The organism is Pseudobdellovibrionaceae bacterium, assembly GCA_019637875.1.
Lineage (GTDB): Bacteria > Bdellovibrionota > Bdellovibrionia > Bdellovibrionales > Bdellovibrionaceae > JAHBUW01.
Map to the genome: position 1 here is coordinate 1 of JAHBUW010000007.1, position 57671 is coordinate 57671.

A 57671-nucleotide genomic window follows, 5' to 3' on the forward strand; every position below is an offset into this window, starting at 1 on the left:
TCGGGGCCCCTCTCGGGGCCCCATCGCGGGTGCTGTGGTGTCGGGATGTTGTTGTCGTGTCGTCGTTGGATGCGTAGCACTCGCGAACAATATGTTGAATCATCTCAGTCGTCGTCACGGTAGCGAAACGTGTTCATCGTGATGTTCTGTTAGACTCTTATTGCGAGGTTTGGGCCAGGTGAAAACAGTTGGACCAACTGGGTTTTCTAGAATTGCGAAAGAATAATGAATGGACAAAATCGCGTCGTTATTCGGGACTCCAACGGCGATTCCGCAGCGATATTCAACACTTTGTCAGTTGACGATTTGATCTGCCCAGAGTTTAGAAGATCGACGTCACTCATCGAGACAAGGGAGAAATCATGCGGTTGAAGACACCGATCTTTTTCGTTCTCTTTCTGGGATTGTTGCTTTCCGTTTCGGAAACTCGATCCGAGACTCTGCGCCCGTTCTTCTACCGCATCGAAAAGGACGGAAAGGTCGCGCATCTGCTCGGAACCATCCATAGTGGCGTGAACTACTCCGAGCTGCCCTCCAGCTTGCGTGAGATTGCGAAGGCCTCGGCCTCGCTGGTGATCGAAACCGACTTGATCAAAGCGCAGCCCCTGACGGACGCGGCCTATCGCTCGGGCGATGAAGCCCGCCTGCTCGCGATCTTCCAGCAGCCGGGCGCGGAGTTCATCGCGGTCGGTGCGGGACATCTACTGGGCCAGTCCGGTTTGCTCGCGGGTCTGCGGGCCCAAGGCTATTCGGTGACGGACGAGGGGCGCTGACGCACGCCACGCGGTTGGGATCAGAAGCGTCGCTTAAGTCAGGAATTTCTTGCCGATGTCTCGGCGCAAGAGTTGTCCATCCCATTTGGCGTGGGTGGACTGAGCATACGCATTGTCGAGAGCCTGCTTCAGATTGTCGCCAAGACCGATCGCGCACAAGCAGCGGCCGCCGTCCGTGACCCAGGGGCCTTGCGGAGTTTGTTGCGCGCCGGCCACCAGGAAGTAGCGCTGGTCCGTCTCTTCGAAAATGTCGCCGCGGATTTCGACGCCTTTCTTGACGGCGTCGGGATAACCCGGTGACGCCAGAATCACGCAGGCGGCGGAGACGGGTCGGTAGTTGAGTGGCCGCAGTTTTCCCCGCGACAGATCCTTCATCAGCAGACCGAAGTCATCTTGGATCAAAGGCAGGATCACTTGCGTTTCGGGATCGCCCAAACGCGTGTTGTATTCAAGGAGCGAAGGACCTTCGGGCGTCACCATGATGCCGAAGAAAACGAAACCGCGAAAGAGCGTACCGCGCTTCGTGAGTTCCTTCAGCGTGGGCTGCACGATACGGCTTTCGATCTGCTCGCGCAGCGAGGGATCGATCGGGATCGGCGCGATCGTGCCCATGCCGCCGGTGTTGGGGCCCTCGTCGCCGTCGAGCAGGCGTTTGTGATCCTGCGCGATCGGCAAGGCTTGCGACTCTGTGCCGTTGGTCAGGATCAGGTAGCTGAGTTCCCAGCCCGGCGTGAACTGTTCGAGCAGCGCGCGCTCGCCGGCCGCGCCGAAGATTTTTTTGTCGAAGTAATCGGTGGCCGCGTTTTTCAACTCCTCGATCGTTTTGCAGATCGCGACGCCTTTGCCGGCCGCGAGGCCGTCGGCTTTCAAAACATAAGGGGGCGTGAAGCCTGCGGCCGCTTGCAATGTTCCTTCGACCGTGTCGACGATGGCATAGGCCGCGGTCGGGATGCCCGCGTCGGTCATGAATTCTTTCGCGTGGATTTTTGAACCTTCCAGCCGCGCGCCTTCGGCGCTCGGGCCGACGACCAAAAGTCCGCGCTCGCGAAGTGCGTCCGCGACGCCCGCAACCAAAGGATCTTCGGGACCGATGATGACGACTTCGATCTCGGTGCGCAGACAGAATTGGATGAGCGTCTCTTGGTCTTTCCAGCTGAAGTCGTGACACAAGGCATAGCGCTTCATGCCCGAGTTCCCCGGCGCGACGTGAACTTCCGTAACGGAAGGGGAGTGCGCCAACCGATGCACGATCGCGTGCTCGCGACCGCCTTGACCGAGGACCAGGACTTTCATGCGGGACTCCTTGCCTTGAACGCTTCCAGGTGATGGAGTCTTCCTTAACTTTTTCAGAGAGGTTTGCCTATGGAAAAAATCGTCGTAGTGGCCGGACAACGCACTCCTTTTGGTGCTTTTGGCGGTGGCTTGAAAGACGTCGCGGCGGCCGAGTTGACGGTGGCGGCGGGGCGCTCAACTCTCGAGCAGGCGGGCCTCAAAGCCGAAGACGTCGATCACGTCGTCATCGGGAACGTCGCGCAGTCGGATTCGGCGGCGGCCTACCTGGCCCGTCACGTGGCTTTGAAAATGGGACTGCCGATCCACACTCCCGCGTACAACGTGAATCGCCTGTGCGGTAGCGGCTTTCAGTCGTGGGTGAACGCGGTCCAGATGATTCAAACCGGCGAAAGCCAGTGTGTGCTCGCGGGCGGCGTCGAGCAGATGTCGCAAGTTCCCTACGTCATGCGCGGCGTGCGCTTCGGCGGGATCCGGATGGGGAACGGCGAGCTTGAAGACTATCTGAACTCCTCTTTGACCGATCAGTACGCGGGCATCCCGATGGCCATCACCGCAGAAAACCTCGGCGAAAAGTACGGCATCACGCGCGCGCAGTGCGATGAGTTCTCGTTGCTTTCGCAGTCACGTTGCAAAGAGGCCACCGCGAAAAATTATTTCGCGGCCGAGATGAAGCCCTACAAAATCGAAACGAAAAAGGGCGTCGTCGAAATCGCGAAGGACGAACATCCCAAGCCCGACGTGACTCTCGAAAAGTTGCAGGCGATGAAGTCGCTCTTCAAAAAAGACGGCCTCGTCACCGCGGCGACCGCGAGCGGTATCGTCGACGGCGCGGCGACCTCGCTCCTGTGCTCGGAGTCCTTCGCGAAAGCAAAGGGCTTGAAGCCCCTCGCACGCATCGTGGGCTACGCCTCGGTGGGTTGCGATCCGAAGATCATGGGCATCGGCCCCGCCGAAGCCTCGCGCCGGGCGCTCCAGCGCGCGGGCTTGAAGCTCGACCAAATGGATCTCGTCGAAGTGAACGAAGCTTTCGCCGCCCAATACCTGGCGGTCGAAAAAGAGCTGGGCCTCGACCGCAACCGCACCAATGTCAACGGTGGCGCGATCGCCATCGGTCACCCGCTGGGCGCATCCGGAACGCGGATCATGAACCACCTGGTCTACGAACTCGCCCGCCGCGGCGGCAAATACGCCCTCGGCTCCGCCTGCATCGGCGGCGGCCAAGGCATCGCGGTCATCATCGAAAGGTAGCCGCTCACTTGTTGAAACGCGGCCCGTTAGAAAGTCGACCGCGAGGACTCTTCATTTACGTTCGAGTCCTTGCGGTTTTTTATTTCATCGGAGCGGTTTTACATCTGGCCGATGTTTTCGACCTGCGACTGACATTCTCGGAAATGTCGCCCGTTTGGAAAATCTGGATCCTGTTTCTGCTCTTCGCGGACGTGGTCGCGGCCATCGGTCTGTGGCGAGGGAAAAGCTGGGGCGCCTGGGCGTTTCTGATCGTGGCATTGTCGCAGCTCATCGCCTATGGCGCGTTTGCGGACGTCTTCGGTCCGCAAACTGAACTCCTGGTCTTTCACGTTGTCACGGTGGCGCTTTTCTTCGGATGGGGCGGGAGGTCTCTCCTCCGCCTACCGACCACTCGGCGCGGAGAGCGGCACTCCTAAGACCGGAACTCCGGTCCCTCCTCCGGTGGGCATCATGCGGAGGCTTCCTGAGCCGGCGGGAAGCGCGGGCGGAGGCTGACCGCAGTCGTAGTGCTCGGCGATCATCGGGTTTTGCTCCAGTAGTGCTTGTTTGCAACCCGGAGGCAGCGTGCGTCCCGACTGACGGTGCATCTGCACTAATCGGAAGAAGGGCGTGGAGTGTTCGTCGTCGCCCGAGTGATCGATGAGACTGAGCTGCTCGCTGCCATCGGCGAGTCCGCCGAAATCGATGCGCCAACACCAGGGACTGGGACCCATGGTCCCGGCCACTTCGGACGCGATCCAGTCCGCCCAGTCCTCGCTGAGGTATTTGTCCGCCGGTCGGCCGTCCAGTGCGTGGCGGGCTTGCAGGCACATCCGGATCTCGCCGCGGCGTTTGGCGGAATGCCCGGACATCTGGATCTGGTCGAAGATATCATTCAGCCGATGCCCCAACTCGTGGGCCAGGACGAAGCGTCCGAACTGCGGATCGCGCGTCGAACCCCAGCCCACTTGGATCGAGCCGTTCGCGCCGTAGCTCGCATCACTCACCATCCGCTGCGTGAACTGTGGATGGTCACACTGACCCGAGAAATTCCCCAGACGCTCGTCGATACTGAGTTGAGGCGTCAGCGCCTGCGCGAGCGCGTAGTCGCCTTGAAAACCATTTTCCGAGGCCGTGACCTTCGCGGTCTGATCCAAGAAGTCGTTGAAGCTGCGGCGATACTTTTCGGCGGTGGGCGGAAACGTGAAACGCGTGGAGCGCAGACGCGGCGTCGCGGCCTCACGGGTCGGCTGCGAAAACTTGGGCAGGATCTTATTCTCGATGACGCCGATGGCGGCCTGGGCGTTTTGCTCTGCCGTCGTGATCTGCTTTTCGTTCGGCAGCACCTGTAAAGCGTAGGTGAGCCGCGCAAGGCAGCGGGCCTTGTAACGATCCTGCGCACGTTCACGTTGTCGGACGTCGGCTAGTTGCTTGGCGTTCTCGCTCAAGCGGTCCAACTGCCGTTCACGATTTTTGGCCGAGAAAAATTCCGAGGTATCGAATTTCGCGGCGAGCTTCGACATCGGCGATTCGCGGTCGATCACCTCACGTAGCAGATGCAGGTTTCCACGTGACTTGATGAGAGCGCGGAACTGTTCATCCGAGGGGTTCTGCTCTTTCGCCAGAGCGGGGAAGTCGATCTCTTGGCGCGTATTCGCGGCGCCCAGTGCGACCGCGTAGTTTTTGAATTCGGGATTGGCTTCGAGATCGCGCAGGGCCTTCTCGGTGATCTCGACTTCGCGTTGGAAGGACTGAAGGCGGCTCATGTTCGGATACTTCTCTTTGATGACCACTTCCAAAGGGTAGGAAGAAATCTGCAGGCTTTCTTGATAGGGACGGGCGTAGAACTCTTCTGCCATCTCTTTCAGCGCGCCGATTTGCTCGTAGGAGAGATCGCGCAGTTGGGCGGCGGACTTTTCGGCGTCGATGGTGATCTTAAGATTCACCCGGCCGGCCATCTCGGGCCTGTGGGTTTCGAGTTTGTCGATCGAAGAGAAAAATCGGCTGAAGGCGGCCAGGCGTTTTTGCTCGGGGCTCGCTGTCCCATTGAACTTCCGGAGCGCGTCCATCGCGACCTGGGTTTCTTTCACCTTCTCGGACCACCAGGTTTTCAGAATCGCATCAAGTTTCGCGGCTTCCGCCCGCACTTCGACCTGCGGAGCCTTGCGGATCGCATCGTTCTCGATATCGTTTAACGGCTGAGTGGGTTTGTTGTCGCAAATCGCTTTCGCGCAAGCGGTCCGTCTTTCCGCGGGATGGGCTTGCGCCGCGCAGTCCGGACAATAGCCCGAGGCGGGTGTGATGCCGCCACCGAAATTTTCGAGCACCTTTTGGGATTTCTCGATTTTCTCAACCGCATCGACGCCATGGTCGCCGCGTCCGCCGTGACCGCCGTGACCGAAACCGCCGACTCCGAAAAAAAGGATCCAGAGAAGCGCGATCACTTCACGCCCCGACGGCAAAGAATCTGCTCTTCGGTGCGCTTCACGGCCACTTCATCCGGAAGCGCCGCGAGCCAGCGCCCCAGATCGCTTCCGCGCGGAATGAACAGATCGCGTTCCTTCCAAACAAGGCGAAACGTCTCCACTCGCGGCGGAACATCCGCACGTGCGGGCCAGCGCAGCGGCGTATTCTCGATCCGCTCTTTGAACTCATCCTCAAATTCACGCCACAGAGTCTGTCCACAAGGCATCGGGATCCAGCGTTCTTTACGCCCCGGCGATTTCAACCGCCACTCCCCAGCCGTCTGCTCAAACGCGATCACGCCATCGCCCGCGCCATGAAGCTCAAACTTCCAAGCGTGCGCGAAACTCCCCATGATCACCGTGAACGCAAAAACCAAAAGCATCCGAAGCATACGGAACTTATCGGAGGTAGCCGCTCACTTGTTGAAACGCAGTTCGTTACAAAAGGTAGCCGCTTCCGTTCGGAATACGGACTGAAGACCTGTTCAAAGCGAAGATAGGAGGAATTCCAGAGGTCCGGCGTTTGCTTTTGCCGATGGAATGCCTAGACGAAAGTTCGAGTGCGATTCCACGGTCCCCTATCATCTCTGCGCAAGATCTAACAATCGCGACTGGTTCGCGTTGCCGACGTCGGCCGTGTGGCGAGTCCTCTGTGACTATCTCTATCTGATTCACATGGTTTTCGGAGTTAAAATTCATTCGTTCGTATTGATGAATAATCACTTTCACCTCGTCGCAAGCTTTCCGGAGGCGAATTTGAGTGCGGCGATGAATTACTTTCTTCGAGAAACAAGTCGAGTGATCGGTTATGAGTCCGACCGAATCAATCATGTCTACGGGACTCGGATTTTCCGTTCACGAATCGGCTCATTCCACCATTTCCAGAATATCTATAAGTATGTTTATCGGAATCCGGTCAAAGCTGGGATCTATGAAAAAGTCGAAGACTATGAGTTCTCGACCTTGCATTCGTTACTTGGGCGTTCCACGCTCCCACTTCCGGTCGTGGATGACACTCTCCTCTTCGACGCGGGAACCGAGCAAATCATGGACTGGCTCAATCGGCCCACGGATGAAGAGGCATGGGAGTCGATTCGAAAGGGACTCATGCGGCGTGAGTTCAAGCTTCCACCGGTGAAGTCGAGCCGCCGGGAAAATCCACTGGAGTCGCAGCTACTTTAAGGAGCGTCGCGTTTCAACAAGTGAGCGGCTAGGCGCCCCCGGCTACCTTCCTACAGGCGCTTCTCGACGAGGAGGCGTTCGGCGTCGCGGAATTGTTCGGGCTCGACGTAGAGGCGGTCGATGATGCGCGTGCCTTCGTACTTGTGGAAGATCTCGGTGGATTGGTCGACCGGAGCGGGTTTGTCCCAACGGTCGTATTGGTCCACCACGTAGATCGGCGACGCTTTATCTTCGGCCGTGCCGGCGTGGTACTTCGACAAACGCGCTTTGGAGCTCGCCCAGATAACGTGGATGCCGCGCTCTTCGAGGGCGTTCTCGATATTTTCGGGACGTTTGCTTTCTTCCGTCGAGTGAAGCTCGACGAGCACGCGGTAGGGCTGGCGCTTCGAGATCCGCTGTGCCCACGGGTTGTCGACGCTCGCGAGATGTTCGTACAAACGATAGTCGGTGTACTTCACGTACTCGTTGATGTCGGCCGGAACGAAGAACGTGCAGTCGGGCGAGTTCAGGTAACGGATCAGCATCTCTTCGTAGATGATGCTCTTGTGATGGAAGTAGACCATCAAGTGCATATGGTGACGCGACAACAAGAAGTCGTCGAAGGTGTAAAGCGCGCGGCGGTTCAGCGCCATGTACACGCGACCCGCCACCTGATGCATGGTCAGATTCGAAAGCATCCAGTGCAAATCGAATTTTCCGTAGTTCGTGCCGCAGAAGTAGGAGTCGCGCTCCAGATAGTCCATGCGGTCGACGTCGAGCTCCGAACTCACGAGCTGCGACAGGATCGGACGGAAATCCAAACCGTTGTCGAAGAAGAAATCGTCGGGCGCGAGCAGCGACTTGTCGATCAGGCACGCGACATGCGCGGGCGCGAAATGCGGAAAGACGTGCTCCAAAGTTTTCGCGAGCGGAGAGTCGGTGATGAACTTGATCGTATAGTCTTCGTGAGTGGCGCGCGGCACACCCTCGGGAGTCAAAAGCTCGGTCTGCGCGGCCATGCGGACGCGGTGCTCGTAAATTTTAACCTGGAGCTTGTCGACGGAGGGCATGACCTCTTCGATGGCGTGGGACAAGGGCCCGTGACCGACATCGTGAAGCAAAGCCGCGATCTTTAAGATGTCCCGGTAGGCGGTACGCACCTTCGAGGAAGAGAAAGTATAACTCCGGAAGATGTGATCGAACGCGAGACCCGCGATGTGGCTGACGCCGATGGAATGCAGATACCGGTTGTGGGTCGCCCCGGGAAAGCTGAACTCGGAGAAGCCGAGCTGTTTGATCATCCGCAGGCGCTGGTATTCGGGAGTATCGAGGACGGTGGTTTCGGCATCGCTCAGATGAATGGTCCCGTGGACCGGATCGCGGATTTCCATATAGGAGTCAGGATCTAAATGCCCCTTGGATCTCGGTCAAGGTCTCCCGCAGCCAGCGGGCCTTGGCGTGTTCTCGCCGGTAAATGGCAAAGAATTCCCGGCTGGGGAGCGTCCTCGCGGGGATGGGCAGGCGCCAAACGCCCGGATCCTCGGCCAGATAGGCGGGCAGGACGGCCCAGCCGCGACCCGCCCGGACCCACTCGCGCAGGCTTTGGTAGTTGCCGGTGATCCCGCTGATCCGCAGTCGCCGGGGATCGAGGCCCCGCGCCACCGCGGCCTGCTCCAGAAGTTCATCGTGCTCACGGTAGGCGACCACCGGCAGATCTTGCAGGGCCTCCCAGCCCCGCTCCTCCGAAGGCCGTCGCGGCAAAAACGATTTCGGGATCCAGACCTCGAAGCTCTCGACGAAGAGCGGCCGCGCGATCCACTGGTCGGAATCGGGCGCGAGGTGATCGATCGCGATGTCGGTGGCGCGCGCCTCGATGGCCTTGCGGATTTCCGCATGACCGGCTTCGTGCAAAACCAGCGTGCTCTTCGTTGAGAGCCCGGCGATCAGGCGATCCAAGACTTCGCGGCGCCCATGGATGCGGACGCGGGGCGGTGCCCCTTGCAGGTGGCGGAGCGTGACGTCCCGCACATCCTCCTCCAGACCGGCGAAGCGCTTTTGCAATTCCACGTAGAGGGCTTCGCCGTACTCCGTGGGAACGCGGCGTTTCCCTTCCCCTCGTAACAGGGGCTGCCCCACGCGGGACTGCAGGGATTTCAGCTGCTTGGAGAGGGCGGGTTGAGTCAGGCCGAGCTTGCGCGCGGCCTCGGTCATGTCCGCCGATTCGCGAAAAACGACGAAAGCCTGCCACCACTGGATGGGAATGCGTTCCATGGATAACGTATAACATTAGGAATATGAGTTCGATCAAGTCTTTGGTTCCCTGCGCCCCGCGTGCATGGCAATTTGGCGGCAGAGGTGATCCATGGAAGTTTACCATCAGTTGATGCGCGACATTCTCGAGAAGGGCGACCGCAAAGATGATCGTACCGGGACCGGAACATTGAGCCTATTCGGCTACCAAATGCGCTTCAACCTGCAAGAGGGTTTCCCGCTCGTCACGACGAAGAAGCTGCACCTGCGTTCGATCATTCACGAACTTTTGTGGTTCATGAAGGGCGATACGAACATCCGTTATCTGCAAGAGAACAAAGTCAGCATCTGGGACGAATGGGCGGACGAAAACGGCGACCTCGGGCCCGTGTACGGAAAGCAGTGGCGTTCGTGGCAAGCGCCGGACGGACGCCAGATCGATCAGCTTTCGAACGTCATCGAGCAGATCAAAAAGAATCCCGATTCCCGCCGCATGATCGTGGTGGCCTTCAATCCCGCCGACGTCGACCGCATGGCGCTGCCGCCGTGCCACGCCTTCTTCCAATTCTACGTCAGTCAGGGGAAACTCTCGTGTCAGCTGTATCAACGCAGCGCCGATGTCTTCCTGGGCGTGCCTTTCAACATCGCGAGCTACGCGCTGCTCGTGCACATGATCGCGCAGGCCTGCGATCTGAAGGTCGGTGATTTCGTCCACACGTTGGGCGACGCCCACCTTTATTTGAATCACCTTGAACAAGCGAAGCTGCAATTGACCCGCGAACATCGCCCTCTCCCTCGACTGGTTTTGAATCCCGCGGTGAAGAACGTCTTCGACTTCAAATTCGAGGACATCGCGATCGAAGGCTACGATCCCCATCCGGCGATCAAAGGCGAGGTCGCCGTATGACGGGGGCCGCGCCGATCAAGCTGACGGCGATCGCCGCCATGGCCGCGAACCGCGTGATCGGCGTGGATAACGATCTGCCGTGGAGCCTTCCCGAGGACCTGAAGTTCTTCCGCGACACCACGAAGGGCGCCGTCATGATCATGGGGCGCAAGACTTTCGAGTCCCTGGGGAAGCCCCTACCGGGCCGCTACCACGTCGTAATCACCCGGAACGCCGATTACCGCTACGAGCACGAACGGGTGAAAATCGTCGAAAGTATCGACAAAGCCATCGACTTCGCGAAGACGCTCGTGCCCACCTGGCCAAGCGAGGTCTTCGTCGTCGGCGGAGGCGAGATCTATAAACAAAGCCTGCACCTAGTGGACAAGATCTACCTGACCCGGATCGAGCGCGACTATCAGGGAGCGGCCCACTTCCCCGAGTTCGAGTCGGGAGGAGGGTTCCGCCTTGCGGAAACTCGCCCCGCAACGACGAACACTCAGCCACCCACGGCCGAAACCCCGCACTACCGCTTCGAAACCTGGAACCGAATCTAAATTTGAGAACTTATTTTCGCCCGCGCATTCACGGGGCTTTCCCGGGATGACGAAGCGGGCGACGCTTTTTTCCGGAATTTTCCGAAGTCGTCCGCGTTCGCCAAATTTCTCGACGGGGATTTTTCCTTTCTTGTCGTGGAACTTTTCATTCACCGGTCTTTCCGGTTCTCTTCACCGCGTTTTCGAAACTGAATCGGTAATCTGATTTCGTTGAAGCAATTTTCTAACGAACGGAGATTCAGGATGAAGAACTTAATCATGATCGGTTTCGTGATGGTGGCGATGGTGATGGCGGGCTGCGCGGATCCGCGGGCGTTCAACGCCGGCGACGTGGCGGCAGCGGGCGCGAATGAAATCACTCAAGAGCGCGAGGCTCCAGCGGTGCAAACGAAGGCCGGCGCCATGATGGCGGATCTGGAAAGCAATTTGCGTGGTCAGGTGGTCAGCGGATCAACGCAGAATAAAACGATGGTTCGCAAGTCGGCGCAGAATCTGAATCTGACCGACGCGCAAATCAAAGTGATTTTGGCGACGACCCAAATGAGCCTCGAAGAATCGGGTGTCAGTCAAAGCGACAACCTGGAAGCACTGATTCCGGCGATCGTGAAGGGCGCGACCCTCGGTATCGGGGCCCTGCAGTTGGGAAATACGGCGGGTTTGACCAATATCTTGTCGTCGGTGGCGAACAGCATTTTGAATTCGATCGTGAACGTCTCGGGCGAGCAGGCGCCGTCGAATCTGCTGGGGCAGCTGACGAATGCGCTGTTCTCGAGCCTGGGCCAGTCGGGCGTGACCTCGTCGAACATCACTTCGGTTTCGAATAACTTGATCAGTTCCATGCTGTCGCGTTTGTCAGAGTCGAATCTGTCGAGCATGGGGCTCGAGAATCTGGTCCAGACTTTGGCGGGTGGGGTCGTGACCGGCTTGGGTCAGACTGGCATGTCCACGAATCTCTTCCAGACGGTGCTGAACTCCCTCGGTAAAGGATCGCTGTCGGGACTCACCGGCTTGGTGACGAACGTTCTGGGTGCGGTGACGGCGGGGAGCGCGAGCTCGGATTGGTTGGGTTCGCTCATGCAGGCGGTGACGACCGGTATTTCGGGCGCGATCAATATGCTGACGGGCGAAGGATCTTTGCAAGGGGGCGCCGGAAACTTTTTGAACGCCTTCCTGCAAGGTCTGTCGGGTCAGAATCTGACGCAGACGCCGGTCACCGGCGAAACGCCCGCGGCGAACAATTCGTCAAATTCGGGCGGAGGCACTTGGTCGACGATCTTGGGGATCGTCGGCACCGTGGCCCGCATCGGTATGATGTTCATCTAATTGTCCGGAGAGAAAGTCTGTGTTCCAAGAGACCCGCGGTGCCCTCCGGCCGCGGGTTTCGCCGTTTAAGGACAATCGCGAATCGGCGTGCGTACTTTTTCGATGCGGGGCTTGAGCGTGCCGCTCTGGATGTCGAAGAGGTCGCTCTGGATCGACTCGTAGACCCAGCCGCTTTGGTTGAACACCGGTAGAACGCGGCTGTGGTAAAGCTTGGAGGCTTGTTCATCGACCGCGGTCTGGATGATGACGCCCCACAAATAGGGACGGCCCGAGTTGTCGAAGTGCAGAGCGGCTCCGCCCGAGTCCCCGGGCATCGCGCCACCGTTGCCGTCAGGCACGAGGCGCCATGAATTGTGGCGTCCACCGTCGGCGATGATCATGGTCGTGGATTTCATCTTCAGCGAAGAGGATTTATCGGTCAGACTGTCGCGGCCCGTGCCCGCGATATGAATTTTATCGCCGGCTTTGACGAACAGATCGTAGGGAAGCATGGACATGGGCTCATAGGGCGCGGGGGCTGGCGATTCCAGCGTCACGATGGCGATGTCCGTGAAAGTCGAGATGTGATACTGCTCGTCGGAGCTTTTCAAGGTTCCGTCCGGATTCGTCGGGTAGTCCTTGTAGGTGTGGTGGGGACGAACACGCACGGCGGGAACTTCGAGTACGATGTCGCGCGAGTTTCGGTAGAAACGCGCGCGGACCATGCCCGGGAATTTCGTATTGTCCGCGCTGAAGCAGTGGGCCGCGGTCAGCACGTGAATCGGACTGATCAATGTCCCGGAACAATTGTTCGCGCCATTCGTGATCGAAACCATCGACTTCAGCAGAGGACTTTCTTTTTCAACCTCTTTCCCCATGATGACCACGCGGTGAAGGAGCGGATTCTCTTCCGGAGCGGGAACCGCCGAACGAAGTGCACCCGCGACGGAAACGAGCGAGCCGGGATTGCGCGGACGTTTCATGGGAATGGGGATTTTCTGTTTGCGACCTTGAGTTTTCACCTTGGGACGGCACGCGGGCGTTTCGACTTGCACTTGTTTTTCGAAAGAGCGGGCGAGCCACGAATTCAACTCGGACTGCATTTGGTTCATGAGCCAGTAGATATGGCCTTGCAGCTGGATGACGTAAGCATTGGTCGGTTGACCACGCATGGTGGTGTCTTGACCCGCCAGCAAACCCCACACCACCGAGGTGCCGTCGGGACGGATCGTGAGCGCCGGGCCGCCCATATCGCCGGACTCCAGCGATTGTGGATTCATATCGTCGATTTTCAGCATCGAAACTTTCTCTTCAGCGGATTGACGTTCCACGAGCATTTCACCTTTGGTGAGCTCGGCTCCGCGCATCCCGTAAATGCGGACGCGGTAGTCGGTGGGGACCTTCATCCCTTCCGCATCGATGGGGAAGGGCCGAGCGTTTCCGCTGAATCCCGCCGGGAAGCTCAGAAGCGCAAGGTCGAAGTTCGAAACCTTCATCGTCGAGCCGATCCAGCCCGCATCGCGCGTCGGCGCTTTCAGATAACCTGGATGAATCTTGATCGCTTCGGGGCGCATCTCGATTTCCAAAATCGAAGGGTCGCTCCAGCGCACGCGGATGTGTTCGGGTTGGGCCTGATCGGTCGTGCGTCCCGCCGGAAAGAAACATTGGGCGACGCTGAGAATATGCCGGGGTGAAATCAGAAAGCCCGAACACTGCCGAGTTTCACCGCGCAGTTCGACTTCGATCGCGACGACGGAAGGCCGAATACGGTCGTGAGTAGGGACCGCGGTTCCGTTATGTACGACGGGAATCGCGAGAGCCTTCTTCTCGGGAATCGGCAAGCGCGTGTAGGGGATCGCAAACGCGGTGGGGGCCACAAGAAGACTCAGTAAAACGAAGGGCCGGCGAAGAAAGTCCATCGATGGGTGAAAGGGCAAACGGGGGGCCGCCGGAAGGCCTCTTCGTCGTTTCTGAGGCGGGAGTGTGGGGCCGTGGGCGGGGCACGCCTGACGCCTGTCTAAAGACTGGACGCCCGCGCGCGGCAGGACTTGGTCCCGACCTGAGGAGGGGGTAAAACCCCAGCTATGAAAACGATCATCTATATATTGTTGTTGCTGGGGAGTCTTTCGGCGCAGGCCGAGACCGCCTACCTCGCGGGCGGATGTTTTTGGGGAATGGAAGAGTTGATCCGTGCGCACAAGGGCGTGACGAAGACCGAGGTCGGGTACACTGGCGGGCAAACGCCCAATGCCGTTTACAGCTTGGTGAAGACGGGCACCACGGGCCATGCCGAGTCGATCAAAGTCGACTTCGACTCCAAACAACTTTCGTACGAAGAGCTGCTGCTGTTTTTCTTCAAGATCCACGACCCGACCACGAAGAATCAGCAGGGCAACGACATCGGGACTCAGTACCGCTCGGCGATTTTCTACGTGAACGATTCGCAGCGGGCTGCGGCCGAGAAGGTTTTCACGCGGGTCGAGGGATCAAAGGCCTGGAAGAAGCCCCTGACCACCGAGATCAAACCTTTCACCAAATGGTTCAAAGCCGAGGACTATCACCAAGCGTACTTGCAGAAAAATCCCGGCGGCTATACCTGCCACTCGATTCGCGATCTGAAGTTTTAAGGCAAGTAGGCGCAGCGGAAGCCCACCCAAGGCAGACCGTCCGGATCGGCATAGGTTTCGACGGTGAAGCCATCCCAGCGATTGTCGCCCGACTCCGTACCGCGCGTGATATGCGCGTGACCGTTGGTGATGCGGAAGTAACCGACGCCGCAGTTTCCGTGAATGGTGCCGTCAGTGCCGCCGCAACCGGTTCCGTAGTCGTCATGGAGAGGGCCGAAGTTCGCCCGGTCGGGCGCGCTCATCTTCGCGTAGCCACCGTCCGCACGTGAGGCCAGGTAGTAACTTGAATCCGTGCTGGCCGAGGCGGTGGACATCGTTCCCTGGACCCACTCCGAAACGTTCCCGTTCAAATGCCAGATCTGTTGGCCATTCGAGAACGTGTACCGGGCTTTCGTATTGGCTTCGCCGGCTTCGAGCAGATCGCCGTCGTATCCGCAGGCGTTGTTCAAGCCCCAGTTTCCGGTGAACAGGCACCCGGACTTGCGGCTGCCGCCGGACCAGTTCGCGCCGACGCCTTCAATATCGCGCATCATCCCGGTCCACTGGTCGTTCGTCACCAGCGAATAGCCCGCGCCCAAACTCGAGCAGGCGGTCACGGCGTCGGTTTTCGAAATGAATCGCCAAGGCGATCCACTGGACGTCGCGGTGGCGACGCCGCCGACATCGCGGGCCTCCCACTTCATTACGCAGAATTCGGTCGTGCCCTTGCTGGAGCTGGCCGGGGCCAGGACGTAACCTGCGGGGCAACAGTTGTTCGCGGTGACTCCGGGGGGCAGGTGATCCAGGAAGGCGCTCCACTCGGTCGAGGTCCGGGTCGGCACGAAGTAGTCACTACTGGACGAGTTCGCAAGCACGCGACACATCGAAAATTCCTTCACTTGGAAGTTCGAGGCGGACGCGTTCAGGCGATAAGAGTTCGCCGCATGCGCGGGAAGAGGGGATGAAATGTAAAGTACCGCGAGGTAAAGAGCGTTCCGTGAGTTCATCGTCAACCTTCCTGGTCGGACTTGTTCCTATTACGTCGAAGTTATTATCGGCAGGTTGTGGGCGAAAGTCTAGTTTTGCCACAAAATCGAACGTCTCACTTCAGGAAATCCAAAGCGTACCGATCAGAGACAAGACACCCGTGGAGCCATGGTGGCTCACCAGATCTCAAGGAATGAGATCCGGATTCTCAAGGAGGAGGATTGTATGGGTTTGCGAATTAACACGAATACGGCTTCGTTGAACGCCCAACGCGTTCTGTATAACACGAAGCTTGGCCTGGATAAGAGCATGGAAAAGCTCGCATCCGGATACCGCATCAACCGCGCTGGTGACGACGCGGCGGGCTTGGCGATCTCGGAGAACCTCCGGGCGCAAATCCGCGGTCTGAAGCAAGCGGCACGTAACGCGAACGACGGCATCTCGCTGGTTCAGGTTGCGGAAGGTGCGATGAACGAGGTCTCTTCGATCCTGATCCGTCTGCGGGAACTTTCAGTTCAAGCCGCTTCGGATACCATCGGACCGGTCGAGCGCCAGTTCCTCAACGTCGAATATGATCAACTGATTTCGGAGATCGACCGTATCGCCGACGCGACGGAATTCAACGGCACTCAGCTGTTGGCCGGAGTGGGCGCGATCATGGATTTCCAAGTCGGTATCCGTAACAACCCCGAAATCGACCGTATCTCTTTCGACTCGTCGAAGGCGGATGCGAACTCGGCGGCCCTGGGCGTGAACCTCACGTCGGTCGCGGACAAAGCCTCGGCGCAAAACGCGCTGTCGGCGGTCGATACCGCACTCTCGAGCGTTTCGGCGATGCGCGCGGACTTCGGTGCCTTGCAGAACCGTCTGCAAACCACGGTCTCGAACATCAACAACTCGATCGAGAACATGTCCGCCGCGAACTCACGGGTCCGCGATGTGGATGTCGCTGAAGAAACCGCCGAGATGACTCGTCAGAACATCTTGTTGCAAGCGGGTTCTTCGGTCCTGGCCCAAGCGAATCAGTCCGCGAACGTTGCACTGAGCCTTCTGAATAAGACTTTCCAAGGTTAATTCAGTCACTGAATTGACCGGATAAAAGAGAGGCGCGCACCTTCGGGTGCGTGACCGAACCCCGAACAAAACGGGGAGGCAAGTCCTTGAGTCATTGATCCTAACGATCATGCCCTCAAATATTCAGCCGAGTCCACTGTACGTCGTGATCTGCTTTGACAATGTTAATCTGTTTCCTGCGCGTGGGACCCCTAGCGGGGTCCCACATTTAAGGAACGAGATTAGCGCGTGATTTTGAAACTTGCTCCGATCGAGGTCGGCGACTGCATCTGATAGTTGATGCAGCGATTCGGACTCGAGATGAACGGACCATAGCAGTCGCTGTAAAGCGAAGGCGCGCTGACGGTCATGGCCGCGGCACTCGTGATTTCCGTTAAGGTTCCGGTTCCCGAACCGGCGATCAGGTAGTTCGATCCATCTAGCGACAAAACGGTCGCTCCATAGTTCATTCCCACTGCGGCCGCCGCGACGTCGGTGACGATCGCCGATCCATTCCAGCTGACTTTCACCTTATAAGTTGTGCCACTGATTCGGAAGACGACCCAAGTTTTTCCCGACCCATCCGGCAGATAGACGTATTGACCGTTTCCGGACGCCATCCACTCCAAATTGCAATTCGCGGTTCCCGAAATAAGCTGGGTTCCCAGAATCGCCGGGGTCGCAAAATCGACGGCCTTGATTTCAAGTCCGGAAACTCCGCACTTTCCCATCAAGGTCGTGCCGGAGTAAGTGCCCAAAGGGTAGAAATCGTTGAACCCGGGTTCATTGACGGTTTGGATCGTTCCGTTCGGAAGAATGCGTGAGGTGTTCGCCGAGCTATCGTGACAGTAGCTGGCGTCCTGGTCGGCGCGCATTGCGTACGCCTGGCATCCCACAGGGGCGGGCACTCCGGAACCGACAGAGACGGAAGCTCCGGAAATCGAGAGAGGAAACAGTTGAACGGTCGAAGTGTTGTCGACGACGACCCCCAAGGCTTGGCTTGCGGAGAATCCGAAGAGCCGAATGCTCGAGGGCTGAATGGCCGCGAGTAAGGGCGTCGACGTGCCCAGGGTCACGTTTTCGGTTCCTTCGTTGACTTGGGCGACGCGGACGCGGCCATCGGTCGCGCCGCCAGCGTCGTGATCGTAACCCAGAAGATGGGCCGAGGACGAGAGTCGAGCGGCGGTCACGAAGCCGCCGGTGATCGTGTCCGGACTGCTCGCGAGCGTGACGATCTTCGTCGTCGCCGTGCCGATGGACGCGGCCGTGGTGGCCCATTGACCATCGACGCTCGAGTTATTGAACAGGAAGACGTCGCAGCCCCCACCGCCGGGAACACGTCCCACGAGTTTGCCGCTGGCGTTGAGGACCGGGACGTCCACACCACTGGTATTCAAGAATTGAAAGATGGGACCACCGGTCGTCGCGTAGGTATTCGCGGCCGGAAGCTTGATCGCGCCCGCGGTCGCGAGCGAGATCATGTGAATCTTCGGACTGGCATTCGTCAGTACCGTCGTCGTATTGTCGGTCGAAATTGTCGCGGTTCCGCCACCACCGCCGCCGGTCGAGACGCAACTCCAAGAGGATCCATCCCAACGACTGGCTTCTCCGACCGGGCAGGTCGCCGCGGGGATGCGCGCGCTGTTCGGAAGATCCACGGGTTCCCATTGCTGGGTGACCGCATTATAAGAGAGGACTTTGCCACTGCTGAGACCGCCACTGTCGATCACGGCGCCCGCGAGCCGCGAGTCGCTGTAGCTTTTGTTTACGGCATCGCTTCCCGAACTGGGAGTGCCCACGGAGGTCAGACGTTGACCACCCAAGTCGGTGGGACCCGAGCCGTTCAGCAGCCCCAAGAGCTTCGCGAAGTTCGACGATGTGAAGACGCTTTCGACGTTCGCCTGATTCAGCGAATAGCCGGCGTCGGTTCGCAGTTGAATGAAGTCACCCGGCTGTTTGCCTTGCAGGGTTTCCGCCGTGGTGGCGAAGGGGACGGCGCTCAGTACTTGGTCGGGTGACAGCAAGTCGACGGTTCCGCCTTGCGTGACGGTGACGCGAAGGTAGCGGACGTCCGCGTTGGCGGGAGTGTATCCGCTCGAGCAGTTCGTACCCGGAGTACGGACCGCGACGTTACGATTCGAAAAAATCGCGTTCATCGCCAGCGCGGGGTCATTACCGGTGCGCTTCGCGTTTCCGGCGGGCGAGCCCACGGCCACGGTGAACAGACCATCGGTCCCGGTCAAATCGACCGATTGCGACTCTTCGTACAGCAGACAGGTTTTCGCCGGATTGTAGATCTGCAGCTTCAGGGTGACCGCGCCCGTCGTGGCGTGCCCGTTCGACTCCATCAAACGACCTTGGTAGACGAAGCTTTGCGGATTCGAGGCTTGCGCCCAAGAGCCCAAAACAAAGATCGACACGGCAAATGACAGCTTAGCGAACATAGACAACCTCGTGGGTGACTTTGAATCTGGAACCTTGAGCGGGGGTCGGCCGTCCATCGCCGGCCACATTGGCGGTCATGACGAAGCGTTGACCGCGGAACACGCTCGCGAGAGGCGGCGCTTCGGGAAGGACGACCGGCGGAAGGGTCGCGTAGCAAGAGGGATCGACCCCCGACTGCACACCCACGTGGTTCGCCAACCCAGGAAAGACGACGTTGAGTTTCACGGTCACTTCGGGATCGTTCATCGCCACATTGGGTTGGCTGGCCAAAAGGAAAAGGCGATTGAGGGGAACGTTTTGCAGGTCGAGTCCGACCGTCGCGCAGGTTTCGCCGACGCGAGGAACGTAGCCGAACAATTCAACCCGACGATTCGCGCCGCGATCGACTTCGAGGCTCGCATTGGCGAGCGGGGGAAGGAACGAAGTGCGTCCGCCGCCGTCGGGATAACACGAAAGTTTATTCGGTTTGATCCCGTCGCCCGTGATGTTCACCATGTAGCAGAAAGCGAAAGCATCGGACTGCGGTGTGTAGTTCGTGGACTTCGCGGACACCGACGGATGGGGCGGCATTTGGATTTGCATGCGGGCGAGGTTTTCACCCGCACGCGTGCAGCCCGAGAGGCCTCCGGCCGCGAAGATCAGCAGGGCATAAAATGGGCGTGTCAATTTTCTCACGTCCAGCTTTTCGGCTGGGACGGCCCTTCGCTTTCGTTAAGATCTATAAAAGGACGCCGGAACGCTCGGTCTTCAAGTGTTTTCAACTTAGGTCCGGTCGGTGGTCGTCAAATTTTTGGCATCATTTTGAGACAGAACTGGACTCTTGAGTCCACGGATCGCACCGATCTAAGACACAGGCACTGATGCCTCGTGGACAAGATGTCCATGCATGATCCCAACGATGGGATCGCTCTTTAGGAGGAAGAGACCGTCAAGGAAGGGGAATACGATGGGATTAAGAATTGCGACGAACGTGATGTCATTGAATGCGCAGAAGAGCTTGGGTGGTACGAACCGCGCCATGGCGACCTCCATGGAGCGACTCGCTTCCGGGTTCCGCATCAACAAGGCCGCCGACGATGCGGCCGGACTCGCGATCAGCGAAAACCTACGTGCCTTGACCCGCGGTCTACGCCAAGCCAACCGTAACGCGAACGACGGTATCTCGCTCGTTCAGGTGGCGGAAGGTTCGCTCAACGAAACTTCGAATATGTTGATTCGCCTGCGGGAACTCGCGGTCCAGTCCTCTTCGGATACGATTGGCGATACGGAACGTAAGTTCCTCGATGTGGAATACCAACAGCTCAAGTCCGAGATTCAGCGTATCACCGAGTCGACCGAGTTTAACGGATACGATCTGCTGAATGGATCGGGCGGCGTGATCGACATTCAAGTCGGCGTCCATAACGATCCGTTTAAGGATCGGATCTCGTTCAATGCTTCGGCGGCGAACGCTTCACTCGAAGCCTTGGGCCTGGTCGCCGAGACCATCGCTTCCAAGCAAGGGGCGCAGATGAGCCTCGATGTCGTGGATAGCGCGCTGACTTCGGTCAACGCGATTCGCGCGAACTTCGGTGCCCTGCAAAACCGTCTGGTTTCGACATCACAGAACTTGCTTGTCGCCGATGAGAATTTCTCGGCCGCGAACTCGCGGATTCGTGATGCCGATATTGCCGCCGAAACGGCCGAGATGACCCGGAACAACATCATGCTGCAGGCGGGGATTTCGGTTCTCGGCCAAGCGAACAACGCCCAGCAAATGGCCTTGAAGCTGCTGAGCTGACTTTTTCATGTGACCCAAATAAAAAAGGCTCTCTGGAAACTCCAGGGAGCCTTTTTCTTTTAGAGCTCGTACGAAGAACTACTTCGTGTCTTTGCGCTCGACGGATTCGCATTCCATCAAAGATCCGCCGTAGATCTCGACGCAAGTGTCTTTCTTCACGATCACCTTCCGCGAAGCGCAACCGGTCGCGAACAAGCCCAAAGCCAAAAGAGCGGCCATCATCAGTTTCATAAGAACCTCGTTGTTTTCGGAGAATTTGCCGCGCGACCGGCTTGCTGTCACGGCTGAATTTCGATTTCGGTACCGACGGGTACGAGTTTCGCGATTTCCTTCACTTCCGAATTCGTCACGGCGATGCAGCCCGCGGTCCAATTGATCAGATAGTGCCACTTAACCACGCGGTAGTCGGCCCAGTCCTTCGGAAGTCCCCAGCGCTCCCAGGACTTCAGGTCCGGCAGTCCGTGGATCATGATGTCGCCACCCGGATCGACGCCCAGACTTTTCGCTTTTTCGACGTCGTTTTTGTTCGGGTAGGAGACCCGCAACGAAAAAAAGAAATCGCTGTGCTTGCTATGGGCGGTGATGCGGTAGCGGCCTTCCGGCGTGCGCATGTCGCCTTCGCGTTCTTTCGGTCCATCCGGTGAATTCCGTCCCAAAGAAACGCGATAAGACTTCAGGACTTTGTCGCCCTTCATGAGTTTCAATGTCTTCGCGCCTTTTTCGACGATTACGCGATCGGCGACTTCGGCGAAAGCATTGAGCGACAACAAAAGGGTCAGGGCGATCAGCAGTTTTCCCATGACGGGAATCTAGCACGAGCGGGGCGAGTTGTCCCCGAAGGCCCTCTGTCGAACGGATGGACAGATAAAATTGGCAAAACCGACGCCGTAAAAGCGCCGGTTCCTGAAGGGATGGTTAAAGACGGCAGGCGGGACGACGGCCCGCCGCTTGCGCGGCCTGGTACTTTTGCAGGGCGGGGGCCATTTTCGCTTGCAGGCCCTGGATGCGCGTTTCGTTCGATGGATGCGTGGACAAGAACTCGGGGGGTGAGCCTTTGCTTCCTTCCGCCATGTTCTTCCAGAGCTGCACGCTGTCTTGCGGGTTGAATCCCGCCTGCGCCATCAGATCGAGGCCGATGACGTCGGCTTCGGATTCGTGCGCGCGTCCGTAAGGCATGACCGCGCCGAATTGCACGCCGACGCCCAAAGCGCCCATGCCCAGCTTGAACGCGTTCGAATTCGGATCCACGAAGATGCTGCCGATGGCTCCGGCGATACTCATCCCCAGACCCGAAACGGCATCCGCCGACACGCGTTCGGCCGAGTGGCGGGCCATGACGTGACCCACCTCATGACCGAGCACCGCCGCCACCTGATCTTGCGTGCGCGCGACTTTCAAAAGTCCGGTGTGCACGCCGATCTTTTTTCCGGGCAGCGCGAAGGCATTGGCCGAGTCGTCTTGGAAAACGACGACCTCCCAGCCTTGACTGTCGGGGGCGACGGCCACGATGGCGTTAGTGATGCATTTCACGTATTGGTTCTGCGCGGGATCGTGCGAGATCTTTTGCTTTTTCTTGATCTCTTCGAAGGCTTGAAAGCCCATTTGATCCATCTCTTTGTCGTTGACCGCCATTAACTGGCGACGTCCGGTCGGTGAGGTGGAGCAAGCGACGACGGTGGTGAAAGCAAGAGCGACGGCGAACAAATACGGGTGCAACTTCATGCGGTGATCCTCAATTCGGTTCGGTGATGATCTTTTCTTTTTTTTCGGTATCGGGGTCGGTCGGAGCTTCGACGGGCTTCGGTGTTCCGGGCTCGCGTTGCGGCGGTTCCGCGGGGCGAGTGGGTTCGCGCTGCGGATCCTGCGGCTTTCCCGCGGGAGGCTCGGGAGTTTCGATAGGGCGCGGTTTGTCGGCGGAATCTTTCGTCATTTTTCTTTCCCTTCGTTTGAGTTGAACTCAAACGCTCTCAACAGCAATTCGAATGCCGCCGCAGGACTGGAAAAATGGGTCAGAAGCTGCGCGCGATCTCTTCAATCTGCTCCCAGAGGTTCATCGAAAGCAAATCATTCCCCAGCAGATGCACCGAGTAGTAGCCCTTCCCTTTGCCGCGTTTCGCGTCGACGGGAAGTGTGCCCGTTCCGCCATAGTCTTCGAGCCACTTGGCGCGGATCTGCAACGAATTGCTCACGAGGTACTGGTTGAATCCTTCCAGATCCGCCGGCCCCGATTGCGTCCACTCAAAGGGGGAGAGCACCAGATAGTTTTTGTCTTGCGAAACCACATCGTGCTGCTGGTAGCCGACCTCGATGTTGTATTTGAACTTTTGTTTCGAAGGGATACGCGCGGTGAAGATCAAATCCAGTTGGCCCGAAAGGAAAAGCGAGTCGAGATCACGGTACTCGTAAACATCCAGCTCGATGCGTTTGATGTTCATTTTGTGGAAGAATTGATCCGCGAAGCTCATCGCGATGGGCGCGAGCCCCTCTAGCGTGCCGACGCGCAGTTCATCGATGTCGGCTTGGCGGGTCACCGACATCACTTCGGCTTCCAAACGTCCCAGGCCCCGATGAAAAGCCGCGGAAAGATCCAGCGCGACCTGCGTCCAACCCGATTTCCGGCGCGAGGAGCGGTCGAGTAAAACGACTTTCAACTCGGCTTCGAGTTTCTGAATTAAACGCGAGAGCTGGGGCTGGCTAAGCCCCACGTGCACGGCCGCGAGGGACAGATTGCGGTGGGGAACGGCCTTAGCCAAAATCGAGAGCTCGTAGGTCAGGTGCGAAATCGCCTTCATGCCTTACGGATGTAATTGAAGAAGGCAACGATGCCAAGCCCCAATGCCACCGTGTAGCCGATCACCGCGAGGGCCGGTAAGCCCAGGATGAGCTGCTGGGCGGGGAAAACCGCCAGAACCGAGCTGCTCAGCAGAAGCGCCGCGATCACCAAGCCCAAGAAGATCAGGTGAAACGAAGTTTCGAAGGTTTTACGTAGATCTTCGGCTTCTTCGATCCGTATGCGACTGGCGTAACCGGGGCTGTTCACCTTGCGGATCCAGTGGTGCATTTGGCGGGGCAAGCTCGCGATAAGCGACTTGGAATCTTTCGTCAGCTGCGCGAGTTCGTAAGTGAGCTTCGCGGGATCGTATTGATGGCGCACGAGTTCGCCCGCGAATTCCAGGGCGTGGCTTAGGATATCGAAATCGGGATCGATACGTCGACCCAGGCCCTCGATTCCGATCAGTGATTTGAAGAACAGCATGAGCTCGGCGGGGACGCTCACCTGGTGCGCGCCGGCGATGCCCGCGGACGACATCAAGATTTGTCCCAGCTTCACGTTCCGCAACGTCATCCCGAAATAAGGGGCGACGAGATTCCGCAAATCGCGCGCGAGCGCGTCCGCATCGGCGGTTTCGCTGTAGGGCGCGAGATCCAGGTACTCGGCCGCCAGACGCTCGTAATCTTCGCGCGAAAGGGCCAGCATCATATTGGCGATCGAGGATTGGGTCTTCGAATTCAGGCGGCCGACCTGCCCGAAGTCGATCAAGCCGATGCGATTGTCGGGGTAGATCAGAAAATTTCCGGCATGCAGATCGCCATGAAACAATCCGTCCATGAAAACCATCTTCAAGTACGTCCGCAGTCCCGTGCGCAAGATGTCCTGGCGGTCCGCGCCCTGTTCCAGCGCGCGATCCGAGCTGAGGGGGACTCCGTCCAAACGTTCCATACACAGGACGCGTTCGGTGACCAGACTCATTTCCACCGTGGGGATTTTGATCTTAGGCTCGTCGCGGAAGTTCTCTTGAAAACGACGGATGTTGTTGGCTTCCGCGATGAAGTTCGTTTCGATGCTGAGCGCTTCGAAAAATTCTTGCACGATGTCTTGGGGGCGGAAGGCTTTGGATTCGGGGATGTAGGTTTCCACGACGTCGGCCAGGAAGAACAGGACGTTGACGTCGTCCTTGATTTTGGCGGCGATGCCCGGGCGCTGCACTTTCAGGACGACGCGACGACCGTCGTGCAGGACCGCCGCATGGACTTGGGCGATGCTGGCCGAGCCCAGGGGCTCTTCGTCGATACTATGAAATGCCGAACGGTAGTCCTCGCCGAGATCTTCGCGCAGGACGCGGTCGATCTGATCGAAGGGTAAAGGCTGGACGCGATCGTGAAGGCGGGCGAATTCATTCGACCATTCCTCCGGAACCAAATCGGGGCGCGACGCCAAAAGCTGCCCCAGCTTGACGAACGTGGGGCCGAGCTCTTCGAACGAAATACGAATTCTTTCCGGAACTGAACGATGCGCCGAGGCTTCATCGGGCATCCATTTTTCCAGTATGAAGCGTCCCAGGCCTAATCGCTCGGCGAGCTCCGCGAAGCCGTGCTTCGCGAAGACGCTGACGATCGTCCGCATCCGACCGGCGTTGCGCAGAGTCCGACGAATTTGCAAGCCCCGGCTGACCAGGCTCATCGACGACCCCGGCGTCCACCGTCACGACCGCGCGCTTTTTTCGAAGACTTCTTGCCGGACCCGCTTTTCCCTTTCGGTCCGCCGCCGCGGTCATTTCCACCGCGTCCTCCGTCGTCATCGCGTTTTTGGAACTTCGGTCGTGATTCGATGCGTGCGTCGTCATCGATTCGGCGGCCACGGGAGTCGCGGTCCCCGCCGGCTCCCAAGCGCTTCACCGATTCGGGGTTCCGGAGCGCCTCGGTCGGGGTCAGGCCCCGTTTAGCGAGGGCTTCACGCAATTTCGCTTCGGGATCGAAGCGACCTCCTGAGCTGGGCGTCGTGCTGGACGACTCGCTCGGCTTTTGCCGATTGCCCGCGGTCGAGGTGGTGATCGGACGTGGCGTTTCGCGAACGGGGGGCGCGACCGCTATAGAGCGACGGCCTTCGGGCGCGGCCCGGGCCGTGGGCGCAGGGCCGTTCCGGCCCGCGCGTTTTTGTTGGCGCTTGTCGTTGAGGCTTCCCGGTTTCGGTAAACGGGTTTCGCGCGCGACGGTTTCCGTACGTGCCGCGGCTTTGGCGGCGCGGCTGCGCCCCTTACCCGCTTTGGGTGGCGGTGCCGACTTCTTGCCTTTGCCGCCTTTTTTCACGTGAATGCGAACGTTCTCTTCGGGATCGTCGGCCAAAAAGTCGCCGTCGACGGGAAGTTGATCCAGATCGAGTTCGTCGATTTGGAATCTCTCCATGCGACCTTTGGGACGATCTTTCGAGCGCTGGGGCTTTGCTTCGGCTTTCGCGCCGGATCCGCGGACCAATTCGAAATCGACTTGGCCCAAATCCACGTCGGCCTCCGCGACCCGTACGCGGACCATCTGACCGATCTCGAAGGCTTCGCCCGAGCGCGAAGCCACCAGTCGCAGCTGATCGGGATCGAATTCGTAGGTGTCGCGGGCGCTTTTGCCCAGCTTCTCCAGGCTGACTAAGCCGTCCACTTCGAACTGGCGAAGCAGTACGAAGACGCCGAACTTCGTCACGGAAGAGATCATCCCGTCGAACTCTTGGCCGATGAACTTCTGCATGAAACGGGCGCGTTTGATGGCTTGAACTTGGCGTTCCGCTTTCACGGACCGTTGCTCGGCCGCGGACAGCATCGTGCCCGCCGTCGCGAGGTCATCTTCGCTCATGAGGCGATACTCGCCATTTTTCATGACCAACGCTTTAACGAGACGGTGCACGATCAAATCGGGATAGCGGCGAATGGGTGAAGTGAAGTGCGTGTAGAACTCGAAGCCCAATCCGAAGTGACCAACGTTATTCGGACTGTACTTGGCTTGCGACATCGAACGCAGCGCCAGGATGTTCAGGATCTGCGCTTCCGGTTTACCCGAGAACTCCTCCAGAGCCTTGGTCAGGCGTTTTTGCAGCTTTCCTTGCGAGAGGTTCACGCTGCCGCCGAAGTTGTGCAGGAATTTGTCGAGTTTCGCGATCGCCTCTTCATTTGGCGGTTCGTGAATGCGGTAGATCCCGGGCACTTCTTTTTGCGAAAGGAACTTACCGACGGCGACGTTCGCCGCGAGCATCATCTCTTCGATCAGGCGGTGCGCGAAGAGTCGCTCCGACTTCAGAATGTCGATCGGCTCTCCGCCGGCGTCGATGACAAGTTGGACTTCGGGAATTTCCAGATCCAGCGAGCCCTCACGGAAGCGTTTCGCCATCAAGAGCTTGGCGAGTTGTCCCGCGCGCTCGATTTCGCCGACGACGTGATCGAGTTTCGAAATTTTCTCTCCGTCGAGGATTTGTTGAGCCTCGCCGTAGGTGACGCGCGCGGCGCTGCTCATGATGGCTTCGTAGAAGTCCGTGCGCTGGACTTCACCCTGGAAGTCCATGTGGATTTCCGAAACCAAGCACAGGCGATCTACGTGCGGGTTCAAAGAGCACAGTCCGTTTGAGAGCGCTTCGGGCAGCATGGGCACGACGAAGTTCGGGAAGTAAACGCTCGTGCCGCGATGGTAGGCCTCTTCGTCGATCGCGGTGTCGGGACGGACGTAATGGCTAACGTCCGCGATCGCGACGTAAAGAACGAAACCGTCGTCGTTCTGTTCGACGTAAATCGCGTCATCGAAGTCTTTCGCCGTCGCGCCGTCGATTGTGATGAGCTTAAGCTTGCGCAGGTCGCGGCGACCTTTCTTGTCGGCCTCCGGCACTTCTTCGGGAATTTCGGCGGCTTCGCGTTCGACTTCGTCGGGCCAAACGGAAGGAATGCCTTGGGTCAGGATGACACGTTTGATGTCGTTCATCGGATCCATGGAGTCCCCGATGACTTCCGAGACTTTGCCGGTGAAGCGGCCCTGGTCGGGATACTTGGTGATTTCCACCGCCACCAGCTCGCCGTCTTTCGCGCCTTTGTCTTCGCCGGGCGGGATGATCAGATCGTGTCCCCAGCCTTTAGCGTCGTCGCGCAGAAGTCCGCCTTTATCCAAGTGGTGGTAAGTGCCGACGACGGTTTTCAATCCGCGGTCGAGGATTTTTATGATTTCGCCGCGGTAACGATCGCCACCGCGTTCGCGTTCGACGGAAACCATCACGCGATCGTTCGTCATGATTCCGTCCATCGATTGACGAGGAATATAGACATCGGGAAGTTCGGGGTCTTCCGGAATAAAGAAGCCAAAGCCGTCGGGGTGACGTTTGATTCGTCCCGTTTGGGTCTTCGTCGATTTCTCGTTGTTGCCGGACCGGTTGTTGGAACGTGGAGTTTTGAATTTCATGTGTTGTGAGCCTAAATGTGGTTATGAGTCTTGGCAAAGGGCGAACGCCTTTGCGAATAGAGAGAGAATCGGAAAAGTGTGCTGTCGGGGTTCAGAAGAGAGTTCGCGATCAATTCGGAGATCAAACAGAGGGCCGATATTTGCGGATGGAATTCGGGCCTGATCTCAAAGAATCAAAATTCGGAGTTGCGTTCAAGTTAAGATCCCGGCGGACGCCGTGCTTCTGGTCCGAAATCGCGTCCGGGGGTCCTGCGTCATCAGAATTTTTTAGGGGCAGGACTCTAATTTCAGGACCTAAGTCGAGGTGAGGCGCAGCGGCAACAGCTCACTTTGCCTCTCAGCGCTAACAGTTATGAAATCGCGCTTCGTCAATTCGCGTGAAACGCAACTCCCGCGCGGTTTTCAAGGCGATCAAAAATTCGTTTTTGAAAAGCAAGATGCAAGCGAATTGACCAATCCTTGGTGGGGAAGCTTGCCGAAACTTCGGGCCAGTGAGCACAGAAAAGCACACAAAAACAGCGTCATTTCGCGCTTCGTTTGATCTCACGCAAACAAATCCTGATTGCTTCCATATTTTTTCATCCTTAGGATTCGAAGGTGAAAGCACGTCTTCCAACAAGCGCAACGACGGAGGGGAACTTCGCCTGAGCGCACGGAAAGAGGACATCTGCCGCGCGAACCGCAAGGGAAGAACGGCAGGCCGCTGAAGGATTAGGTTCAAAGGTTTGAACAAAAATGATCAAGCCGTTAACGTCTTAGTTAACGCAACGAAAGGATCGACAATGACAAAGGCGCTTGTATTGGCAGCAGTGACAATGATGTCTACTTCTGCATTCGCATCTAAGGCTCGTATGGCTGCACTGGGCGAATCAGTGACTATCGCGGACGACGTTCAAGAAGTTTTCCGTAACCCCGCTGAAATGTTCGGTTTCGGTGACCTGCTCACGATCGAGTACGGTGGACAAGCTGAAGGCGGCTTCTTCCGTTCTTCGGGCGACACTAAGTATGGTATCTACTTCGGTAACCGTTCGGCTTCGTTCAACGCAGGTATCGACGCGTTCAACAACACGACTCCCGCTCCCGCGGTGACTCTGCTCAACGAACAAAACCCCTTCGAAGTGTTCTACGGTTCGAAAATGGGTGATTCGGCTTGGGCACTGTCGTTCAAATACTCGAACGCAGCTGACAAAGCGACTCCGAACCGCAAAGTGAACACGATGGGTCTGCGCGCAGGTTACAACACTGACGCATTCGAAGTGTACGCAGCTCTCGGTTTGGCTGGTAAGTCGGAAATCGACGGCGTGGTCACTGCTCAATCGGACCTGTCGGTTCGTATCGGTGGTGAGTACTTCATCGGTGACAGCATCGCTTTCGTCGACATTCAGCAAAACTCGGGCAAAGTCACTCCCAACGGTGGCGCCGATGCTAAAGCTTCGACTATGAACTGGACAATCGGTTACGAGTCGAAAGTTCGTTCGGAAACAGCTCACTTCTTCTACGGTGCGAAACTCGCGTCGACAGAAGCGAAGCAAGATCCGGCAAAACAAACTTCGATGAAACTCCCCCTGTACGCAGGTGTGGAAGCAGACGCAGCTTCTTGGTTGGCAGTCCGCGGTTTCATCCAACAATCGGTTCTCCTGAACTCGTCGAAGAACGACAACGGTACAACTTCGGTTGATACTGAAGGTCTGAACGACACTGCAACTGGCCTGGGCGCGAGCCTGAAGTTCGGAAAAGTCTGGATCGATGGTACCCTGTCGGCTAACGGCACTGGTAACCTGAACACAGACAACTTGTTGGCAACAACAAGCCTGAACTACTGGTTCTAATTGAACCAAGGTTCTTGAGAGCAATCTCGAATCGACCCCGGGTGATGAACCCGGGGTTTTTCTTTTTGTGGAGGACTCATGCGGCTTGGAATCCTACTTTTGAGTTTGAGTCTGCTCGCTCTCCCTTTGGCGGAGGCCTCGAAAGCGCGGATGTCGGTCATCGGTCCCGCCGTCTCTCTCCCGGATGATTTCCAGGAACTCTTTCAGAATCCCGTGAAGGCCTTCTCCGTCGACGATCAGCTGAGCCTCGAGTTTGGCCCTCAAGGCGAGGGCGGATGGCTGATGAGCCTGTCTAAGGCCTCGAAACTTTCCGTTTACGTCGGTCATCGCACCGAACTTTTTGATGACCTCGTCGCCGAAGCGGCAAACGGACTCCTTCCCGAGCAGAACCCCTTCGAAATCACGTATGCTTCTAAAAATGAGGTCAGTGCTTGGGCCTTGTCACTGTGGCTCTCGAAAGCCCGCAATAAGACCACCTCCGCATCGGTCGAAGCGCAGGGCCTGCGCGCGGGTCTACGTTTCAATGAGTTCGAGATCTATGCACACGCCGGTTTTCGCAGTCCTTCGAAGATCGATGGTCTTCTGACCGCGCAGCTGGACTCGCAGTACCGCTTGGGCGGTGAATACGGAGTCGAAGACATGACTTACTATGTAGACGCGCAAAGCACGCGCGGCCGTATCGCTCCCGACGGCGGCAACGATGCCCGTCGCGGCTGGGACGAAATCACGCTCGGGTTTGAACATCTCGAAGAAGATGCCGAGGCTTACGCCTTCTGGGGCGCGCGCCTAGTGAACACGCGCATCGCACGCGATCCGGCGAACGCGGTCACGCTGAATCTCCCTTTCTATTTCGGAGTCGAATCCAAAAGCTTCGAAGGCGTGCAGTGGCGCGCCTACCTTGAGCAATCCATCATCCTCAATCAACGCAAAGATGATCCGGGTACGGGCTTCCCGGCGACCGCCGACAACGAAGGCCTCAACGACACCAAAGCGGCCCTCGGCGCCAGCTACCAAGGTGGCCCGATCCGCATCGACGGCGCCCTCACCGCTGCCACCACCGGCACCCTCACGACCGACACTCTCCTGACCGAACTCAGCCTCAACTACCTCTTCTAGAAGGTAGCTTCTACTTTCCAGAAAGTACCTGCTACTTTCCGAAAGGTACCACGTACCGCGTGCGGTACCATCTACCCTGCGAAGCAGGGTAGATGGTACCTTTCCGGCGGTGTCCGGGGCGCGGACGGTTGCGGGGCCGGGGACGGATGTCCGGGATAGGGTGGAATTGACGGGCTTTTGGTGGTGTTTGGGCTTTGCAGAAGGGCGGATCCGGCGACCGGAGGTGCCCTATGATGAATTCGAAAACGACACTCGCTCTTCTTTTTGTTCCTTTGTTTCTTGGAGCTTGCGGAGTCGAAATCCGCGATAAAAACCAAGGAGACCAGCCCCCCATGTCGGCGAATGTCCGCCAAGAGGGGTGGATCACGATGTCCGGAAACATGTTCACCATCGAGGAAGGCCTCGAACCCAAAAGCTACCGCGTGAAATTGCGTATCCCTGATGAGGTTCGTTTCGTTGAGCGCACCGATCGCCGCACGCTGGTGAAGAAACGTTTCTGGATCGACAGCCGCGAGATCACCGACGGCGAAGTCGTCAGCGGTGAGTCCTACGAGTACGCTTTCTTCCGCACACCCACCGAAAATCTCGCGTCGACGACCGTACACGTGCCGATGGACATCGTCGTCGAAAGCACGATCGCTCACGACAAAATCGAAATGACGAAACCGATTCGCCGCCTTTACCTGGGGCCGAACGCGGTCATCCAAACGGGAAGCGCGAATTTCGAAATGCGCGCCGAGCGTCTGCTCGCCGAACCGGGAGCGCGCATCGAAACTTTCGCGAAAGGCGCGAGCGGCAGTCAATCCGGTGGACAAGTCAGACTGTTCATCTGGAAAGGCATCGGCGACCTGCGTATCGAGTTGCGCGGACAGCATGGCCTCAACGGAGCGGCGGGTCCCGCGCACGGCGGTCGGGCGGCTGACGGCGCGGCGGCAGGCACGCAGCGGGCGAATCACTGCAAACACATGGCGGGCGGTGGTCCGGGTGCGAACGGCGCTATCGGAAATGCCGGCGGGGCCGGAGGTCACGGCGGTTCGACGGGCTCATTCGAAATCGAAGCGACGGACAACTCTGAATTCAAGGTCCAAGCGGTCTTTGAGCCGGGCCAAGGCGGCGCGGGCGGCGAGGGTGGCCCCGGTCAACCTGGCGGTCACGGAGGTGCGGGTGAAAGTCGTACGGTGATCTGGCGTGAACGCGGCATGGGGCCCGACTTTCACGGCATCCCGATGGTTCACCGCGACGAGTGTCCGCGAGGCCCGAACGGTCCCGCGGGGCACGCCGGTCCTCCCGGCGCGCGCGGTCAAGATGGAGTCCCGGGTGGCACGGGATTCTTCTGCCTTAAAGTGCGGGGCGTTTGCGTCGAGTAGTTTACTTGCGCGGACGAGGCGGAGGCGAACGGGGAGTCGGTGTCGGGGAAGGGGTCGGCGTGGGCGTCGGAGTCGCCTCGCCCACCTTCGGGAAGTCCGCGAAGTTCGGCGGATATCCCAGACACTCCCAGCGCTCGAACGAAGTCGTGCGCCGAGTGGCGGCTTTGTCGCAAGTTTCCCGATCGTAGAAGAAACACTCGTAGTGCGTCGGCGAGTTCGCCGTGCACCACGGGCTGGTTCCCAGAAGATGGGCCTCGGCGCGAGGCCCGCTCAGCAAAAGGCCGAGAAGAAAAATCACTCGGCTTTCTTTTCCAACTTCAAATCGAAATAGTCGGGCGGAATGAAGTCCGGCTCGTGCGGATAACGGTAAGCTTTGTAAGAGGCGAGATCGGGTTTGCCCGAGCGCTCGTAAACGCGGCTCCAGAGCTGAGCCAAAAGCGCGGCGGAGCGGCCCATGTGCTTCACCTGAAGCTTCCGGAACTCCTTCGCCATCTTGGGTGTGATCTCGCGTTCGGCGGCGGTGCGGATCTCCATGCCTTTGTCGTTCTGTACGCTCGAAGGCTTCTTCACCTTGTCGACTTTCAGCAGGGCGGGAAGATCGCCGGCCGAAAGCGTACTCAACGCGCGCATCTTTTCCACGGGGTTTTCCAGAAGCAGGAATGCGATCTCTTTATTCTTGGCGGGGTCACGTTTCGTTTTCGGGAGCGTTTCGGCCTGTTTGAGCAGGCGACGGGCTTCTTGGATCACTTCCAAAGTCAGGCGCTCGTCTTGGTGGTTCACGGCAACGTCTTCGTAGAAGGAGTGGATGCCGCCGTGACCCGCTTTGTAGCCGTCATAGTCGGCGGTGGAGTGCAGGGGTTGGCTGGCGTCGCCGACGAAGTGACCCATGATCGCGACGTTCACCATCCACTCATAGATCGACTGGTTGAAGGCGAGTTTGTCGTCTTGTTCTTCTCCGCGGTTCGTGGGTTTTTTGGCTTTTTCCGCGATGCCGGCGAAGTCCAAGCCGCGGCGGACGAACTGATCCACGCGCCACCACACCGAACCGAGTTCGCGGTGAAGCGACATGATCTTCGTCCCTTCTTTATACTGGTTGTCTTTCCCTTCGAATTCGATTTGCAGTTTGCGGTAGTCGATGCCGATGTCCGAAGGAAGAAGGCCGATGACCTCGGGATCGATGAAGTGCGTGGGGCCGTTGATCGCGGTGATCTCGGGGCCTTTCGAACGCCATGAGGTATCGGGGATGTTGCAGAGGCTTGCGAACATCGGCACGCGCGCCCGCAGGAAGAGCGAGAGATTTTCATCCGCCACCGAGAAGATCGCGGCTTCGCATACGACCTGGTGACCGCGCATTCCCCAAGCATTGGCCTTGACGTTGAATCCGACGACTAACGCGAAAATCAGCAAAAGCGACTTACCCATGACGACCCATCCCTTTCGGCGTTGAATGGCGTTGATAAAAACCCGCAAGCGCCACGATTGTCACGACGTACGGCAGGATCTGGATGAATTGGACCGGCACGTCGACGGCGCCCTGCAAGCGGATTTGGGCGGCGTCGATCAAGGCAAAGAACAGGCAGGCGAGCAAAGTCGGTACCGGTCGCCACGCGCCGAAGATCACGGCGGCCAGCGCCATGAAGCCGCGTCCCGCCGACATCATCGGCGAGTAGCTGGCCGAAATCAGAAGCGTCAGGCTTGCGCCTCCCAAGCCGGTGAGGAGTCCGCAGGCCGCGAGCGCTCCCAGGCGGATACGTACGTCAGAGAGGCCTTCGCTGACGAGAACCTCGGGGGCTTCACCGGCGAAACGCAGACGCAGACCCCAAATGCTGCGGTAATAGAGATAGAGGACCAATCCGATCAACACGGCGGCGAGCGCATAGAATTCCAAGCCCATCATCTTTTCGGGGGCGAGTGGCGGCGGTGAGCCCGTCGTATCGAAAAGAATTTTGGTGATGAAAGGCGCGAGCCCGAAAACGAAAAGGTTCAAGGCCGTGCCCACGATGATCTGGTCGGAACGAAAACGCAAAACGAACAGAGCCTGAATCAAGGCCAACGCGACGCCCGCGCCCATGGCCGCCGAGAGGGCCAGCCACGTGGAACCTGTCAGCAGCGCCGTGACCGAAGCGGTCAGCGCGCCGAGCAACATCATTCCTTCGAGTCCCAGCTGCGCGACGCCCGCGCGTTCGGACAAAAGGCCGCCGATCGCCGCCAGCATGAGCGGCAGCGCCAAACGCGAGACCGAAAGAAAGAATTCCGCGATCAAGTTTTCGATGCGGCCTCCGTTCTATTGAAGACGCTCTTCAGGCGTCCCAGCGGCAAAAGTTCGCAGCCGATGACGGACAAGATGATGATGGCCTGAATCACTTTCGCGAAGTCGCGATTGATGAGCTCGGTTTCCATGTCCAAATCCGCGGCGCCCTTATGCAAAAGCCCGAACAGAAGCGCGGAGGGAATGACCGCGAGCGGTTGGTTGCGCGCGAGCAGCGCGACCGCGATCCCCATGAAGCCGTACTCGGGTGAAAATCCGTAGCGGAGTTTGCCCGACGATCCCAAGATGTCGTTCATCGCGACCAAACCCGCGATGCCGCCGGCGACCGCCATGGCGACCACGATCCAGCGTTTAACGGGAAGGCCTTGGTGCTCGCTGACCCGCGCGTTCCAACCCATCGCCCGCCATTCGAAGCCTATACGTGTTTTCGCGAAGAACCACTGAAAGAAGAAACAAAGCGCGAGCGCGACGAGGAACGAGATGTTGAGCGGGCTCGACGGCAACCATCTTTGGATCGGGTCCCAAGCCATCGACGAGTAAAAGGCGGGGAGGAGATCTGTTTCCGGATTTTGCGAAGATGAGCTTTGGAATTTCTCGACGACGAAGAAACTCAGCAGCCCCACCGCGATGAAGTTCAGCATGATCGTGACGACGACCTCATGCGAGCCGCGATAGGCGCGCAGCCAACCCGCGAGGCCGCCCCAAAGCGCGCCGCCGCAGAAGGCGGCCATGACGGCGACGGGGTACGCGATGGCCGAGGGGAAATCGCCCGTCGTGAAAACCGTGAGCCCCAAAAGCGAAGTCGCGAGCGCGCCCATGTTGAGCTGCCCTTCGCCACCGATATTGAAAAGGCCCACGCGAAAGCTGATCGCGACCGCGAGACCGGTGAACATGAGCGACGTCGCGTAGAACAAGGAAAGGGCGATGTCTTCGGGCGAGGCGGTGCCGCTCGTCCAGAGGATACGCAAAATCGTCGCGGGGCTTTCGCCGGCGACGGCCGCGACGGACAGACTCAGCGCCAATCCCAAAACCAATCCTGTGGCCGATTTCAGAAGCGCGTTCATTGTAACCCCGCCATCGCCCGGCCGACGACTTCGGCCGAGAATTTTTCGCGCGGAAGCTCCAAGCGCAGTTCGCCGCGGTAAAGAACGAAAATGCGGTCGCAAAGCGAGAAGAGCTCGTCGACGTCGGCCGAAACGAGCATGGTCACCGCGCCGTTCAGGCGCGCTTCGCGGAGTTTGTCGTGAATCCGCCGCGCGGCCAAGATGTCGATGCCGCGGGTGGGGTGGCAGGCGCAGATGAATTTCGGGCGCGCACGGAATTCCCGCGCGGCGACGACCTTTTGTTGGTTGCCACCCGAAAATCCCGAAAATATCTTTTCCGTTTCGCGGGGGCGGACGTCGAAGGTCTCTAGGTCGTGTTCGAGTTCGACGCGCGCCTCGGTCCAACGCATGAGTCCGCGTTGGCTGTGGTCGGCTTCACGTCCGAGGACGTAATTCTCCAGCGCGCTGAATTCGCGGATCGCGGCTTGATTCAAACGGTCGGCGGGAATCCAGGCCAGGCCCCGCGCTTTCAGCTCGGGAAGTCCCATGACGGTCAGGTCCGCTTCGTCCCAAGTGACCTCACCATCGATGAGGAATTCACGGGGATGGACGAGCATCTCGGTCAGCTCGTCTTGGCCATTGCCGTCGACGCCGGCGAAGCCGACGATTTCGCCGGGCCGAAGCTGCAAATCCCATTGGCCGAGCCGTCGGTGCGGATTTTCGCGATGCCGACCGCCGCGGACACGGATGCGTACGCCCGCGTTTTCGCCCAAACGAACCGCCGCCTCGTCACGAAGGGGCGGCAGCTTTTCGCCGATCATCTTTTCGGCCAGACTGTGTTCGGTTTCCGTGCCGATCGCGCCGGTCCAGACGAGCTTTCCGCGCCGAAGCACCGTGATGGTGTCGGCGATGCTCAAGACCTCTTTGAGTTTGTGGGTGATCAGGATAATGGTTTTGCCTTCGGCCTTCAGCAGCTTCAAACGTTCGAGGAACGGGGCGACTTCTTGGGGTGCGAGGACCGCCGTCGGTTCATCCAGAATCAGAAGCTCGCTCGGATGGGCGAGCGCTTTCAGAATTTCCAGACGCTGCTGCTCGCCGACGGACATTTCGCGAACGGGTTTATCCCACGGCACCGGGAGTCCGTAGTGGGCCGCCAGTCGTTCGGCGCGTTCGCGTAAACGGCTTCGATTCAAAGGGACGAGCGCGCGTGGTCCAGAGACACTCGCCGTGACCTCGAGTGCGAAGTGTTCGAGGCCCGTCAGATTTTCGGCCTGCATGAAGTGTTGGTGAACCATCGACAGGCCCACCGCTTTCGCTTGGAGCGGCGACGCCCACGGGCGCGGGGCGCCTTTCCAGAAGATGCGTCCGGTGTCGGCAGTGTCGAGGCCGAACAGGATTTTCATGAGCGTCGATTTGCCGGCGCCGTTTTCGCCGATCAGCGCGTGGATGCCGCCCTTCTCGATGCGCCACGAGATATCGTCGTTCGCGGTCGTTACTCCGCAAACCTTGGTTACGTTCTCGATGGAGAGCAGCGGTGTGGACATCACTTCTTGGTTTGGTAGTAGTCGGGAACTTTGATTTTACCGGCCAAGATATCGGCACGGAGCTGCTCGAGTTTCGCTTTGGCTTCGGGAGTGATCAACTTTTCGTTGTGTTCGTCGACGGCGTAATCGATGCCTTTGTCTTTCAGGCCGAAGCGCGCGACACCGGCTTGGAACTTGCCTTCTTTGACGTCGCGGATGGTATCGAAAACGGCGACGTCCACACGTTTGAGCATGCTGGTCAGCACGGTGCCCGGGCGCATCCAGTTTTGGTTCGAGTCGACCCCGATCACGAATTTTTTCTGCGTCGCCGCGGCTTCGAACGCGCCCGCGCCCGAAGCGCCAGCTGCGACGAAGGTGACGTCCACGCCGCCTGAGAACTGCGCGAGCGCGAGTTCTTTCGCCTTCGTGGGATTGTTCCAGGCGTCGCCGGTCACACCGATGTAGTTCACCGTGACCGTCGCTTTGGGATTCACTTTTTTGGCTCCCGCGGAGTAGCCCATCTCGAAGCGGCGGATCAGCGGAATGTCCATGCCGCCGATGAAGCCGAGTTTGCCGCTTTTCGAGGTCAACGCGGCCAAGGCGCCGACGAGGAACGAACCTTCATGTTCTTCGAACAAAAGCGCGCGCACGTTGGGCGCGGAGACTTCCGCGTCGACGACCGCGAATTTCTGCTCGGGAAATTGTGCCGCGACCTTTTTGACCGCGTCGGCCTGGGCGAAACCGACGCCGATGATGAGGTCGAATTTTTTGCGGGCAAAGCCGCGGTGGAAGTTTTCGAGAGCGTTGAGGTCCGAAGCTTCGACGTACTTCAGGTCGATACCGAGTTCTTTTTGCGCGCGGGTCGCGCCGACGAAGGCCGCCGTGTTGAAACTCTTGTCGTCTTTGCCGCCCTTATCGAGGACGAGTCCGACTTTGAGTTGAGCGAAGGCGACGGGCACCACCAGCACCTGGAGGAGAATCAGGCGCAGGACGAAGCGAAGCGGATTCGGCGACATGGCGGGCTCCTTTTTGACGCGGACTTTAGGAACTGGGCGAGCCCACGTCAACCGCCGAATTCCCTCCAAAATTCAGGTGTTTAGTTCCATTCCCGAGGAGCCGGGAATTGCTCAAGAATAATAACTGAATAGCATATACTTAATCAATAGATAATCATATAGTTCAGCCATGGACGCCGAGACTTCCCTTCCCCTGTCTTCTCAATTTTATAGCCCAGACCCTCGGTCTTTCAGTACGGCGGTGACGGCGGGAGCCAGTCTCGGAGTTCGGGTGTTTGCCGAAGGCGACTGGCTTTACCAGGCGGGTGAAGCGCCGACCTTCATCTTTGTCGTGAAGTCCGGTGCCGTGAAACTCACTCGGAACGTTTCGGGGCTTCGGGGGCGGATGGGCCATGCCGAATTTATCACCCGTATCGCGGGGGGCGGAGACATTCTGGGCGCCCGGGCGGTTTTGGCGGGAGAGCGTCTTCAAGAAAGCGCCCGGAGCTTGACGCGTACGGAAGTCGAAGTCTTCGAGTTGAGTGAGATCTTACGCATCATGAGCGGGCCGCCGACACTCTTGCGTACGCTTTTGCATTCACTGGGACAGCAGGTCGAAGACAATGTGGCGGAAGAAGCCCGCCGCTATCTGGCCAGTGTGCAAGAGCGGATCGCGCAGTGTCTTTTGGGCCTGGCGGATCGCTTCGGTGTCGAAGCAAGCGAGGGAATTCGTATCGGTCTTCGGCTGAGCCGCAACGAGTTGGCGCAGCTTTCGGGAACGATCAACGAATCCCTGTCGCGTCATCTGACCGAATTGAAGGACGAAGGCATTTTGGGACTTCGCGGAAAAGAGATTTTCGTCAAGAACCGCGCAGCGCTGATGGCGAAAGCGGGCATCCTGAGTTAGCGTTGCGGGTCTCAACCCCAACCAAGGATGCGACATGTACGGCAAGACTCTGGGACTTCTCGCGCTGACTCTTTTCACGAGCGCCACCGCTTTCGCTAAACTTCATACGAAAACCATCGAATACAAAGAGGGCGACACCGTTCTTGAGGGCGTCCTTTACCACGACGACAAATTCAAAGGCGCGCGTCCCGCGGTGATCGTCGTTCACGAGTGGATGGGACTCGACAACTACGCCAAATCGCGCGCCCAAGAACTTGCGGCCCAGGGCTACATCGCACTGGCCGCCGACATCTACGGTAAAGGCGTGAAGGTCACCGATCTGAAGCAAGCCGGGGAGCTCGCGGGCAAATACAAATCCGACCGCGCGCTTTTGCGTAAGCGGGCGCAGGCGGCGTTCGATACGCTGCTCGCGCAGAAGAACGTAAACAAGGACCAGATGCTGGCCATCGGCTTTTGCTTCGGCGGCACCACGGTTTTGGAACTCGCGCGCGCGGGCGCGCCCGTCGCGGGCGTCGTCAGTTTCCATGGCGGTCTGGACAGCCCGACGCCGGCGGATGCGAAAAGTATCAAAGCTAAAGTCCTCGTCCTGCACGGCGCGATCGATCCCTTCGTGAAGCCCGCCGAAATCGCGGGATTTTACAAAGAGATGGATGACGCGAAAGTCGACTACCAGTTCATTTCCTACGCGGGCGCCGTCCACAAGTTCTCGAATCCCGAGGCGGGGGATAACGTCGCGTCGGGCGCCGCCTACAATAAACTGGCGGATCAGCGCTCGCAAAAGGCGATGCGCGCGTTCTTCGACGAGATCGTACTGAAGAAGTGATGAGTAGCGTCTCGGTATGAGGCGCCCCGGGCGCCTTTTACCGAAACTTTGCTTACGGATTTTACAGGACCAGCCGATCTAATCTAACTATGATCAGAGGGAATGTCCTGAAGCTCTTACGGGTAGGGTTCGTCGCCACCTACGTTGTTTTTCTTGGAACCATATTCCAGAACTGTGCTCCGAGTATGGAGATGGCGAACCGTGAGCCGTCCATGGAGCGGTCACTCGCATGCGCTGATCCGAGCTGTAGTGACCTGATCGTGGAACCCTCTTCTCTCAATTGTGAATTTAATGGTTTTGTCGTCGAAAACGGCGTCGGGATCTTGGCGTATAAAAGTTCCGCCGCGACGACCTGCGAATTTGAAACCCGCATTTGCACCGATGGCGAGTTGTCGGGTCGTTTCGAATTTCCGGAGTGTGACCCGGTGATGGGCGCGAAGAAACTCTGTCTTTTTGACGGGAAAGTCGTGCCTCATGGAAAGTCGGTCGATGCGTACTCAACATCCAACGGTGCATGCGAAGTTCAGAAGCGTGTGTGCAGCGACGGAATCTTGAGCGGCAGTTTTCAATTCGCGAAATGTAAAAAGGAGGGGCCGCTTTCGTGCCTCTTCGGCGGAAAAACGATCCCTCACGGAGCGACAACAAAAGCCTACGCCCTCATGAATCCGGTCGGCGAGGACTGTCGATCCGAAAATCGGCTCTGCTCCAACGGAGTTCTGAGCGGAGAATTCACCCATACGAGTTGCGCCCGCGCGATGAGGTCCTGCGCGGCGGACCGTCAAACAATCGATCACGGGTCGAGCGCCGTCATGTACGCGAGCGCGTCCGTTCCTTTCGGACAAAAGTGTCAGCGGCAAACCCGAAAATGCGCGGACGGCATCCTTTCCGGAAGCTACGGATACGGCACCTGCGTCGAGCAGAAGCCCCTCGACTGCAAAATCGGCGACGAGGTCGTCGCCCACGGCAAGACCGTCAAGGCCTATCGGGTCGCGAACGTCGGCTTTGAGGGCGCATGCGAGCCGGAGACCCGCGTCTGCACTGACGGTGTCCTGTCCGGCAAGTTCAAGCACCTCGCCTGCGAGCGGGCGGCGGTACCGTCCACGATCCACCTCTATATGAAGGGAAGCGGCGCGAACGGCCACGCCGGCACCGATCCGGAGAAACCCCTTAAAAACCTGAACGGCGTTCTCCGGGCCATCACGAACACCTACGGCCAATTCAAAAAAGACATCGTGGTGAACATCCATCCCGAAACATACGTGGATGAGGACGTCCAGTGGACTTACGCTTCGCCCGATCACCGCATCACCTTCCGTCCTTGGACGGGCATGAAAGGTCGCCCGAGGTTCCTGCGCACGAGCTCGACCGCTAAATCTTTCTTTTCGGTACTGGCCGTCAATAACAAGCGTAGCAACCTGCACTTCTATCAGCTCGACATCGAGGGCTACCACGCCGGCATCAAACTGAACGGCCTCAAGGACGCCCGCGCCGCGTTCAACTCGCACAACTCGGTGAAGGAGTGCTTCTTCCTGAAGATCGGCCAGCTACACGTGGCGGGCGAAACGGAGCACGCTTACTCGGCCCTCGGAATCGCCAACTCACGGAACAACGAGATCAGCGGCAACCGCTTCTACCACATCGAAAACAAGCCGGGCGTTGAGTTGGGGAAGATCCACGCGATCTACGCTGCTTATTCCGCGCATGACAATGTCATCCGGAACAACTTCTTTGTGAACGTTAGCGGGTATCCGGTGAAATTCCGCGACGGCTCGAACAATAACCTGGTCGAGGGGAACCTCTTCTGGAAAACCAGCAACCATCCTTACGGGCTGGTGGTCTCGGACAATCTGAATTACGGCGTCGAGTGTCCCAACATCAACGTCGTGATGAGGAACAACTACTTCGGCACCAACTACTTCGATCAGGCCGGCGGCGAGCCCGGGCACATCATCCATCCCGACCGTAACTACGATCACTGCGCCCTGAAGACCCCGCGCTTGCGCGGCACCGGTAACATTCGGGTGAAGCACCTCAGCGAGCTGCAGGATCTGTGGAATAAAAAGTAAACGCCCGCCCGTGCGGTGACTTCTTGCTTGGCTATTCGGAAGACCCGATCTATCTCTCACGAGGCATGCAGCTCAAACCCGTGGGACATCTCAAAACCTGCTACCCCGACAAGTTCGGGGTGCCCCGTCAGCCCGGCCTCGTCGAGGCCGCGTGGGGTGAGTTGATCTTCGAGCGGGAGTGGCAGCCCGAGCTCGCGCTCGAAGGCATCGAAGAGTTCAGTCACCTCTGGCTCATCTTCGGCTTCCATAAGAACACGAATCAAGTTTACCGTCCGAAGGTGCATCCGCCGCGCCTGAAAGGCGGTTCCATCGGCGTGTTCGCGACCCGCAGTCCGCACCGCCCGAACGATCTGGGACTTTCGCTCGTGAAGCTCGAAAGGCGCGAGGGCGCGCGGCTTTGGGTCTCGGGGCCGGACCTGGTCGACGGGACGCCGATTTACGACGTGAAACCCTATCTTCCCATGGTGGAGTCGAAGCCCGATGCGCGCGCCGGCTGGGCGGCCCGCGCCGACGCGGTCCGGGCCGAAGTCGAATGGACTCCCGAAGCCCTGGTGGGGCTGGAAGCATGGATGCGCCGCCGCCCAACGGCGGGGGAAAGGCTGAAGACCTTGATCGAAGAGAGCGTCGCTTTGGACCCGCGCCCCGTGGTTTACCGCGGGTTCGAGGGCGAAAAAGACGCGAAATATCGGCAGCTTCACGCGATCCGTATCGAAGGCGGGGACGTCCATTTCGAGTTCCCCGAGCCGAAACGCGCGCGCATCGTGAAGGTCGTCCCTCAATATACCAAGACTGAATAATGTATTTTCATTGATCCCCGAGGCCCGCCCTTGCTAAGCGGTGAGGCAACCAAACACTGGGGGGATGAGATGCGCCAGGTACCCGTACTGAGTCTGAAGGCCTTCACGGACGGAGCGGACAACGAACGCCGCCGTTTCATCGAACAACTCTATTCCGGCATCAAAGATTACGGCTTCATCATCCTGAAAGATCACGACGTTTCGTCGAGCTTGCTTCGCCAAGGCTACGATATTCTGGAGCGTTTCTACGCGCAGCCGACCGAAATCAAAAAGAAGTACGCGGGCGTCCACGGTGGACAGCGCGGCTACACTCCGTTCGGCACCGAACACGCGAAAAATGCGGCGGTCATGGACTTGAAAGAGTTCTGGCACGTCGGTCGTGAAGTTCCCGAAGGTCACAATTTGGCGAAGTACTATCCGAACAACGTTTGGCCCTCGGAGATTCCCGAGTTCCGTCCGACCTTCGAGCAGCTTTACTTCAAGCTCGAAGAAGCGGGCAAAGCGCTCCTGCAAGCGCTGACCTTGCCGCTCGACGTGCCCCAACACTACTTCGACAACATGGTGTCGGAGGGGAACTCGATCCTGCGTCTGCTGCACTATCCGCCGATCCCCGCGGGCACCGATCCGCGCTGCCTGCGCGCGGCTCCGCATGAAGACATCAATCTGATCACGATCTTGCCCGCCGCGACCGCGACGGGACTGCAACTGAAAGATCGCGATGGCACTTGGCTGGACGTTGACGCCGAGCCCGACACGCTGATCGTCGATGCGGGCGACATGCTCGCGCGGATCACGAATGAAGTCATTCCTTCGACCACGCACCAAGTGATCAACTCGCCGGAAGCCGGTCAGAAGAGCCGCTATTCGATGCCCTTCTTCATGCACCCGAATCCCGAGGCGATTTTGAGCTGCATCCCGAGCTGCCGGGGCGCGGGCGCGAAGTATCCCGATATCTCGTCGCATGATTTCCTCATGCAACGTCTGCGCGAAATCGGGCTTTTGAAGTAGTCACCACTGCGTCGGGCGCGGAGTTCCGGATCTCGGAGGGGGAACGGGTTCCGCGCTCGATGATTCAATCGAGCGGCGGGGGATTGTCGATCATCTCTTGGTAGTCCGCTCCGTAGCGGCCGTTCGGCACCAACATCGTCGCCAACCGCCAATTCGAAGTCGCCAGAATGAAACGTCCGTGGCCCACGCCCGGTGCGTAGGACCAAGTCGTGTTCACCGAGGCCGCATCGGGCCAGTAGTCCGCGCCGACATTCACGAGATAGCGTGCCGAGGCGCGATCATCGGCTCCGCTCGGATCGTCCAAGATCAAGCGGGTCTCCATCGAGACGAAGACCGCGCGGATATCTTGGGGTACGATCGTATTGTGCGTGCCGTAGCCGTGACCAAAATCCGGATAGGCCGGTTTGAAAGAAACGCCCGAGGATTCGTTCCTCATACCCATATTAGAAACGTGCGCGAACGGATAGGTCCACGTGTCGGTCCAGGGGAGGGCATCGTTTCGCAACTGGCTCCATGTCCGTGTTGACTGCGAAAGTACGAAGAGCTTCAGGTTGCGATACTGCACTCGCGTATTGGTGGCGGTGTTGCCGTCGGCCTCGAACACTTGCATCCACGTATTCAAGATGTAGCACCAATCGGGTTTCGTATGCGGGAACCACGAAGGAATGTCGTCCTTGGCGGGGGACTGCATGATCGGTCCCGGTCCCCTTTGCCAATCGAATCGGATGTCGGGAATCGCGGCCTCGTGAGATGTCGCTTGTTGGCTCGTCACGATCGCTTGCATCTTGGCGGTCACTGCGGGGTCGATTGGAGTCGGTGAGGCCGCGGGAGTGGGTGTCGGAAGCGACGACTCGATATCGACATCCGTAAAGCCGTCCGCGGGCATTTTGCAGTTGATGAAGTTCGTCGCGACCAAAAACATGAACGCGCTCGTTGCCAGCAACTGTTGAATTCTATGTGAATCTGAACGTCCCACAGTCTCTTGTCGGTCCATCAGTCTAAAGGCTAGAGGAGGATAAAAAGGACTTCTGCGATTCGATCTTGAATCCTGGATTTCGTATCGGAAAATGGAGTTCTTTGCGGAGGGAGTTCATGAAAGCCGGCCTTTTTTTTCTCATTTTGATTTGTGCGGTTTTTGAGACATCCTGGACTCTCGCGGCGTGCACCTCCCCCACTGCGGCTGAAGGTGTCCGAAACTATTTTTCGGACGACAAGAAATACAAGCTGTGCGCGCGCGATGTCTGGAACGATTTCGTCACGACGGGGACTCTCACCTCCTGCTCCAAAGAGGCCGAGATTGAATATGATCCGGCGCAGACGGCATTCAAATACTGTAATGGTTCGAATTGGGTGAGGATCCTTGACGTCGATGCCGGCTTGGGGAGCGCATGTTCGGTGCAAGGGCGGCAAGAGTACAACGCAACGACCAAAGAGCTTCTTTATTGTGACGGCACCAACTGGCGAACCATGGCTTCGGCTTTCTGTCCGACGGGTTATATCCGGGTTCCGGGAGATGTCACGTTCGGGACTTCGAATTTCTGTGTGGCCAAATATGAAATGAAAAACGTGAGCGGAGTCGCTACCTCCGTTCCCGCTGGAACCCCTTGGGGCAGTATCACGCGCAATGGTGCGCGGACCCAGTGCGCGAACTTGGGCACGGGTTACCGGCTGATCTCCAATGCGGAGTGGATGACCATCGCTCGCAACATCGAGCTCGATGCGCGCAACTGGTCGGGTGGCAGCGTAGGCAGCGGAGCCGTGAATCGTGGCAATACGGAAAACGGCGGTTTGCAAGCGGCTTCCGCGAACGACAATCAATCCTGCCTTGGTACGGGCCAAACCTGCGATCTGTCGACGTGGAACCGTTTGCGACGAACGCATTGGCTATCGAATAACCGGGTGATTTGGGATTTGTCGGGCAATATCCGCGAAATGATTTATGATGATTTCTCGAGTTTGGGGACCTCGCCGACCTTCGTTTCCGGGGTGGATGTTTGGGTCGAGCATAGTACCTTGTCGGCGACGAATCGTACGCTTCTTTCGCCCTCGTCGAGTTCACGAAATGCCGCTGAGGGCATGGGACGTGCGCAAGGACAAAGTGCCAGCGCCGTTCTGGTCGAGCGCGGAGGCGCGCAAAATTTCTGGGACTCCGCCGGGATCTACACGGTCTTGATCTCAGGTGATGCCACGGGATCGAATTTCTATCTTATCGGATTCAGGTGTACCTATACTCCCTAGTACAGCATGAGCTTCGCGGTCTCGAGGAGCGCGTAGTCCAACCAGCGATTCGAGCCGATGGGCGTGTAGTCGTTGTGGATGTAACCCATGTGGCCGCCGACCTGCTCCATGTGCAGATGCACGTCTTTGGACAAATCGGTCTTCAAGAAGTCGCTGCCGTCGATGAACGGATCGTCCGCGCTGGTCAGAATGATCGTCTGGCGATCGATCTTGGTCAGATGACTGCGCGAGCTGCAATTCGTGTAATACTCCATCGCGCTTTTGAAGCCGCCCACGGGGGCCGTGAAGTAGTTGTCGAATGCGCCGATGGAGTTGAACCAGCTCATGGAGGGCGGCGCTTTCATCAAGCCGTCGCGATCCATGTCGCGAATCAAGACTTGCAGGTACGACATGAAGTAGACCGCGTAGGCCTTGTTCGACCACGCGTCGAACCACTCGGTGGTTTTTTGCAGATTGATCGGTGGATTCACCGCGATCGCGTAATCGGGAAGATCCAGGGGATGTTTCGCTTCCGCCTGGGCGAATTCGTCGAGCGTGAAGACGTTCAGACCCGGCAGCACGCGGCTCATCAGCAAAAGCAGCGCGTTCGCGCTCATGGAGAAACCGATCGCCATGATTTTTTTGCCGGGGAATTCGGTGCGCAGACGTTTGATCACGGCGCCCAAGTCGCCGGACTTCCCGCTGTGGTAAGGCTCGCGCGCCAGTCCCTTGCCTTCGCCGCAGTTACGGTGGTTCATCAGACAGACGGAGTATTTTTCGCGCAAAAATTCGTGCGCCACGCGCTGCATGTACTTCGATTGCGCCGAGCCCGCCAGGCCGTGGAATAAAACGACGACGCAGTCCGAATCTTGATCGTAGAGGCGACAAACGACGCGGTCGCCGTCGGGCAGTCCGACTTCCAGGCGACGGCCCGGCTGACGAATGCTGGGTGACCACAACATCTCCCCCAGGATCGTCTGCGAGTGACGATCCGGAGCCCACAGCGGCGGCTCACATGGCAATAGGGGAAGGACTTTGTTCATCGTAAATCCACTTGAATGGTTGAACACCCAGGGCTCTCCCTTTAGATTTGCCATAGGACCTCATTTCTTTCAATGCGGACCGCGTTCAGCCCATGGGCTGGTAAGGATTTCGTAAGTGTCGGACGCCTCCTCCCCATCCCTTTCTCGTGAGCCGAAACCCTGGAAAAAAGGGCTCATCGCCGTGGCGTTGATCGTCGTGGTCTTGGGGGTGTTTTTGCTGGTCCGGCCCTCGGGGAACGAATCCGTCCCGTCGCCGACCGCAGGCGATATCGCCGCGAGCGGCCCCACGGGCGCGCCGATCAAAGAGTCCTCGTCCGTCGGAGCGATGCTGGGCGCCCTCGAGGCGAAGCCGATGACTCCCGGCGAAGGTATCCCCACGGACATTCTGGAAGAGATGCAGCGCTGTTTGCGCGCGCCGGAGCTTTCGGCCGAGGGCTTGGGTGAACCTAAGGAGGCCTCGGCGACGCCGGACCCCGTGCGGGTTTTACGGACCGAGGAAGCCCTCGTCGAGATCGAAAAGGATCTTGGCCCCGCGATGATGCAAGGGGATCTCTGGACGGATTGGATCGTGCGTCTGCCGGAAGGCATGGACCGTAAGGTTCATCTGGAAAACATCGAAGACGAGGGAGGGCGGATTCGGCAGAACCTTTCGCTTTTCCAAATCGATCAAAGCGGTAAGGCGATGCGGATTCCGCTGACCGAAGCCGAAGAACTCAATCCCGATATGGTGATGATTTCGAATCTACTGAACGAGGGCGAGATCCATCGCAAAGAAACGTCACGCTACTATCAGTTCGCCGGCGGGGAGCGTTTGGAGCTGATCGAGCTCGACGGTCAACCGACCGAGCTCGAAATCGTTCGCGGCGAAATCTTTTTCCGCTGCGACAAGATGGAAGGCACCGAGAACTGCACCTGCATCCGTTAGGATTGCAGGCGGGTCAGCGATTCCCGTAGGGTGACGACCTGATTGCGGGCGTCTTCCAAAAGTTTGCGGTCGGCTTCGACGACCTCTTCGGCCGCGTTCTTCACGAAGTTTTCGTTGTTCAAACGTCCCGAAAGCATCGCGATGTCTTTGTTCGCCTTCTCGATGGTCTTTTCGATACGTTTGATCTCTTCCTCGATGTTCACGAGGCCTTCCAGCGGGATGATGACTTTCACGGTCGACTGTTCGCTTTGGCAGAGTGCCACCGCGCACTTCGACAGCGAGCCTTCGGCGCCGATGTCGAGAGTTTCCAGACGGGCCATGGCCATGATCGAACCCTTGTGCGCGCCCAGAACTTTCTGTGCGAAATCGTCCGACGGTGCCATGCGCACGTTGATCTTCACGGCGGGCGAGATCCGATTTTCCCCACGGATGTTACGGATCGCCGAGACGACGTCCTTGATCAAATCCACTTCGCGTGCGGCCGCATCCGAACCGAGCGCGAGCAGATCGCGATCGTTGCGTGCGGTCGGGTACTGGTCGACGATGCAAGCTTCGCCTTTCAGCGGGAGCTTTTGGTAAAGCTCTTCGGTGATGAAGGGTGCCAGCGGGTGCAGAAGGCGCATGATCCGGTTGAGGACCAAAGCCATGACCGTTTGGGTCGCCTGCTTTTCCGCGGGCGATCCCGAGGCGTAGATGGGCTTACAGAACTCGATGTACCAGTCGCAGAAGTCGTACCACACGAAGCTGTAGAGCGCCGAGGCCGCGTCCGAGAAGCGGGTTTGCTCCAGTGCTTCGTCGACGGCTTTCATGGTTGTGCCGAGCTTCGTGAGGATCCACTGATCGTAAGGCGAAAGATTCGCTTTTTGCGGCAACATCTTCGCGCCCTCGGGGCCGGGCTGGAAGTCCTGCAGCGAGCCGAGCGCGAAACGGGTCGCGTTCCAGATCTTGTTCATGAAGTTGCGGTAGCCTTCGGTCCGCTGTTCGCTGAACTTGAAGTCCTTTCCGCCGTGCATGTGCGCCAGGAACGAGAAGCGGAGGGCGTCCGCGCCGTACTTTTCGATCAGCTCCACGGGATCGACCGAGTTGCCGGTCGACTTGGACATCTTGCGGCCCTGGGCATCGCGGACGATGCCGTGCAGGTAGACGTGACGGAAGGGGACGTCGCGACGGAACTCGAGTCCCATCATCACCATACGCGCCACCCAGAAGAACAGGATGTCGTGTCCGGTGATCAGGAAGTTCGTCGGGTAGAAGGTTTTGAGCGCTTCGGTCTCTTCCGGCCAACCCATCGTCGAGAACGGCCAAAGCGCCGAGCTGAACCAGGTGTCGAGGACGTCTTCATCCTGCGCGATCGTGGGTTTACCGCACTTTTCGCAGGAGTGCGGATCTTCTTCGGCGACGGTGATGTGTTCACACGAGGTACAGAACCACGCGGGAATACGGTGACCCCACCACAGCTGGCGCGAGATGCACCAGTCCTCGATGATCGACATCCAGTGCAGGTAAACCTTCGTCCAATTTTCGGGTTCGATTTTGATCGTGCCGGATTCGACCACGCGCTGGGCGGGGACGGCGAGGTGTTCGGTCTTCACGAACCACTGCTCCGACAAGAAGGGCTCCACGACCGCGCCCGAGCGCGAGCAGTGACCCACGTTCAGCGAGTGCGGCTCTTCTTTTTCGAAGAGTTCCTTGGCCTTCAGGTCTTCCAGAACTTTTTTGCGCGCTTCCACCACCGAGAGACCTTGGTAGGGACCCGCGTTTTCGTTCAGCAGCGTCTGTTTGGTCAGGATGTTGATGAACGGCAGCTTGTGCGTCTTCCCGATCTTGTAGTCGTTGAAGTCGTGCGCGGGCGTGATCTTCACGACGCCCGAGCCGAACGCGGGATCAACGTAGGTGTCCGCGATGATCGGGATCTTGCGGTTCAAGAGCGGCAGGATCACGTTTTTACCGATGAGGTGTTTGTAACGTTCGTCATCGGGATGCACGCAGACGGCGGTATCGCCGAGGAGCGTTTCCGGACGCGTGGTCGCGATGATCAGCTGTGCCGATCCGTCTTCAAGCGGATAGCGGATGTGCCACATCGAGCCTTTGACGGTCTTGTGTTCGACTTCGAGATCCGAGATCGCGGTCTCGAGCGGTCCCGACCAGTTCACAAGGCGCTGACCGCGATAGATCCAGCCTTTTTTGTAAAGCGAAACGAAGGTTTTACGGACGGCTTTGGAAACGCCGGGGTCCAGCGTGAAGACCGCGCGGTCCCAGTCGCAAGAATCGCCGAGCTGGCGCATTTGATTGTAAATGCGGTTGCCGTACTGATTCTTCCAAGCCCAGACGCGCTCGACGAATTTTTCGCGGCCCAGGCCGTGACGGGTGAGACCTTCTTTTTTGAGTTCCTTTTCGACCACCGACTGGGTCGCGATGCCCGCGTGATCCGTTCCCGGCAACCACATGGCATTGAAGCCGCTCATACGTTTCCAGCGGATCAAACAATCCTGGATGGTATGATCGAGCGCGTGCCCCAAGTGCAGAAAGCCGGTGACGTTCGGCGGGGGCAGGATGATCGAGAACGGAGGCTTGGTGCTTTGATCTTGAGCTTTGAAGTAGCCGCTCTTTTCCCACCAGCCGTAGATACGTGCTTCCACATCGGTGGGATTATAGCGATCGGACAGAGCTTGCGCGGACTTTTCATTCGACGACATGGAAACCCTCAGTTTCCGTCATTTGTAGTCGAATTGTCCTCCATTTGCATCTCTGTTTTGTTCAGCTCGTCTTGGATATTGATCGTCTTTTCACGAGGGCGGCGCGGCGCCCGGCGCGTCGGCGCGGGGCTCTCTTCCGGAGCCATGATCTGCGTCTGCGGCGTCACGGATTTGGGCGCTTGGTTCTGGAACGGACGTTGGTCGACGCCATCGCGGACGTTTTCTTCAAACGTGCTCGGATTCTCGTAGTTGGGAGTATAGGGCGACGACTTCCTGCGCAAACCCGAATAATCCCAGCGGTAGATCATTCCGCCTTGGAAAATGGCATCCCGTGCGACGTTGGAGCCGCTCCAATCCATTCCGCCACCGAAGTGGAACGAAAATTCCGGGGTCGCGTTCACGCGCAACCACAGGTTCGACTCCATCGAGGAGGGGTTGAAGGCGGCGTAGCGTTTCGCGCAGCCGTTGACGGGGCAGAAGTAGGTCGCGTCGATGGCGGTTTCGCGGTCGGTGTCTTTGTCGTAGTTCAGGCTTTGGTAACCGCGGGCGTCGACGCCGATATTCCAGCGGCCGTTTTGACCGAACGAGAACTCGAACAGCGCGCCGTACGGCAAAAGCGTCGAGCGTCCGCCGTCGCGGTAAGTGACGCCGGCGAAACCGCCGAAACGGTAGCTGCGGCGTTCGACGCGCAGGACGATGCGGCCGTTGGCTTCGATCACGCCTTCGCTCAGCGCGACCTTTGCGTCGGGCTTTCTTTCCGTCGATTCGATGGGAAATGTGAACGAGAAGTCGGGAATCACCAAAATACGACCCGCGACCAGAACGAAGTCGGTGCCGACCTGACCGTAGGCGAAGCCCGTATTGGTTTTTGTCTGCGGAGTGCCGAAAACGGTATTGGTCGATTCAGCCGAAGTCAGGCGGCCCGAGCCGTAAAGGTGAAAGCGGGGCGCAATTTCGGCCCGCGCGCCAAAATCGAAGTCCGTCGTCGCGAAGGACGAGCCCGAGTTCAACTTCGTGAAGGTATTGCCGGATTTCTCGAAATTGCCCTCGGTTTTGGCGTAGCTCGCCTCCAGCTTGATGTCGATGCGTTCGGGAGTGCCGAATTTAAAGTCATCATAGGGCGCCGAATGGGCGATGGAGGTCGCGGTTGAGGCGACAAGCGTCACGGCCAGGACGGCTGGTCCAAGTCTGTTCATTCTCATGCGTTATCCACCTGACAAAAATGGGATTGTTTAATAATCCTGCAAGCCTCATGGGTGATCAAAACAAATCCGAACTCAAGGTCATCTTTCTGACCGTCTTTTTGTACCTGGTCGGTTTTGGCGTCATTATTCCGCTTTTGCCCATGCTGAGCCGCGACCTTGGTGCCACTTCTTTCGAGCTGGGATTGCTGATGGCGATCTACAGTTTGAATCAGTTTTTGTTCTCGCCCTTCTGGGGTGCGCTGTCGGATCGCGTGGGGCGTCGACGCGTCCTGCTGACCTGTCTGGGACTTGAGGTCTTCTGCTACATCATCTTCGCGTTCGCGCGCAGCGTGGAAATGCTGATCGTCGCGCGCGGACTCGCGGGTTTTTTCGGCGCGAGCCTTTCCACCGCTTCGGCCGCAGTGTCCGACGTGACCAGCGAGAAGGAGCGATCGAAAGGCATGGCGCTGATCGGCGCGGCTTTCGGTTTGGGTTTCATCTTCGGACCGGCTCTTGGCGGAGGATTGTCGCTCTGGGGTTCGAAGATTTCGAGCGAGCCCTATTTCGCCTCGACCTTCACGCTTTTAGGCGTGGCGGTTTTGTGTTTGGTCAATTTTTTGATGGCTTTACGTTACTTGAAAGAAACGCGAGTTCCGGCCGAGCTTGAGGCCACCGCGCGGGATGAGCGTCCCGGCTGGCGTCGTGGATTACTGGCGCTGATCGACAAAGTCGGGGCGATGCGGACCGCGCTCGGCAAGCCCGTGATCGGGACTTTGGTCTTGAGTTTCGCACTGGCGTCGATCGCGATGTCCACCATGGAATCCACGCTCGCGCTCTACGTGGCGGATCATTTCGGGTGGGGGCTTTTTGAAATCAGTCTGGGCTTCGTTTACATCGGCGTGCTCGCGACGGTGATGCAAGGTTATCTGGTGCGCAAACTGCTTCCCCGTTACGGCGAAAAGCTGCTCTTGCGCGTCGGACTTTTCTTGCTCGCTTTGAGTTTAGGATTGATCGGTGTCGCGGACGAGCTTTGGATTCTGGGTGTCGCGATGACGATCTTGCCTTTCGGTCAGGGCCTCGTGAATCCGTCGGTTCTGGGGAGCGTCAGTTTGCTCGCGGGTAAACACGAGCAGGGGCGCATCTTGGGAACCGCGCAGGGATTTTCGGCGCTCGGTCGCATCGTGGGGCCGTTGGTCGGCGGTTGGAGTTACGCGCGTCTGTCGCACTCTGCACCGTACTACATCGCGGCGGCGACGGCGCTGGTCGCGTGCGTGCTGATCGTCGCGCTCGGTTCGCGGGTGCCTTCGACGGGAAAGGCGGACGCCTAATGCCTCTCGGACTTTTTCAGTTTTTGAATCTGCTTCGTCAGCGCGTTCACTTTTTCGTTTTCGCCTGGGCGTCTTTCGATGGCTTGGACATCAAGGGCATGGAGAAGATGCACCTCGATCACATCGTGGTCCCGATGACCGGCGAGCCCGACCTCGGCGCGTTGAAAACAAGCATGCGTGAGTTGAAACTCGAACCTGCGGCGCCGATTTTACTGATCGATGGCGACGGTGTTCGTGCGCGTGAGATCGCGCAGGCCCTGGACGAAGAAAGTTACATCAATGTGTTCTACGCCCTCGACGGCGTGAGCGGTTTCCTCTCGGAAAAACAAGCGTCCTTGCAATAAGGAACCGCAATCTTGAGAGTGTCTTGAACGTCTGTCGGCACGCGTTTCGTCCTAAGTCTGGTTCGGCTTGAGGAGGGCTTGCGCGGGTCTGTTGGTTGACACCAGAATGAGCTTTGTTCAAGGAGGACACTGATGAAATTGGCACTGCGTGGACTGGCGTTGGGATTGGCTTTGACGACCGCGGCTTGCAGCGGCGGTGGTGGTGGAGGCGGCGGTTCGAGTTCGACTCGCAAAGGCACGGGTTATCTGAAGGTGGATTTGCCTCAGATGACGGGCGCGAGCTCGGCGGTCGTGGCTTCGTCGATCGGCACGATGAGTTTGCCATGGGCGGAGTCGGCGTCGTCGGGAACTCCTGCTCTGACCCTGAAGCAACTGGTGACCAATACGAACCAAGGTGAGAACTGCGTCGGGATCGTGGAAAGCATTCCCTTCTTGGTCTGCATGGTGGAATCCATGGGGATCAATAAGCCCGGAACTTATTCCGGAACCCTCGGCGGTGTGACCTTGACGGCGGTCGTGGCCGAACTTTCCGCCGACCCGAATGGTTATGACATCGAAGCCGTGGTTACAAAAAGCGGGAAAGACATTTTTAACTACAAAGCAAACACCGCGGGAACCAAAGGTGAGATCCGCTACGAGCTGATCGAGTTCTTCGACGTCATGGGCGTTCCGGCGAACGCGGACGAAGTGCAAGAGCGGGCGAATATCGTGAAGTGGGATAACACGGATTCCGCAAATGCCATTGTCGAGACCTGGGAAGAGTACCACTCTGTCTATATGAACACCACCACGACGAAATGGGTCGCTCATATGAAGGCTCTCGTCGATGAGGACAATGGGATCGCCGATATCGTGCAGAAGCAGTCTTCGCATGGCTATTACAGCGCCATTACCGAGTCGCGTTTGCGTACGACGATTTTCCAAACTCGGTTCAAGGGATCGCACATCATCGAGGCTTTTGCGGTCTGCGACGAAGGGGGCGCCACCGCCGGGGCCGTCGTTTTGGGCACGAACTGTTGGGACTTCGACACGAATACGGGCGTCGACAATCCGTCGAGTCCCACGCGCAATTGGCGCATGGGGAACCCCGCGGAAACCGGATTCAGTGGCTCCGCTCCGGGAGTCCTGGTCGGTGGAACATGGAACGACACCTCGGGATTCTCGTTATTGGAGTCGAAGACTCTGACCCCGTCGATACCCGTCACCAGCGATCCGAATACGCCCGGGAATCTCGTGGACGGAAATCAAACTTGGTCCAGCACGGCGTTTGCGGATAGCACATTGACGGACCTCGTCTCCGCTCAACGTGGCGGAAGTCATGCCTTCACTTTGTCGGTGGGAACGACGCAATCGGGAGAGACCGGAAATTCCGTCGCGAAGCTCGTGCAAGATGTCCAAACCATGTCCTTCGCAACAATGGACGCACTGATCAGCGGCAAGTAAGTAAAGGTCGCCGCTCACGTCTTGAAACGCGTCGCATGACGAAAGGTACCTTCTTCCTATTGGTTTCGCAGGTGCGCCACTGGCCGTGCGCAACCAATAGGAAGAAGGTACCTTTTTTATTCCAGAGCCGCGCGGATGGCGCTTTCGTCCAGCGACGCGGGGAGAGCCAAGCTTTTCTGCTTCGACGTCGCGCCGGCGACGATTTCCAGGTCTGCTTGGCGGACGCCCAGACGCTTCGCTAGAAAGCGCACGAGCTCTTCGTTCGCGGCGCCATCGACGGGCGGAGCCTTCACTTTGATCTTCAGCCGATCGCCGTGAACACCCACGATTTCATTATTGGAAGCTTGAGGCTGAATTTGCACGGCGAGCACCCAGCCGCGTTTCGTCGATTTCAGGAAGGGCATACGCAAAGGTAGCTTCTTCCCGATAGTTTCGCACCTGCGAAACTATCGGGAAGAAGCTACCTTTTGTCATGCGACGCGTTTCAAGAAGTAAGCGGCTGGGCGCCCCCGGCTACCTTTTACCCGGCGGACAGAGGCGAGATTTCGGTGATCTTGGTTTCGTCGATGCTCGCGCGGGGGAGGCCGAAGGCGGGTTGAGTCTTTTCGCCCTGCTCGAGGATCGTGAGGTGCGCTTGGACCAGGCCCTTGAGGTTTGCTTCGAACTGCAGGCGCGCGCGTTTCAGATCCGAGATTTCGCCGTAGATCTTCTTCAGCGAGTCACGTGAGTCACGGGTGATGATTTCGGCTTTCTGTTGGGCGTCGGCGATGATGAGTTTCGCTTCGCGCTCGGCGTCTACGCGCAAGCGCTCGGACATTTGCGATGCGGTTTGGATGGTCGATTGCAACAGACGATCGCGCTCGCGGGTTTCGGCGAAGGCGATTTCTTTTTCGCGAACGGCCTCACGCAGTTGGTTGCGTTCGAGGACCAGGGCTTCCATTTCCGTGGCGACGATTTGCAGGAATTCGATCACTTCTTCTTCGTTCAGTCCGAACATGCTGCGACCGAATTGGCGATGACGGATGTCGATCGGCGTCAGTTTCATGGCTTCCTCCTTGAAGCGCGAGATCTTAGGCGACGCCTTCAGGATAACCTTTAGTTGGAACTCTTCGCAAGTTCGCGGTTACGGAGGGCGGCTTTCTCGAAACTGTAGCGAAGCGCCCGTTCGATTTCGAATTCCCTCATGGAATCAAGACCTGCGGCCGTGACGCCCTTCTTCGAGGTGACCCGGCTTTGCAGCTCTTCAAGACCTAGGTCGTGATTTTGCGCCGCCAGCTGGGCCGCGCCCAGAAAGGTTTCCACGACCATGCGACGGGCGTCGGCCTCTTCGAAGCCGCGCTCGAGGATCCAATCATGGAAGTAAGACATGAACTCGAAAACGAAGCCTGTTCCCGACGAGCACGAAACCATCAGCGCTTCGAGTTGCTCCTCATCGGTGCATTGGAAAACCGCGCCCAGCGGGCTGAGTAGGTCCTCGACGATGACCTGCAGACCGCGATCTTTTTCTTTATCCGACATCAAGTAACCGACCACGCCACGCTGGATGACGGACGGAGTATTCGGCATCGCGCGCACGACGCGTGCTTGGGGAATTTTCTTTTGCAGGTCGTGTAAAGTCAGGCCGGCGGCCAAGCTGACCACGATCTGCTTTTCGTGAAAGCTCGAGACAAAGGGATCAATCGCCGAACTGAAATCCTGGGGCTTCACCGCGATCACGATGATGTCGCAATTGTCGATGACCTGCTCGTTGATCTGCGCGGCGGTGATGCCCCAGTTCTCGACGGCTTTTTGCAGTTTTCCCGGAGAGCGGTTCGAGGCGTGAATGTGCGTGGGGTTCAGGGTTTTGGTGTCGACCAGGGCCTTGACCATCGCTTGCGCCATGTTGCCTACACCGATGAAACCGACTTTGTACGGAAAGGCCATTCCGAAATTCCCCTTGTTGAAATTCCAATCAGTCTATCGCCAACCGCAAAACGATTCACTGCGCGGCGCGAGAGCGCTCGCCGAAAAGGATCGAGCCCAAACGAACCCAGGTCGCCCCTTCTTCGATCGCCACCCGGAAATCCGCGCTGGTGCCCATGGAGAGCTGATTCGCCTCGACGGCATCGCGCTGGATCTGTCGGCCCAACTCCGCGAGTTCCCGAAAAAGCGGGCGATTGGTTTCGGCGTCGTTTTGGAGAGGAGGCATCGTCATCAGACCGCGAATTTCGAGTCCCGCCAGACGGCGCAACTCGGACCACGCGCTCTCGAAATCCGCGCGGCCGAATCCGGATTTGGAGTCTTCTCCGCCCACGTTGACTTGGAAAAGAACGGGTTGGCGTCGGGATTCCGCCAGCGCGGATTGAGAGATTTTTTCCGCCAATTTCAGTGAGTCGACCGAATGAATCAGTGAAAAGTTCGACTTCAAGAATTTCACTTTGTTCGACTGCAATGAGCCGATCAGATGCCAGCGGAGTTTCATTGCCGAGAGCTCTTCGATTTTTGCCAGTGCTTCTTGGATGTAGTTTTCGCCGAAGTCGACATGGCCACGTGCCGCCGCGAGCGCGCGAATTTTTTCCGTCGGCTGCAATTTCGAAACGGCGACGACGCCGACGTGCGCGGGAATTTGCGACCAGTCGAAACTCATGGATTCCGCCTTAAGGCCCACTGTGGCAGCGGAGCGGGCGTCGCGGTCGGCGTGACGCCGAACCACCGCGCGAGATTTCCGACCAAACTTTCCATCGGGAGTCCGACGACGTTCGTGTAAGAACCGCGAAC

General features: G+C 58.4%; 55 protein-coding genes (1 of these 55 running past the window's edge). 24 read left to right on the forward strand and 31 right to left on the reverse strand.

Annotated features, from left to right (window positions below; translation table 11 throughout):
• Positions 1-362: 362 nt before the first annotated feature.
• The gene (locus KF767_09860; GenBank protein ID MBX3018182.1) at positions 363-773 is read left to right on the forward strand and encodes a TraB/GumN family protein; all 411 of its coding nucleotides are present in this window, start codon (positions 363-365) and stop codon (positions 771-773) included.
• Between the two features lie 33 nt (positions 774-806).
• On the opposite strand, the gene purD is transcribed toward KF767_09860, so the two are convergent.
• Complete coding sequence (purD, locus tag KF767_09865; protein MBX3018183.1) at positions 807-2066, reverse strand: phosphoribosylamine--glycine ligase; 1260 nt, start codon at positions 2064-2066, stop codon at positions 807-809.
• Positions 2067-2135: 69 nt separating this feature from the next.
• Here purD and KF767_09870 point away from each other — a divergent pair, with 69 nt between their 5' ends.
• Positions 2136-3314: an acetyl-CoA C-acetyltransferase gene (locus KF767_09870; GenBank protein MBX3018184.1), complete on the forward strand. Its 1179-nt coding sequence runs from the start codon at positions 2136-2138 to the stop codon at positions 3312-3314.
• Between the two features lie 143 nt (positions 3315-3457).
• Complete coding sequence (locus KF767_09875; GenBank protein MBX3018185.1) at positions 3458-3730, forward strand: hypothetical protein; 273 nt, start codon at positions 3458-3460, stop codon at positions 3728-3730.
• Here KF767_09875 and KF767_09880 read toward each other — a convergent pair.
• Together KF767_09880 and KF767_09885 are read right to left on the reverse strand one after the other, a co-directional pair.
• Positions 3695-5737, reverse strand: coding sequence for a hypothetical protein (locus KF767_09880; GenBank protein MBX3018186.1), 2043 nt, complete (start codon positions 5735-5737; stop codon positions 3695-3697). The two genes, KF767_09875 and KF767_09880, sit on opposite strands and share 36 nt — an antisense overlap.
• Positions 5734-6150 (reverse strand): hypothetical protein, encoded by a 417-nt coding sequence (locus tag KF767_09885; protein MBX3018187.1) that lies wholly within the window; start codon positions 6148-6150, stop codon positions 5734-5736. Before KF767_09885 ends, KF767_09880 begins: the two co-directional genes overlap by 4 nt.
• Before the next feature lie 148 nt (positions 6151-6298).
• On the opposite strand from KF767_09885, the gene KF767_09890 reads away from it, so the two are divergent.
• Positions 6299-6940, forward strand: coding sequence for a transposase (locus KF767_09890; GenBank protein MBX3018188.1), 642 nt, complete (start codon positions 6299-6301; stop codon positions 6938-6940).
• A 50-nt stretch (positions 6941-6990) separates the two neighbouring features.
• On the opposite strand, the gene KF767_09895 is transcribed toward KF767_09890, so the two are convergent.
• Positions 6991-8310: an HD domain-containing protein gene (locus KF767_09895; protein MBX3018189.1), complete on the reverse strand. Its 1320-nt coding sequence runs from the start codon at positions 8308-8310 to the stop codon at positions 6991-6993.
• A 7-nt stretch (positions 8311-8317) separates the two neighbouring features.
• Positions 8318-9190, reverse strand: a complete 873-nt coding sequence (locus tag KF767_09900; GenBank protein ID MBX3018190.1) for a LysR family transcriptional regulator — start codon at positions 9188-9190, stop codon at positions 8318-8320.
• 91 nt (positions 9191-9281) lie between these two features.
• On the opposite strand from KF767_09900, the gene KF767_09905 reads away from it, so the two are divergent.
• The 3 genes from KF767_09905 to KF767_09915 all read left to right on the forward strand — a co-directional run bounded on the left by KF767_09905 (position 9282) and on the right by KF767_09915 (position 11935).
• Positions 9282-10076, forward strand: a complete 795-nt coding sequence (locus KF767_09905) for a thymidylate synthase (protein ID MBX3018191.1) — start codon at positions 9282-9284, stop codon at positions 10074-10076.
• Entirely contained in the window at positions 10073-10612 is a 540-nt protein-coding gene (locus KF767_09910) for a dihydrofolate reductase (GenBank protein MBX3018192.1), read from the forward strand. Before KF767_09905 ends, KF767_09910 begins: the two co-directional genes overlap by 4 nt.
• 243 nt (positions 10613-10855) lie before the next feature.
• On the forward strand, positions 10856-11935 hold the full coding sequence (locus tag KF767_09915) for a hypothetical protein (protein ID MBX3018193.1): 1080 nt from the start codon (positions 10856-10858) through the stop codon (positions 11933-11935).
• Positions 11936-12000: 65 nt separating this feature from the next.
• Here the strand turns inward: KF767_09915 and KF767_09920 are convergent, their stop codons facing one another.
• Positions 12001-13833, reverse strand: a complete 1833-nt coding sequence (locus tag KF767_09920) for a trypsin-like serine protease (protein MBX3018194.1) — start codon at positions 13831-13833, stop codon at positions 12001-12003.
• A gap of 165 nt (positions 13834-13998) precedes the next feature.
• Here KF767_09920 and msrA point away from each other — a divergent pair, with 165 nt between their 5' ends.
• Entirely contained in the window at positions 13999-14541 is a 543-nt protein-coding gene (gene msrA / locus KF767_09925; GenBank protein MBX3018195.1) for a peptide-methionine (S)-S-oxide reductase MsrA, read from the forward strand.
• Here msrA and KF767_09930 read toward each other — a convergent pair.
• A complete protein-coding gene (locus tag KF767_09930; GenBank protein ID MBX3018196.1) occupies positions 14538-15527 on the reverse strand; it encodes a hypothetical protein in 990 nt (329 codons plus the stop codon). The two genes, msrA and KF767_09930, sit on opposite strands and share 4 nt — an antisense overlap.
• Before the next feature lie 205 nt (positions 15528-15732).
• Here KF767_09930 and KF767_09935 point away from each other — a divergent pair, with 205 nt between their 5' ends.
• Positions 15733-16581 (forward strand): flagellin FliC, encoded by an 849-nt coding sequence (locus tag KF767_09935; protein ID MBX3018197.1) that lies wholly within the window; start codon positions 15733-15735, stop codon positions 16579-16581.
• Positions 16582-16802: 221 nt separating this feature from the next.
• Here the strand turns inward: KF767_09935 and KF767_09940 are convergent, their stop codons facing one another.
• Positions 16803-19004, reverse strand: coding sequence for a hypothetical protein (locus tag KF767_09940; protein MBX3018198.1), 2202 nt, complete (start codon positions 19002-19004; stop codon positions 16803-16805).
• Positions 18994-19680, reverse strand: coding sequence for a hypothetical protein (locus KF767_09945; GenBank protein ID MBX3018199.1), 687 nt, complete (start codon positions 19678-19680; stop codon positions 18994-18996). The genes KF767_09940 and KF767_09945 overlap by 11 nt, the downstream gene beginning before the upstream one ends.
• Before the next feature lie 271 nt (positions 19681-19951).
• On the opposite strand from KF767_09945, the gene KF767_09950 reads away from it, so the two are divergent.
• A complete protein-coding gene (locus KF767_09950; GenBank protein ID MBX3018200.1) occupies positions 19952-20785 on the forward strand; it encodes a flagellin FliC in 834 nt (277 codons plus the stop codon).
• Between the two features lie 78 nt (positions 20786-20863).
• Here the strand turns inward: KF767_09950 and KF767_09955 are convergent, their stop codons facing one another.
• The 7 genes from KF767_09955 to rnr all read right to left on the reverse strand — a co-directional run bounded on the left by KF767_09955 (position 20864) and on the right by rnr (position 27991).
• Complete coding sequence (locus KF767_09955) at positions 20864-21016, reverse strand: hypothetical protein (protein MBX3018201.1); 153 nt, start codon at positions 21014-21016, stop codon at positions 20864-20866.
• Between the two features lie 47 nt (positions 21017-21063).
• Positions 21064-21585: a L,D-transpeptidase gene (locus KF767_09960; GenBank protein MBX3018202.1), complete on the reverse strand. Its 522-nt coding sequence runs from the start codon at positions 21583-21585 to the stop codon at positions 21064-21066.
• 115 nt (positions 21586-21700) lie between these two features.
• A complete protein-coding gene (locus KF767_09965) occupies positions 21701-22507 on the reverse strand; it encodes a M48 family metallopeptidase (protein MBX3018203.1) in 807 nt (268 codons plus the stop codon).
• A gap of 10 nt (positions 22508-22517) precedes the next feature.
• Positions 22518-22715, reverse strand: a complete 198-nt coding sequence (locus KF767_09970; protein MBX3018204.1) for a hypothetical protein — start codon at positions 22713-22715, stop codon at positions 22518-22520.
• Positions 22716-22794: 79 nt separating this feature from the next.
• Positions 22795-23568, reverse strand: coding sequence for a LysR family transcriptional regulator (locus KF767_09975; protein MBX3018205.1), 774 nt, complete (start codon positions 23566-23568; stop codon positions 22795-22797).
• 5 nt (positions 23569-23573) lie between these two features.
• Positions 23574-25100 carry an AarF/ABC1/UbiB kinase family protein gene (locus tag KF767_09980; protein MBX3018206.1) on the reverse strand — a complete coding sequence of 509 codons (1527 nt, stop codon included), beginning with the start codon at positions 25098-25100 and terminating at the stop codon, positions 23574-23576.
• Positions 25101-25243: 143 nt separating this feature from the next.
• On the reverse strand, positions 25244-27991 hold the full coding sequence (gene rnr / locus KF767_09985) for a ribonuclease R (protein ID MBX3018207.1): 2748 nt from the start codon (positions 27989-27991) through the stop codon (positions 25244-25246).
• Positions 27992-28343: 352 nt separating this feature from the next.
• Between rnr and KF767_09990 the strand changes: the two genes are divergently transcribed.
• From KF767_09990 to KF767_10005, 4 genes are all read left to right on the forward strand, one after another.
• Positions 28344-28532: a hypothetical protein gene (locus KF767_09990; protein MBX3018208.1), complete on the forward strand. Its 189-nt coding sequence runs from the start codon at positions 28344-28346 to the stop codon at positions 28530-28532.
• A 310-nt stretch (positions 28533-28842) separates the two neighbouring features.
• Positions 28843-29820 carry a hypothetical protein gene (locus tag KF767_09995; protein MBX3018209.1) on the forward strand — a complete coding sequence of 326 codons (978 nt, stop codon included), beginning with the start codon at positions 28843-28845 and terminating at the stop codon, positions 29818-29820.
• 78 nt (positions 29821-29898) lie between these two features.
• Complete coding sequence (locus tag KF767_10000; GenBank protein ID MBX3018210.1) at positions 29899-30936, forward strand: hypothetical protein; 1038 nt, start codon at positions 29899-29901, stop codon at positions 30934-30936.
• A gap of 332 nt (positions 30937-31268) precedes the next feature.
• Positions 31269-32303 (forward strand): collagen-like protein, encoded by a 1035-nt coding sequence (locus KF767_10005; protein ID MBX3018211.1) that lies wholly within the window; start codon positions 31269-31271, stop codon positions 32301-32303.
• 1 nt (position 32304) lies between these two features.
• Here KF767_10005 and KF767_10010 read toward each other — a convergent pair whose 3' ends face one another.
• Genes KF767_10010 through KF767_10035 form a run of 6 tightly spaced genes read right to left on the reverse strand, consistent with a single transcriptional unit; the run spans position 32305 to position 38154 of the window.
• Positions 32305-32601 (reverse strand): hypothetical protein, encoded by a 297-nt coding sequence (locus KF767_10010; protein MBX3018212.1) that lies wholly within the window; start codon positions 32599-32601, stop codon positions 32305-32307.
• On the reverse strand, positions 32598-33725 hold the full coding sequence (locus tag KF767_10015; GenBank protein MBX3018213.1) for a hypothetical protein: 1128 nt from the start codon (positions 33723-33725) through the stop codon (positions 32598-32600). The genes KF767_10010 and KF767_10015 overlap by 4 nt, the downstream gene beginning before the upstream one ends.
• On the reverse strand, positions 33718-34566 hold the full coding sequence (locus KF767_10020; protein MBX3018214.1) for an ABC transporter permease: 849 nt from the start codon (positions 34564-34566) through the stop codon (positions 33718-33720). Before KF767_10020 ends, KF767_10015 begins: the two co-directional genes overlap by 8 nt.
• A complete protein-coding gene (locus KF767_10025; GenBank protein MBX3018215.1) occupies positions 34563-35636 on the reverse strand; it encodes an ABC transporter permease in 1074 nt (357 codons plus the stop codon). Before KF767_10025 ends, KF767_10020 begins: the two co-directional genes overlap by 4 nt.
• Positions 35633-37159, reverse strand: a complete 1527-nt coding sequence (locus KF767_10030; protein ID MBX3018216.1) for an ATP-binding cassette domain-containing protein — start codon at positions 37157-37159, stop codon at positions 35633-35635. The genes KF767_10025 and KF767_10030 overlap by 4 nt, the downstream gene beginning before the upstream one ends.
• Entirely contained in the window at positions 37159-38154 is a 996-nt protein-coding gene (locus KF767_10035) for a BMP family ABC transporter substrate-binding protein (protein MBX3018217.1), read from the reverse strand. Before KF767_10035 ends, KF767_10030 begins: the two co-directional genes overlap by 1 nt.
• Positions 38155-38425: 271 nt before the next feature.
• Here KF767_10035 and KF767_10040 point away from each other — a divergent pair, with 271 nt between their 5' ends.
• From KF767_10040 to KF767_10060, 5 genes are all read left to right on the forward strand, one after another.
• On the forward strand, positions 38426-39040 hold the full coding sequence (locus KF767_10040; protein ID MBX3018218.1) for a Crp/Fnr family transcriptional regulator: 615 nt from the start codon (positions 38426-38428) through the stop codon (positions 39038-39040).
• Between the two features lie 34 nt (positions 39041-39074).
• The gene (locus KF767_10045) at positions 39075-39863 is read left to right on the forward strand and encodes a dienelactone hydrolase family protein (protein MBX3018219.1); all 789 of its coding nucleotides are present in this window, start codon (positions 39075-39077) and stop codon (positions 39861-39863) included.
• Between the two features lie 323 nt (positions 39864-40186).
• Positions 40187-41929 (forward strand): right-handed parallel beta-helix repeat-containing protein, encoded by a 1743-nt coding sequence (locus tag KF767_10050; GenBank protein ID MBX3018220.1) that lies wholly within the window; start codon positions 40187-40189, stop codon positions 41927-41929.
• 65 nt (positions 41930-41994) lie between these two features.
• On the forward strand, positions 41995-42726 hold the full coding sequence (gene tsaA / locus KF767_10055) for a tRNA (N6-threonylcarbamoyladenosine(37)-N6)-methyltransferase TrmO (GenBank protein MBX3018221.1): 732 nt from the start codon (positions 41995-41997) through the stop codon (positions 42724-42726).
• Between the two features lie 69 nt (positions 42727-42795).
• A complete protein-coding gene (locus KF767_10060) occupies positions 42796-43734 on the forward strand; it encodes an isopenicillin N synthase family oxygenase (GenBank protein MBX3018222.1) in 939 nt (312 codons plus the stop codon).
• 64 nt (positions 43735-43798) lie between these two features.
• On the opposite strand, the gene KF767_10065 is transcribed toward KF767_10060, so the two are convergent.
• Positions 43799-44677 (reverse strand): hypothetical protein, encoded by an 879-nt coding sequence (locus tag KF767_10065; protein ID MBX3018223.1) that lies wholly within the window; start codon positions 44675-44677, stop codon positions 43799-43801.
• Positions 44678-44826: 149 nt separating this feature from the next.
• Between KF767_10065 and KF767_10070 the strand changes: the two genes are divergently transcribed.
• Positions 44827-45972, forward strand: a complete 1146-nt coding sequence (locus tag KF767_10070; GenBank protein ID MBX3018224.1) for an SUMF1/EgtB/PvdO family nonheme iron enzyme — start codon at positions 44827-44829, stop codon at positions 45970-45972.
• On the opposite strand, the gene KF767_10075 is transcribed toward KF767_10070, so the two are convergent.
• Positions 45969-46994, reverse strand: coding sequence for an alpha/beta fold hydrolase (locus tag KF767_10075; protein MBX3018225.1), 1026 nt, complete (start codon positions 46992-46994; stop codon positions 45969-45971). The genes KF767_10070 and KF767_10075 overlap by 4 nt on opposite strands.
• A 115-nt stretch (positions 46995-47109) precedes the next feature.
• On the opposite strand from KF767_10075, the gene KF767_10080 reads away from it, so the two are divergent.
• Complete coding sequence (locus KF767_10080) at positions 47110-47919, forward strand: hypothetical protein (GenBank protein ID MBX3018226.1); 810 nt, start codon at positions 47110-47112, stop codon at positions 47917-47919.
• Here KF767_10080 and KF767_10085 read toward each other — a convergent pair.
• Together KF767_10085 and KF767_10090 are read right to left on the reverse strand one after the other, a co-directional pair.
• The gene (locus tag KF767_10085; GenBank protein MBX3018227.1) at positions 47916-50615 is read right to left on the reverse strand and encodes a valine--tRNA ligase; all 2700 of its coding nucleotides are present in this window, start codon (positions 50613-50615) and stop codon (positions 47916-47918) included. The two genes, KF767_10080 and KF767_10085, sit on opposite strands and share 4 nt — an antisense overlap.
• 8 nt (positions 50616-50623) lie before the next feature.
• Entirely contained in the window at positions 50624-51811 is a 1188-nt protein-coding gene (locus tag KF767_10090; GenBank protein MBX3018228.1) for a hypothetical protein, read from the reverse strand.
• A gap of 26 nt (positions 51812-51837) precedes the next feature.
• Between KF767_10090 and KF767_10095 the strand changes: the two genes are divergently transcribed.
• From KF767_10095 to KF767_10105, 3 genes are all read left to right on the forward strand, one after another.
• Positions 51838-53127 carry an MFS transporter gene (locus KF767_10095; GenBank protein MBX3018229.1) on the forward strand — a complete coding sequence of 430 codons (1290 nt, stop codon included), beginning with the start codon at positions 51838-51840 and terminating at the stop codon, positions 53125-53127.
• On the forward strand, positions 53127-53471 hold the full coding sequence (locus KF767_10100) for a rhodanese-like domain-containing protein (protein MBX3018230.1): 345 nt from the start codon (positions 53127-53129) through the stop codon (positions 53469-53471). Before KF767_10095 ends, KF767_10100 begins: the two co-directional genes overlap by 1 nt.
• A 132-nt stretch (positions 53472-53603) precedes the next feature.
• Positions 53604-54914 (forward strand): hypothetical protein, encoded by a 1311-nt coding sequence (locus KF767_10105; protein MBX3018231.1) that lies wholly within the window; start codon positions 53604-53606, stop codon positions 54912-54914.
• Positions 54915-55030: 116 nt separating this feature from the next.
• On the opposite strand, the gene KF767_10110 is transcribed toward KF767_10105, so the two are convergent.
• The 5 genes from KF767_10110 to maf form a co-directional block, all read right to left on the reverse strand.
• Positions 55031-55318 carry a YggU family protein gene (locus KF767_10110; protein MBX3018232.1) on the reverse strand — a complete coding sequence of 96 codons (288 nt, stop codon included), beginning with the start codon at positions 55316-55318 and terminating at the stop codon, positions 55031-55033.
• A 116-nt stretch (positions 55319-55434) separates the two neighbouring features.
• Positions 55435-55959, reverse strand: a complete 525-nt coding sequence (locus KF767_10115; protein ID MBX3018233.1) for a DivIVA domain-containing protein — start codon at positions 55957-55959, stop codon at positions 55435-55437.
• Between the two features lie 50 nt (positions 55960-56009).
• Positions 56010-56837, reverse strand: a complete 828-nt coding sequence (locus KF767_10120; GenBank protein MBX3018234.1) for a pyrroline-5-carboxylate reductase — start codon at positions 56835-56837, stop codon at positions 56010-56012.
• A 55-nt stretch (positions 56838-56892) separates the two neighbouring features.
• Positions 56893-57540: a YggS family pyridoxal phosphate-dependent enzyme gene (locus KF767_10125; protein ID MBX3018235.1), complete on the reverse strand. Its 648-nt coding sequence runs from the start codon at positions 57538-57540 to the stop codon at positions 56893-56895.
• On the reverse strand, positions 57537-57671 hold the end of the coding sequence (maf, locus tag KF767_10130) for a septum formation protein Maf (protein MBX3018236.1). The gene runs 519 nt beyond the window's last position; the window shows 135 of its 654 coding nt (coding positions 520-654); its start codon lies off the right edge, out of view; its stop codon occupies positions 57537-57539. The genes KF767_10125 and maf overlap by 4 nt, the downstream gene beginning before the upstream one ends.

Coding starts and splice junctions, on each gene's coding strand:
- KF767_09860 (MBX3018182.1), top strand. CDS start 363: ATGCGGTTGAAGACACCGATCTTTTTCGTTCTCTTTCTGGGATTGTTG.
- purD (MBX3018183.1), bottom strand. CDS start 2,066: ATGAAAGTCCTGGTCCTCGGTCAAGGCGGTCGCGAGCACGCGATCGTG.
- KF767_09870 (MBX3018184.1), top strand. CDS start 2,136: ATGGAAAAAATCGTCGTAGTGGCCGGACAACGCACTCCTTTTGGTGCT.
- KF767_09875 (MBX3018185.1), top strand. CDS start 3,458: ATGTCGCCCGTTTGGAAAATCTGGATCCTGTTTCTGCTCTTCGCGGAC.
- KF767_09885 (MBX3018187.1), bottom strand. CDS start 6,150: ATGCTTCGGATGCTTTTGGTTTTTGCGTTCACGGTGATCATGGGGAGT.
- KF767_09890 (MBX3018188.1), top strand. CDS start 6,299: ATGCCTAGACGAAAGTTCGAGTGCGATTCCACGGTCCCCTATCATCTC.
- KF767_09895 (MBX3018189.1), bottom strand. CDS start 8,310: ATGGAAATCCGCGATCCGGTCCACGGGACCATTCATCTGAGCGATGCC.
- KF767_09900 (MBX3018190.1), bottom strand. CDS start 9,190: ATGGAACGCATTCCCATCCAGTGGTGGCAGGCTTTCGTCGTTTTTCGC.
- KF767_09905 (MBX3018191.1), top strand. CDS start 9,282: ATGGAAGTTTACCATCAGTTGATGCGCGACATTCTCGAGAAGGGCGAC.
- KF767_09910 (MBX3018192.1), top strand. CDS start 10,073: ATGACGGGGGCCGCGCCGATCAAGCTGACGGCGATCGCCGCCATGGCC.
- KF767_09915 (MBX3018193.1), top strand. CDS start 10,856: ATGAAGAACTTAATCATGATCGGTTTCGTGATGGTGGCGATGGTGATG.
- KF767_09920 (MBX3018194.1), bottom strand. CDS start 13,833: ATGGACTTTCTTCGCCGGCCCTTCGTTTTACTGAGTCTTCTTGTGGCC.
- msrA (MBX3018195.1), top strand. CDS start 13,999: ATGAAAACGATCATCTATATATTGTTGTTGCTGGGGAGTCTTTCGGCG.
- KF767_09930 (MBX3018196.1), bottom strand. CDS start 15,527: ATGAACTCACGGAACGCTCTTTACCTCGCGGTACTTTACATTTCATCC.
- KF767_09935 (MBX3018197.1), top strand. CDS start 15,733: ATGGGTTTGCGAATTAACACGAATACGGCTTCGTTGAACGCCCAACGC.
- KF767_09940 (MBX3018198.1), bottom strand. CDS start 19,004: ATGTTCGCTAAGCTGTCATTTGCCGTGTCGATCTTTGTTTTGGGCTCT.
- KF767_09950 (MBX3018200.1), top strand. CDS start 19,952: ATGGGATTAAGAATTGCGACGAACGTGATGTCATTGAATGCGCAGAAG.
- KF767_09955 (MBX3018201.1), bottom strand. CDS start 21,016: ATGAAACTGATGATGGCCGCTCTTTTGGCTTTGGGCTTGTTCGCGACC.
- KF767_09960 (MBX3018202.1), bottom strand. CDS start 21,585: ATGGGAAAACTGCTGATCGCCCTGACCCTTTTGTTGTCGCTCAATGCT.
- KF767_09965 (MBX3018203.1), bottom strand. CDS start 22,507: ATGAAGTTGCACCCGTATTTGTTCGCCGTCGCTCTTGCTTTCACCACC.
- KF767_09970 (MBX3018204.1), bottom strand. CDS start 22,715: ATGACGAAAGATTCCGCCGACAAACCGCGCCCTATCGAAACTCCCGAG.
- KF767_09980 (MBX3018206.1), bottom strand. CDS start 25,100: ATGCCCGATGAAGCCTCGGCGCATCGTTCAGTTCCGGAAAGAATTCGT.
- rnr (MBX3018207.1), bottom strand. CDS start 27,991: ATGAAATTCAAAACTCCACGTTCCAACAACCGGTCCGGCAACAACGAG.
- KF767_09990 (MBX3018208.1), top strand. CDS start 28,344: ATGAAATCGCGCTTCGTCAATTCGCGTGAAACGCAACTCCCGCGCGGT.
- KF767_09995 (MBX3018209.1), top strand. CDS start 28,843: ATGGCTGCACTGGGCGAATCAGTGACTATCGCGGACGACGTTCAAGAA.
- KF767_10000 (MBX3018210.1), top strand. CDS start 29,899: ATGCGGCTTGGAATCCTACTTTTGAGTTTGAGTCTGCTCGCTCTCCCT.
- KF767_10005 (MBX3018211.1), top strand. CDS start 31,269: ATGTCGGCGAATGTCCGCCAAGAGGGGTGGATCACGATGTCCGGAAAC.
- KF767_10015 (MBX3018213.1), bottom strand. CDS start 33,725: ATGGGTAAGTCGCTTTTGCTGATTTTCGCGTTAGTCGTCGGATTCAAC.
- KF767_10025 (MBX3018215.1), bottom strand. CDS start 35,636: ATGAACGCGCTTCTGAAATCGGCCACAGGATTGGTTTTGGGATTGGCG.
- KF767_10030 (MBX3018216.1), bottom strand. CDS start 37,159: ATGTCCACACCGCTGCTCTCCATCGAGAACGTAACCAAGGTTTGCGGA.
- KF767_10035 (MBX3018217.1), bottom strand. CDS start 38,154: ATGTCGCCGAATCCGCTTCGCTTCGTCCTGCGCCTGATTCTCCTCCAG.
- KF767_10045 (MBX3018219.1), top strand. CDS start 39,075: ATGTACGGCAAGACTCTGGGACTTCTCGCGCTGACTCTTTTCACGAGC.
- tsaA (MBX3018221.1), top strand. CDS start 41,995: ATGCAGCTCAAACCCGTGGGACATCTCAAAACCTGCTACCCCGACAAG.
- KF767_10060 (MBX3018222.1), top strand. CDS start 42,796: ATGCGCCAGGTACCCGTACTGAGTCTGAAGGCCTTCACGGACGGAGCG.
- KF767_10070 (MBX3018224.1), top strand. CDS start 44,827: ATGAAAGCCGGCCTTTTTTTTCTCATTTTGATTTGTGCGGTTTTTGAG.
- KF767_10075 (MBX3018225.1), bottom strand. CDS start 46,994: ATGAACAAAGTCCTTCCCCTATTGCCATGTGAGCCGCCGCTGTGGGCT.
- KF767_10085 (MBX3018227.1), bottom strand. CDS start 50,615: ATGTCGTCGAATGAAAAGTCCGCGCAAGCTCTGTCCGATCGCTATAAT.
- KF767_10090 (MBX3018228.1), bottom strand. CDS start 51,811: ATGAACAGACTTGGACCAGCCGTCCTGGCCGTGACGCTTGTCGCCTCA.
- KF767_10095 (MBX3018229.1), top strand. CDS start 51,838: ATGGGATTGTTTAATAATCCTGCAAGCCTCATGGGTGATCAAAACAAA.
- KF767_10100 (MBX3018230.1), top strand. CDS start 53,127: ATGCCTCTCGGACTTTTTCAGTTTTTGAATCTGCTTCGTCAGCGCGTT.
- KF767_10105 (MBX3018231.1), top strand. CDS start 53,604: ATGAAATTGGCACTGCGTGGACTGGCGTTGGGATTGGCTTTGACGACC.
- KF767_10110 (MBX3018232.1), bottom strand. CDS start 55,318: ATGCCCTTCCTGAAATCGACGAAACGCGGCTGGGTGCTCGCCGTGCAA.
- KF767_10115 (MBX3018233.1), bottom strand. CDS start 55,959: ATGAAACTGACGCCGATCGACATCCGTCATCGCCAATTCGGTCGCAGC.
- KF767_10120 (MBX3018234.1), bottom strand. CDS start 56,837: ATGGCCTTTCCGTACAAAGTCGGTTTCATCGGTGTAGGCAACATGGCG.
- KF767_10125 (MBX3018235.1), bottom strand. CDS start 57,540: ATGAGTTTCGACTGGTCGCAAATTCCCGCGCACGTCGGCGTCGTCGCC.